Consider the following 57,525-nt stretch of genomic DNA (forward strand, 5'->3'; position numbering starts at 1 on the left):
CAAGCTTCAGCCACGAATGGTATCAGGTCTATCGGCGGGTCAATCAGCGATTTGCGCGCGAACTTGCGCCCCAGCTGCAGCCTGACGATATCATCTGGATCCAGGACTATCACCTTATTCCGATGGCGACGGAGTTGCGCCGGCTAGGCGTTACGAACCGCATAGGCTTTTTCCTGCACATTCCCTATCCGGCAGCACAGATCATGGTCGTCCTGCCATGGCACCGCCAACTGGCCGCCGATTTTTGTGCCTATGACGTAGTCGGCTTTCAAACGCCGACCGATCTCCAGCAGTTCAAGGACTATGTCGCCAGAGAACTGAGCGGCGACGTTGACGCCGCGACGACGATCAGGGCGCTCGGCCGGCGGTTGCAGGCCATCGCCTGTCCGATCGGCATCGACGTCGACGAGATGCAGGCCCTGGCCGCTGCCGTCGAGGCCAGGAGCCATGTGGAGCGGATGCGCTCGGCGCTTCGACGTAGCGCGCTCGTCGTCGGTGTCGATCGGCTGGACTACAGCAAGGGCATTCCCGAACGGCTGCGCGCCTTCGAGACGCTCCTGCGCGACTATCCCGAGCATCACGGCCAAGTCAGTTTCCTGCAAATCTCGGCACCGTCGCGCGAGGAGGTGCCGGAATATGTGCTCCTGCGCAACGAAGTCGAGCAGTTGGCGGGCAGGATCACCGGGCAGTATGGCGAGCCCGACTGGCTGCCGCTTCGCTACATTAATCGCACGCATCCGCGCCGGGCGCTGGCTGGCTATTTCCGTTACGCACGCGTGGGCTTCGTCACGCCGCTGCGGGATGGCCTCAATCTTGTGGCACAGGAATATGTTGCCGCACAGATCGAGGACAATCCGGGGGTACTCGTGCTTTCCCGCTTTGCTGGTGCTTCGGCGGCTCTGGAGGCAGCGGGGGCGCTGATCGTCAACCCGTACGATGTGCACGATACGGCGGGCGCCCTCAATCGTGCGCTGGTCATGTCGGCCGATGAACGCCGGGATCGCCATCGCGGCGTGCTCGCAACCATCCGGCACAATGACATCACTGCCTGGCGAAAGCGCTTTCTAAGCTACCTCGATTCGGGACCTATCGACGGGGGCGGCTGATTCGCCGGTTGAAATGATTGAAAAAAGACCTTCCCACCAAAGAAGAAACGGGTTGGACGAGGATCACCCGGATAGTTAAAGCTCGGGCACTAGACGAGGCGGCGTGACGTCGTCGATCTTCGGCGGAAGCGGTGAATACGTCTGTCTCGCCGGTTCCTTCAGCTGGTAGGGCCAGCAAGCGCTTCGACGGCAACCGAGGGGCCGTCGATCCGATCAGTCTATCGATCCAACCCGGTGAATTCTAAGCTTCCTTGGCCTGCCTGGCCGAGGATAAACAACGATCTTGCGGATGATCGGCGGCTTCGAACGGCAGAGCAGCGGGAAGATCCTGCTGCCTCATGGCGAACAATGGAGAAAGCGCCTTGACGGTCTCGAATCGCATGGTGGTCAGGGCAGGGGCAGATCCAACAGATCAATATGGCTCGCGAACTTTACGATCGGCCAGCTACACGTCTGGCCGCCGAAATCGCAGTCCACGCCAAGATCATCGCGGATCGCTTTTGACAAACCCGAGGGGACGGTTGCTATTGTCCGTCCGGAACGGCTCAGCTCGGTCGCGGTGATGCCTCGCGCACTCGGCGAATCTGCGTGATCGAAGCCTGCAGCTTTCCAACCGCCGCTCACTCTATGAAGTTGAGCTTCGGGCACTCATCAAAAGCGGCAAATTCGCATTATGCATAAGTATCGTTATGACAAACTATACTTATGCTTTCGGGCTTAATGTGCCAGAACCTGGCCGAGAAACGCCCGGGTCCGCTCGCTCTTGGGGTTCTTGAAAAACTCCGCTGGGGGCGCCTGCTCGACGATCTCGCCCCGATCCATGAAGATGACGCTATCGGCCACCTGGCGGGCAAATCCCATCTCGTGCGTGACGCACATCATCGTCATGCCCTCGCGCGCCAGTTCCACCATGACGTCCAGCACCTCTTTCACCATCTCAGGGTCGAGTGCCGAGGTCGGCTCATCGAAGAGCATCACCTTGGGGCGCATACAGAGCGCACGGGCGATGGCGACACGCTGCTGCTGGCCGCCAGAAAGCTGTCCGGGAAATTTGTTCGCCTGCTCAGGAATGCGGACGCGTTTGAGATAGGTCATCGCCATCTCTTCCGCTTCCTTCTTGGGCATCTTACGCACCCAGATCGGCGCCAACGTGCAATTCTGCAGAACCGTCAAATGCGGAAACAGGTTGAACTGCTGGAAGACCATGCCGACCTCGCGGCGCACCGCCTCGATGTTGCGCACATCTTCGGTCAAGGGCGTGCCATCAACGGTGATCCGGCCTTTTTGATGTTCCTCCAGCCGATTGATGCAGCGGATCATGGTCGATTTGCCGGAGCCGGACGGTCCGCAAATGACAAAGCGCTCGCCGCGCTTGACCGTCAGATTGACATCGCGAAGGACGTGAAACTGACCGTACCATTTATTGACGCCTTCAAGCGTGACCATTGGCGTGGCCGACGGTGCTGGCGTCGAGTCCTTCTTGTGAAATGCAACAGCGGCCATGGATTTTGCTCCAACACAGGGAGTTTATGGGTCAACGCCGACGGTGGCCAGTCTCGAGCGTCCGCTCCAGATATTGGCTGTATTTCGACATCGAGAAGCAAAAAGCCCAGTAAATCAGCATGATAAAGAGAAATGCCTCGACGAAGAACGGTCGCCAGACCGGATCCCCCATCGCCTGTCGCATGGACAACAGGAGATCCGAGAGGCTGACGATTGCTACGAGTGATGTGTCCTTGAAGAGACTGATCAGCGAACCGACGATCGGCGGGATCGATATCTTCAAGGCCTGTGGCAGAACGATGAGCAGTTGCGTCTTCCAATAGCCGAGTGCCAGGGCGTCGGCTGCCTCACTCTGGCCCTTGGGAAGCGCCTGCAAGCCTCCGCGGATGGTTTCCGCTAGATAGGCAGCCTGGAAGAGAATGATTGCGATCTGCGCACGTAGCACGGCGTCAATCGTCGTGCCGGCGGGCATGAAGAGCGGCAGGAGAAACGATCCCATGAAGAGCAGCGAGATGAGCGGTACGCCACGAATGAGTTCGATATAGACGACCGAAACGACCTTGATCAAAGGCAGACTGGAGCGCCGTCCAAGAGCCAGAAGGATGGCCAATGGAAAGGCCACGACCATGCCGAAGAAAGCCAGCATCATCGTGAGCGGCAAGCCACCCCAGAGCCCGGTCGGCACCGAGGTTAGGCCAAAGCCGCCGCCCATCAGCCAGAGAAAGACGAGCATCCCGAGGATCCAGACGACGATCAGCCGAGCGCTCCAGAAGCGCCGATCGCAACTGACCAGGACGGTACCCATGAGAACCAGCATGGCCAGGGTCGGTCGCCAATGCTCGTCGAAAGGATAGCGGCCAAAGATGATCAGCCGCCATTTGTCACCGATCACAGCCCAGCATGCACCCTCGCCGCTCGCGGCGCGGCAGGCATCGGCCCCAGCCCCTGGCCAGACGGCTTTGATAAGTGCCCATTCGACGAGGCTCGGCACGAACCAGATGATCAGGCCGCAGATCACGAGCGTCAAAATGCTGCTAAAAATACTACCGAACAGATTCTTGCGAACCCAGACGAAGGCGCCGGATGAACCTCTCGGTGGGGCCTCGGGCGTTGTGGTCAGGTGGTCCACTTGCTGCATCGATCAGCGCTCCACCAGCGCGACGCGCTTGTTGTACCAGTTCATAAACAAGGAAATCGCCAGGCTGATAACCAGGTAGATCCCCATCATTATCGAGATGCACTCGATCGCCTGCCCGGTCTGGTTCAACGTGGTGTTCGTAACCGAAAGCAGATCGGGGTACCCGATGGCCACCGCGAGCGAGCTGTTCTTTGTCAGATTGAGATATTGGCTGGTCGTTGGCGGCACGATGATGCGCAAAGCCTGTGGCAGAACGACGAGCCGCATCTGCTGGCCACGCCGGAGGCCGAGCGCCGATGAGGCTTCGCTCTGCCCCCATGGGACGCCGAGAATGCCCGATCGGACGTTCTCAGCGATGAATGAGCCTGTATAGATGCTGAGCCCGACCAGGAGGGCCAGGAACTCCGGTGTGATACTCGTGCCGCCCTGGTAGTTGAACCGCGTGAAGGTAGGCACGTCGAAATGCAGGGGCGCGCCTAGAACCAGATAGGCCACTAGGGTAGGCAAGACGATTAAGCCGATGATCGGCAGCAGCAGTTTTGGCTCGCGCCCCGTTGCCGCCTGGCGTCGGCGGGCCCAGCGATAATAGAAATAGGCTGCGATCATCGAGATCAGAAAGATGATGACGAGCGGCGTCTGACCGGGATCGTAGATCAAAGCCGGCATCTGCAGCCCCATCTTGCTCAGGGCGAATCCTGGTACCGGCACCAACGCGTCGCGCGGGTTCGGCAAAAGCTGGCTGATGATAGCGTACCAGAAGAAGAGTTGGAGCAGCAGCGGAATGTTGCGGACGATCTCGATATAGACCATCGCGACCTTGGCAAGGAGCCAGTTCGACGAGAGCCGGGCAATGCCCATCAGGACACCGATGGCACTGGCGATGATGATGCCGAGAATCGAGACTTTCAGGGTGTTGAGGAAGCCAACGACAATGGCGCGACCATACGAGTCTGAAGGCGCGAACGGGATCACGTGCTCGCCGATATTAAAGCCTGCCTGCTGGGCCAGAAAGTCATAGCCCGTCCGGATCTGCCGTATCGCCAGATTAGTGATCGTGTTGTTGACAAGAAAGGCGATCAACGCCGCCAGAAGGCCGACGACGACAATCTGATAGATGATCCCCCTTACGCGGGGATTGCGCCATGCGGCACCCAGGCCGCCGGTCCGTTGTGCTGAAAGCCCCGCAGTCGCCATGAAAGCCCTCCCCCAGTCATCGGTCTTGAGCGGCAAAGATCGACGCCGCTACTTCTGCAAGGGCCGCGGATGGCAGGCATCCGCGGGTCGGTCACCTAGCGGACGGGTATGCCGTACATAAGGCCACCGGCATTCCAAAGAGCGTTTTGTCCGCGCGGCAGCTTCAAAGGCGTACTCGGGCCGACGTTCCGATCGTACATCTCGCCGTAATTGCCGACCTGTTTGACGATGTTGTAGGCCCAGGCATTATCGATGCCCAATTGCTTGCCCATGTCACCCTGAACGCCCAGGAGACGCTGTACGGTCGGGCTCTGGCTCGAAGCTTTCTGCTCGTCCACATTTTTCGAGGTGATGCCCGCTTCCTCGGCCTCGAGCTGGGCATAGAGGGACCATTTGACGATCGTGAACCATTCGTCGTCGCCACGGCGCACGGCTGGCCCCAAAGGTTCCTTCGAGATCGTCTCCGGCAGGATCGTGTAGTCGCCAGGGTTGCTCAGATCGTTCGCCAGCGAGGCCGCGAGACCGGACTTGTCGGTCGTGTAGACCTGACAGCGCCCTTGCTCGAACGCCTGGAGCAGCTGGTCCAGCGCCTCGATGACGACGGTTTGGAGCTTCATGTTATGCGTGCGGAAATAGTCCGCTAGATTGAGCTCCGTCGTCGTCCCGGGCTGGACGCAAACCGTGGCGCCATCGAGTTCGAGCGCGCTCTTCACGCCGAGACTGTTAGGTACCAGGAAGCCCTGCCCGTCGTAGAAATTCACGCCGGCGAACTCGAGGCCTTGGCTGGCGTCACGCGTCAGCGTCCAGGTCGTATTGCGGTAGAGGATGTCGACCTCGCCCGATTGCAGAGCGGTGAAACGCTGCTGAGCGTTGAGCGGCACAAATTGGACCTTGGTGGCATCCCCGAGTACGGCCGCAGCCACGACGCGACAACCGTCAGCGTCGATTCCCGTCCATTTGCCCTGGCTATCGGGCAGCGAAAAGCCGGCCAGGCCGGTATTGACGCCGCATTTGACGGCTCCGCGACTCTTGACGGCGTCGAGGGTCGGACCAGCACTCGCGAGATGCGTTCCCCCCAGTACGAAAGCCACGGCCCCGGCAAGGGCGAGACACTTCAAACGCATGGAACCTCCAAAGTTGGCGACCCTTCCTCGAAAGAGGCAGGGTCGATTCCGGCCACACTCGCGGATTGTCGTACCCGCAGTCATGCACGCGGCAGCCCTGATTGCCAATCGTTTACACAACGCTCGTCCGGTGCACAATTTCCCAGCAGGTAATCACGTTGGCTGGATGGACCCGGGCCTCATCGTGTATGCCCACAGCGTCGAACCGAGCGATGAGGATGTGATCATCTTGAAGAAGCGGACTTTGACGTCTTACAGCGATGCGACCGCCGTTACCGTTCTGGGACGGGACCCCGATGCCCATTTCGGAATCGTCAATCCACCGGTCTATCGAGCTTCGACCATCCTCTACCCGACCGTCGATGCACTTCGTCGGCACGAGACACGCGGCAATGTCCAGTATGGCCGTTATGGCACGCCGACCAATTTCGCGCTCGAAGAGGCGCTCACTGCTCTAGAGGAGGGTTATAGCTCCATTGCGGTGGGATCAGGCAAGACCGCGATCACTGCCACCCTTTTGGCCTTGCTCGAACCGGGTGATCATCTGCTCGTAACGGATAGCGTCTACGGCCCGACGCGCGGTTTCGCCGATGGCATGCTCACGAAATTCGGGATCGCGATCGAGTATTTCGATCCACTCATCGGTGCCGATATCGAAGCCAGGATCCGGCCGAACACCAAAGCGATTTTTCTCGAGAGCCCCGGATCATGGACGTTCGAAATTCAGGACGTGCCAGCGATCGTCTCGGTTGCGAAACGGCATGGGGTTGTCACGCTTATCGATAATACTTGGGCCTCGCCACTATTCTTCAAGCCCTTGGCCTTGGGCGTGGATATCAGCATTCACGCTGCGACCAAGTATATCGGAGGTCACTCGGATCTGATGATGGGAACCATCACGATGACCGAGGCCATGGATCATCGTCTTCGCAAGTCCATCTGGGAGACTACGACGGCTTCCTCGCCGGACGACTGCGCTTTGGCCTTGCGTGGATTGCGGACGCTGGACGTCCGTCTCAAACAACATCAGCAATCGGCAATCGATGTGGCGCATTGGCTGGCGACACAACCGGAAGTGGCAGAAGTCATTCATCCGGCCCTCCCCAATCATCCGGGACACGCAGTTTGGCGCCGCGACTTCAAGGGCTCGAGCGGTCTTTTCGGCTTCATCTTGAAGTCGTCGTCGGCAGCTGCGCTGGCCGCCATGCTCGACGAACTCGAATTTTTCGGCATGGGCTATAGCTGGGGCGGGTATGAGAGCCTCTTGATCCCGGTCGAGCCTGCGGCGATCCGCTCCGCAGTCCCCTGGACGCGATCCGGGCAGGCGATGCGGATGCATGTAGGGCTCGAGAGCCCGACCGACCTCATCCGCGATCTCGAGGCCGGTTTCGCGCGCTTCAGACGGGCCCTGTCCGACTAGCGGCGACTAGATACTCGATATTGCCGGCGGGCCCGCGCACCGGACTCTCGACTAAGCCAGTGGCATGCCAGCCGGGCTGGGCGTCGAGCCAGTGGCGAACGCCGTCGCAGATGCGGGTCCGGATCGTCGCATCGCGCACGACACCGCCCTGCCCCACCTCCCGCGCGGCCGCCTCGAATTGCGGTTTGATCAAGGCAACGAGCCGGGCTTCCGCCGATGCCAGCGCCATGGCGGCCGGCAGGACAGTCGCCAGGCGGATGAAGCTTGCATCGCAGACGATCAGATCGATGGGCTCTGGGATAATAGTCGCGTCGAGAAAGCGCGCATTTTGACCTTCGCGGAGCTGGACCCGAGGATCATTGCGCAACTGCCAGTCGAGCAGGCCCTTGCCCACATCGACGGCATAGACTCGCTTGGCACCATGGCGGAGCAGCACATGTGTAAAACCTCCAGTTGAGGCTCCGACATCGAGGGCGATGAGGCCCATCGGATCAATATGGAACGCCTCGATGGCCGCCTTGAGCTTCCCGGCCCCGCGGCTCACCCAACCCTCGCCGCGCCCGCGGATCTCGAGGGGAATGTCCGCGCGCACGAGGGTGCCGGCCTTGTCGAGCCGCTTCTCAGAGGAAAATACCTGGCCCGCCATCAGCATGGCTCGCGCCTTGTCGAGATCGTCGGCCAGACCGCGCTCGACCAAAAGGCAATCCAGTCGCTCGCGCGCCACCGCCGTCAAAGTGTCCTGTACATTATGAGGCCATCCACATAGCCCGCGGTTGGATGGAGGAAGGCCCGCGGCAATCGCCCGACCGTCTCCATGCCGAGGCTGCGCCAAAGCGCAATGGCGGCCACATTCGTGGCGACAACGAAATTATATTGGAGTGCCTTGAAGCCCCGCTCGCGGGCACGGGCCAACGCGTGATTGCCCATCTGTCGCGCCAGGCCGCGTCCGGTCGCCGCTGGATGGACGACGAAGCCGCAATTGGCTACGTGCGAGCCGCCGCCTTGCGCATTGGCGCGCAGATAATACGTGCCGACGACCTCGCCGTCGGCGACGATAACGAAGACCTCGTGTTCTGGCCTCAACCAGTAAGCGAGCGCACCCTTGCGATCCAAGTCAGGCGACAGAAGATAGGTTGAGCCGTCCCTGATCATGGGCTCGAGGATGGACCATAGGGCGTTGTCGTCGGCCGGTGTCGAAACAGGGCGAATCTGCAAAGTTGATCTCGTCGTTTTAAACGGCAGCCAGTCGTCTGGTGCCGGACTCACGGCCAATGACCGCCTTCACGAGCTTGACGATATGGGAGGCCGTCAAGCCGGCCTCCTCATATTGCCGCGCCGGCGTATCGTGGTCGATAAAGTGATCGGGCAACACCATGCTGCGGAGACGCGTGTGGCCATCGTCGAGCAGACCGGCATTGACCATGAATTGCTGCACTTGGCTGCCGAAGCCTCCGACAGCACCTTCCTCGATGGTGACGATGAGGCCATGGCGACGGGCCAGGTCACGGATGAGATCCTCGTCTAGAGGCTTTGCAAACCGGGCATCGGCGACGGAGACCGTAATACCTTGCCGCCCAAGATCCTCAGCCGCAATCAGCGACTCCGAGAGGCGCGGGCCGAAGCTCAGTAGTGCCACCTGCTCGCCATGTCGCAAGATCCTGCCCTTGCCTATGGCAAGAGGCGTGCCGCGCTCCGGCAGATCAACGCCGGCCCCGTCGCCGCGCGGATAGCGTACCGCGCTCGGTCGATCGTCGATCGTCGCTGCCGTCGCCACCATGTGCATGAGTTCCGCCTCGTCCGCCGCCGCCATGACGACGAAACCAGGCAGGCTGCACAGATAGCCGATGTCGAAGCTTCCGGCATGGGTGGCGCCGTCGGCGCCGACGAGGCCGGCGCGGTCGATGGCGAATCGGACCGGCAGACTCTGGATCGCCACGTCGTGTACGATCTGATCGTAGGCACGCTGCAGGAAGGTCGAGTAGATCGCACAAAAAGGGCGAAATCCCTCGCAGGCGAGCCCGGCCGCGAAGGTAACCGCATGCTGCTCGGCGATCCCACAGTCGAAGACACGCTGCGGAAAGAGCTCCGCCATCTTGTCGACGCCTGTGCCTGAAGGCATTGCCGCGGTTATTGCGACAATCTTGTCATCCGCCTTTGCTTCGGCGACCAAGGCACGGGCAAAGACAGAAGTATATGACGGCGCGTTAGATGCCGCTTTTTGCTGCTTGCCGGTCGCGATCTCGAAGCGGCTGACACCATGGTATTTGTCAAGCGCCGCTTCTGCCGGCGGATACCCCTTGCCTTTTTGCGTAACCAGATGGATCAGCACGGGCCCCTTCGCGCGACCATCGCGGACATTTTCGAGCACCGGTATCAGATGATCGAGATTATGCCCGTCGAGCGGACCTATATAATAAAAGCCCAGTTCTTCGAATAATGTGCCACCCGTCGCCATGCCACGCGCATATTCCTCGGCGCGGGCCGCCATGTTTTGCAGGCGGCTGGGGAAACGCTTGGCCAATTGTTTCGCCACATGGCGAAAGCCCCGATAGGTATGGCTCGAAACGACGCGCGATAGATAAGAACTCATCGCTCCCGTCGGCGGGGCGATCGACATATCGTTATCGTTCAGGATGACGATCATCCGGGCCTGCATGGCCCCGGCATTGTTCATCGCCTCATAAGCCATGCCGGCGCTCATGGCGCCATCGCCGATCACTGCCACGACATTGCGCGGGTGTTGCTCCAGCCTCGCTGCCGTCGCCATGCCGAGGCCCGCCGAGATCGAGGTCGAGCTGTGAGCAGCGCCAAACGGATCGTAGGGGCTTTCGCTACGACGCGTGAAGCCCGAAAGGCCGCCTCCCTGCCGCAATGTGCGGATCCGGTCGCGCCGGCCGGTCAGAATCTTATGGGGATAGGCCTGATGTCCCACATCCCAGATAAGCCGATCGTTCGGCGTGTCGAAGACATAGTGGAGAGCCACGGACAACTCGACCACTCCGAGACCGGCGCCGAGATGCCCGCCCGTTACAGAGACAGCATCGATGGTCTCACGCCGAAGTTCCTCCGCCACCTGTGGCAGCTGATCCACGCTGAGCGCCCGAAGATCAGCAGGACGATTAATCATATCGAGCAGCGGTGTGTCACTCATGTAATTCTTTCGCGCGTCTGCGGAGCATTTCGTCGCGGCTCGTAAAGGCGTCTCGTGGTGATCTCTCAAAAATCGCTCATGAACTGCGATCTATAACGAAATCAAACAGCTGGCCCAAGAGGTTGGTTTCCAGTTTGGCTCGGCTGAGCGCACTCCACCCTTGCTGCCGCAGCTCGATCAACCTCGCTCGCGCAGCGGGAGCCCCCAGCAGGGTAACGAAGGTCTTGCGGCCGAGTGCCGCATCCCGGCCCGCCATTTTGCCCGTCTCGCCGACCTCGAGATCGAGCAGGTCGTCGCGAATCTGAAAGGCTAGGCCCAGGGCATCCGCATAAACGGTAAGGGCTCGAAGTGCCGCGGCGTCCAGCCCGGCCAAGCGGGCACCCGCTTCCAGGGAAAAGCCGATCAGTGCGCCTGTTTTCAGGCGCTGAAGCTGTACCAGCTCTTCTTCGCTTAGGAGACGCTCGCTGCTGCTCTCCAGATCGAGCATCTGGCCACCGCACATGCCAGCAGCACCAGCTGCCCGGCCGAGGCCGACGACGAGCTCCAGGCGAAGCGGGGCAGCCGCCGGCCAGTCCGCCCTGGCCAAGACCTCCATCGCCAGCGCGTTCAAGGCATCGCCCGCCAAAATGGCGGTAGCCTCACCGAACTGTCGGTGGACTGACGGCTTCCCGCGCCGAAGCTCGGCATCGTCCATGGCCGGCAGATCGTCGTGAACGAGACTATAGCAATGAACGAGCTCAATCGCAGCACCGACCCGCGTAATGGACGCACGATCGACGTGGCCCAGAGCAGCGCCAGCGTGTACGAGAATGGGTCGGAAACGCTTGCCTGCTTCGAGGCACGCATAGCGCATAGCTTCCAGCAGCCTCGGAGGAACGGTATCGGTAGGACTAAGGAGTCGATCAAGCTCGCGCTCGATGTCGGCCGCCACCCGGGCCATAATATCCTTCAAGATCGGGCCGCTCACGCCGGATCCAGCGGTTGCAGGCGGGCATTGCCAGCCGCATCGAAGCTGAGCTTCTCGACGCGCAACTCCGCCTCCTTAAGTTTCGTTGTGCAATGTTGGCGCAGTTCGGTCCCGCGCTCATAGGCCTTGATGGCCGCATCGAGATCGAGCTGACCGCGCTCCAGTTTTTGGACGATCAACTCGAGCTCGGCCAGTGCTTCCTCGAAGCTCATGGAGGCGACGGCGGCATCTGTGGTCGGGCGAGCGGGATCCGATTTCAGCGATTCGGCAAGCGACTTAGCCATTGGCTTCTCCGGGCATCAGGCAATTTTAGGTGAGCCCCTCGAGATGCGCCACGACCGAGCGGGCGAGCGCGTCAATATCGTAGCCACCCTCAAGCGTCGAGACGATCCGCCCCCCGGCATGCGTCAAGGCCAACTTGCGCAGCTCGCTGGTGATCCAGGCGAAATCGTCTTCCTCCAGCATGAGGTCGGCAAGCGGGTCCGCGACATGCGCATCGAAACCCGCGGAGATCAAAAGAAGCTCGGGCGCGAAGCGATCGATCGCCGGCAGCAGGGAGCCTTCCACGACGGCACGAAAGCCTGCTCCGCCGGTACCGGCCGGCAAAGGGAGATTGAGGATGGTGCCGTGCGCACCCTTCTCGGCCGCGCGGCCCGAGTGAGGAAAGAGCGAAGTCTGATGGATGGATGCGTAGAAGACGCGCGGCTCATTCCAGAACGTCGCCTGTGTGCCATTACCATGGTGGACGTCGAAATCGACGATGGCCACACGTTGGAAATCGCCGCTCGCTAGCGCATGAGCCGCAGCAATCGCAATCTGGTTGTAGAGACAAAAGCCCATGGCGCGGGCGGGCTCCGCGTGGTGGCCGGGCGGCCTTGTCGCGCAGAAGACGATGTTCGTTTCGCCGGTTCGGAGCGCCTCGACGGCGGCGCAACACGCTCCCGCCGCATGAATGGCGGCGGTCAGCGAGCCGGGTGAAACGATCGTATCGCCATCGACGGCGCTGAGGCCTTCTGCCGGCATCAGCTTTGCCAGGCGCTCTTGAAATTCAGGAGGATGGACGCGGCCGATCTGTTCGCTCGTCGCCGCGGGAGCCTCTCGCCTTTGCCAGTCGGGCCCTGCTGACTCCTCTAGCGCCGCCAGAACGGCTTCGAGGCGGCCTGGACACTCCGGATGACCAGGTCCGGTCTGGTGGCCGAGACCGGAGCGATGGGTGAGCAGCAGCATCGATCCTCGATCGCCCTAGGTGGCCAGCTTGGCGAGCTCGCTTGCGAGGAAGCGTGCCGCCTTCAATCGCTCGGGCGGCGACTGTGTCTCACGCATCATGACAAGCCGATGATCCGGTCGGACCCGCATCTGCCCCTTGCTGTTGGCGATCCAGCCGACCAGCCTGTCGGGCCGAGGAAAGCGGTTTTCGTGAAATGTCGCGACGATTCCCTTCGGCCCGGCATCGAGCTTAGCCACGTTGGCACGACGGCAGAGCTGTTTGATTCCGACAATTTCAATCAGTTGTCGCGTCTCGATCGGCATCTTGCCAAAACGGTCCACCAGCTCAGCCGCAAAGGCATCGAGTTCGTCCGCCTCCTGCAGCGAGGCCAGGCGACGATACATGCTGAGCCTAAGGTCGAGATCGCCAATATAACTCTCAGGCATCAACGCTGCGGCATCGACCGTGATCTGTGGCGTCCAGTCCGTCGCCGAGCTGGCGGATTGCTCGGCGTCCTTGGCAGCCCGCCTGAGCTCGGTGACAGCCTCCTCCAGCATCTGGTTATAGAGCTCGAAGCCGACCTCCTTGATCTGACCAGATTGTTCGTCGCCAAGAAGATTACCAGCTCCTCGGATGTCGAGATCGTGCGACGCCAGATGGAAGCCGGCTCCCAGCCCATCTAGAGACTGGATGATCTGTAAACGCTTTTCCGCTGTATCGGCGAGCGTTCGTTCGCTCGGCACGGTGAAATAGGCATAGCCCCGGACCTTCGATCGGCCGACCCGACCGCGTAGCTGATAGAGCTGGGAGAGACCGAAGAGATCCGCGCGATGAACGATCAGCGTGTTAGCGCGCGGAATATCGAGGCCGCTCTCGACGATATTTGTCGCGAGCAGGAGGTCTACCTTGCCGTCGTAGAAATCGTTCATCACCGCCTCGAGGACGGCGGGCGCCATCTGACCATTTGCAACGGCTATCTTGATTTCGGGCACGAGGGCTTCGAGATCCTGTCGCAGTTTCGTCTGATCCGCCACGCGGGGACAGACATAGAAACACTGACCGCCGCGATGATACTCACGCAGGATGGCGTCGCGGAGCACCACTGGATCGGTCGGCGTGACGAAGGAGCGCACGGCCAGACGATCGACCGGTGGCGTAGCGATGATGGAAAGGTCCTTCATGCCGCCCAACGCCATGTGCAGCGTGCGTGGGATGGGTGTGGCGGTCATCGTTAATACATGGACCTCGGCGCGGAGCTGCTTCAGCTTCTCCTTGGCCGCCACGCCGAAATGCTGCTCCTCGTCGATGATCACGAGGCCCAGATCCTTGAACGCTACCCCCTTGCTCAAGAGCGCGTGCGTGCCGACGACGATGTCGACCTCACCGGCGATCATGGCCTTTTTCGTCTTGTCCATCTCCTTGGCGGTAACGAAGCGCGAAAGCTGCGCTACGCGGATCGGCATGCCGGCGAAACGCTGTGAGAACACATTGAAGTGTTGGCGTGCCAGAAGCGTGGTCGGCGCCAACATCGCGACCTGTCGGCCGGACATGGCGACGACGAAGGCTGCGCGAATGGCGACCTCGGTCTTGCCGAAGCCGACATCGCCGCAGACCAGACGATCCATCGGATGACCCGATGCCATGTCGCCCAGGACCGATTCGATGGCACGCAGTTGGTCCTCGGTTTCCTCGAAGGGAAAGCGCGCCGCGAACTCGTCATAAATGCCGTGCGCGAGGTCGATAGGCTGACCCTTGCGCATCGCCCGCTCGGCGGCAACTTTGATCAATTCGCCCGCGAGTTCGCGGATCCGCTCCTTGGCCTTGGCCTTGCGCTGTTGCCAACCGACGCCGCCCAGCTTGTCGAGCGCACCGCCCTCTTCGCCACTACCATAGCGCGATAATATCTCGAGATTCTCGACGGGCACAAAGAGCTTGTCGTTACCGGCGTAGATCAGTTTGAGCACATCGTGGGGAGCTCCCCCGATTTCGAGCGTCACCAGGCCATCGAAGCGCCCGATACCATGCTCGGCATGCACGACGAGATCGCCCTCGGCCAACTGCGTCAAATCGGCGATGAATTTGTCGGCTCGCCTGCTCTTGCGCGCTGCTCGGGCGATACGGTCGCCTAGTAGATCCTGCTCGCTCAGGATGTGCAACCCGTCATCAGCGATCACGCCGTGGTCGAGGGGCAGCACGACGATGACCACGCCCGGTAGCCGCCTCGCCTCGGCAAAGGTCTCGGCCCGGCTCAACCCTTCAGCACCATGGTCCTCGAGAACCTGTTGCAATCGCTCGGCTGCGCCATTGCTGGCAACGGCGATCAGCGGCTTTGCCTTGCGCCCGAGAAGCTCGCGCAGATGCCGAACGATTGCATCGAACAAGTTGGTATCGCGCGTCGCCCGCTCGGTCGCGAAATCCCTGGCGGGACGGCCATGCAGATCGATGACTTCGTCGTACCCCTTGGGTATGGCGGGCGGCGCGTTGAAGATCGAGAATTGAAAGCTCCGCCGCTCCCTGGCCGCCCGCTCGAAGCTCTGCTCATCGATATAAAGGGCGTCAGGCGGAAGGGCGCGGTAGGGAACGGTGCCAAAGGTGCTGCCTGTGGGCTCAGGCGTCCGGCGGGCCTCGTAGTGTTCGCCAATCAAGGTAGCTCGGGCGAGGACGCCCTCTCTGGCTAGATGATCAAAGGCCAGCTCGCAGTCGGCCGGCAGATAATCAAAGAGCGTAGCCAAAGAGTCGTGAAAGAGCGGCAGCCAGTGTTCCATGCCCGGAAATGGGCGACCACTTTGTACAGATTCGAGGAGTGGGTCGCTGCTGCCGACGGCGCCGAAAGTCTGCAGATAGCGCGTTCTAAAGCGTTCGATTGCAGCATCATCCAGAACCACCTCGCTGACCGCGCCCAGCTCGAGCTGCTGTTCCTTGCCGGCCGAGCGTTGGGTCAATGGATCGAAGCGGCGAATGCTTTCGATCGTCGAACCAAAGAAGTCCAACCGTACGGGCGCCTTGGCACCTGTGGGAAAGACATCGAGCAAACCGCCACGGACGGCATATTCGCCAGTCTCAACGACGGTCCCCGCGCGCCGATAGCCATTGCGCTCGAGATGGCGGATCAGGTCCTCGCGATCGACGCGCGTGCCAGTGCGCGCGGTGAAGTGTCCTGCCGCAACGGCCTCGGCCGGCGGCAATCTCTGCAGGACCGCATTTGCCGTGGTCAGGATCAATTTCGGCGCCTGGTCAGCCGGATGGAGCAAGGCCGCGAGCGTGCGTAGACGCGCTGCCATGACCTCGCCATTGGGTGAGATCCGATCGTAGGGCACGCAGTCCCAAGCCGGCAGGTTCAACACTTGAACTTGCGGCGCGAAGAAGTGGGCGAGCTTCTCTAACTGAATCAGTCGTGGCTGATCCCTGGCGATGAAGAGAATGGTCGAGGCATCCCCTGACGTCAGGCGTTGTACAACGAAGCGAGCCTCGAGGCCGTCCCGTGACGCACTAAGTAGTGTTCGCGTCGGCAAAGACTCGGCGGCCAATTCGGCTGCGAAAGATTCGGCGACGGATTCGACGACGTCGCCGTCTTGGATCGATCCAGACGGAGTCATCGGGCGCGGTGGCTCCGTGCTAAAGCTATCTGCGTGCTTTTGATCAAGGCCAGCACGTCATTGTCGTGACGGGCTGGAACAGGCCTGCTGCCAACGATCCAGGCAAAGATGTCGTGATCGCTCTCGGCCAGCAGCGTCTCGTAGCGACCGACCTGTTCCTCGTTTAAACTGGCCAGATGCTCCTCCGCGAACCGTCCGAGAATGACGTCGCTCTCGAGGAAGCCGCGATAGCGGCTATGATGCACAAGGCGCTTCTTGCGGATGGCTAGAGCATCCAATGACATGATGCTACCCGACTACTCGTGAAACAAAGCCCGACGATCGATGACGAACGCGAGTGGCAAGATCGTCTCGATCCCCTTCTCGCACCGGTCACCTCCCTCGATGGCGTGGGACCGAAAACGGCAGCCGCCCTAGCGAGGCGGCTCCGCCGCGACGCCGTGCGCTGCATCGACTTGGTCCTTCTAGCACCTAACGGCAAGATCGACACGACCTCCGGCGACGATCTTGCGCTTGCGACTGGAAGGCTTGTCTGCCTGGAGGTCGAGATCCTGGCGCACCGTCCGGCCAGGACATCGAGGATGCCTTACGTCGTCGTCGCCAAAGTGGGGGAGACGGAGCTCGATCTGATCTTCTTCAGGGCACGGCCTAAGTGGCTCGCCGAGCGCTACCCTCTCGACACGCGCTGTCGGATCATCGGCCGGATAGGGATCTATCGGGATCGATATCGCGTGGCGCACCCGACACTGGCATCTGAAACTGAGGCCGGACCTGGATCACTCGTCTCCTATGGAACGGTTGAGGGGATCCCCCGGAGCAGATTCAATGCCTTGATCCGGCAAGCGGTCAACAGAACGCCCGAACTTCCGGAATGGCTGGATGCCGGCCTGCTCGCGAAGCATGGCTGGCCAGGCTGGCGCGAGGCCATCTTGACGCTGCACGCGACGAACACGGCCGAGGCCGCCAGACGGCGCCTGGCCTTCGACGAGATCCTCGCCTTTCAACTCGAGCTTGAATCGAGCCGGCGCACCATCGAGCAGCTTCCCGCCATGTCGTTGTGCGATGAGCAAGGCTTACAACGGGCTTTTTTGTCTCGCCTTCCTTTCGTGCCCACGAACGACCAGCTTCGCGCCATCCAGGAGATCGAGGCGGACTTGGCTAAAGAGCGGCCCATGGGTCGGCTTCTCCAGGGTGACGTCGGCAGCGGCAAGACGCTCGTGGCCGCCTGTGCGATGCTCACCGCGGCGGCCTGCGGCGCACAGGCCGCCTTGATGGCGCCGACCGAACTCCTGGCACGGCAGCATCATCGGACATTATCTCAATGGTTCGAGCCACTGGGCGTCGAGGTCGTGCTGGCGACAGGAAGCGAGACACTGGGAGCACGACGCCAATTTACCCAGGCGCTGGCCAGCGGCAACGTCAAGCTAGCCGTCGGTACGCATGCCCTGTTCCAGGACAAGTTGATCTTCAAAAATCTGGCGCTGGTCGTAATTGACGAACAACATCGTTTCGGGGTCGAGCAGCGACAGCGATTGATCTTGAAGGCCAGAGCGGGACGCGCCGCGCATCTTCTCGCGATGAGCGCCACGCCCATTCCCCGCACCTTGCTTCTAGGACTATACGGGGACATGACGGTTTCGTCGCTTCGACAAAAGCCGCCCGGCCGCTTGCCGGTCAAAACGCGCCTTATTGCTGCGGACCGGCAGGATGAAGTTATGGCATCCTGTGGTCGTGCCCTCGCCAATGGCGAGCGGATCTACTGGATTTGTCCCTTGATCGAAACGGATGAGGTCTCGGCCAGCCAGGACGCCGCGATCCAGCGTTTTGCCACTTTGGCCCTGTTGTTTGGCGAACGCGTCGGCATCGCGCACGGACGGCAGGAGGCTTCGGAACGCGAAGCGCAGTTGCGGGCCTTCGCCGCAGGCGACATTCAGCTTCTCGTTGCGACCACGGTCGTCGAAGTCGGCGTCGATGTGAGTGAAGCCACGATCATCGTAATCGAGAGCGCTGAGCGATTCGGTATGGCGCAATTGCATCAGTTGCGTGGAAGAGTTGGTCGGGGCGTGAGGCCATCTTTTTGTCTGCTGCTCTATAACGCGCCCCTTAGCTTTTCCGCGCGGCAAAGACTACAGGCGCTCAGACAAACAGAAGACGGCTTTGCGATTGCCGAGAAAGACATGAACCTAAGAGGCCCAGGTGACATCCTGGGTTTGAGGCAAAGTGGGCTGCCTGAATTTCGAATGGCGGATCTGAAAAAGGATGCGGATCTGCTTGCTCTAAGCTCGGTGGTGGCTGCCTCAGCAGCAAAAGGTCGACGAGAAAACTCCGCACGTCGTCCCCTCGATCTTTTGGTATTGCTGCATCGAGCTCTGAATGCCTGGGCCGCATCAGCCAACATCATCAAGGTATAGAAACATTAAGAGCGTAAGAGTTTTTTAGATAAATTTTATTCTTAATTTCCTTAGATGGATATCTCTACATTCAATTTGACAAGTGCCAACCAGAGCGAGAAATCTACGGCGATAGTTCTTTGATATGTGGCCGGTGTGGCCATTCGTATCGTAACATACTGTGCGATGTGCTTCATGATTCATACTGCACCACCTGACTACACGATGCGCGAACTTCTTCGCGAGCGTGATCGGCTATGCCGTGATCATTGGGAAACCAAATATTCCCTGCCGGAATGGACCATAGCACCGCTCCTTGCCGCCGGTCTGACGCGGGCGGAATTGGCAACAGTGTCAACGGGCACCGAGGCAGGAGAAAAGGCCCGCCTCGATAAGCTGGAGCAACTGATTGCCGAGGTCGATCGTGAGCTCCTAGCGATCGTCATCCAGGTTCGCACCGGTCAGGCGGGAGAACGCGCCAGCCTCGCGAGTGTGATTAAACTGGCCATCCAGGAACTGCAATCCGAACGCCGAGATCACGACCATGGCCGCGCAGATCTCGTGGCCCGGTTGCTGCAACTTGCGTCCAGCTGTCTTGAGCCTGACAGACCGCGCGAATCTGCCAGTCCGATTATGAAGCCCAGCATTCCAGCTTAGCATTACTCGCGGGTCCACGCAGGACGGCTTATTCCTCGCCGCCTGCCTTGTCGGTCGCAAGTCCCGCCTTTTCAAGGCCGGCCAGTCGTTCTCGGGCAGCGATTGTCAATTGGATACCGACGTCCTTTAGCTGCTTTTCGCTTGCCGGGCTCGGCGCGCCGAGAAGAAGTTCCTCCGCACGCTGACTGAGCGGAAAGGCCGTGACTTCCCGGAGGTTTGGCGTGTCCGCGAGCAGCATAACGATCCGATCGATTCCCGGTGCGATGCCACCATGTGGTGGAGCACCGAACCGCAAAGCGCGCAGCATACCACCGAATCTTGTCTCCAGCTCATCCTGTCCGTATCCGGCGATGGCAAATGCCTTGGCCATGATGTCAGGCCGATGGTTACGAATAGCGCCGGAGGAGAGTTCGATGCCGTTACAGACAATGTCGTACTGATAGGCAAGGATATCGAGAGGATCGCTGCCCTCCAGGGCCTGAAGGCCGCCTTGCGGCATGGAAAAGGGATTGTGCGAGAAAACGACCTGCTTGAGGTCCTCGTCCCACTCAAACATCGGAAAATCGACAATCCAGCAGAACTCGAAGACATTCTGCGTCAGCAGATTAAGGTCCTGGCCGACTTTCATTCGGGCCGAACCCGCGAATTTCGCCATCTTGCCGGGTTGACCAGCAACGAAGAAGACGGCGTCGCCATCGCCAAGCCCGAGTTTGTCGCGAATTTCAGCGGTTCGTTGTTCGCCGATATTTTTGGCGATCGGACCCGCCCCCTCGCCTTCGCGAAAGAAGATATATCCAAGTCCCGGCTGACCTTCGCCCTGGGCCCAGGCATTCATTCGATCGCAAAAGGTGCGACTTCCGCCGCCCTTGGCTGGAATGGCCCAGACTTCAGCCTTTGCATCTTTTTCCAGGATCGAGGCAAAGACCTTGAAGCCCGATCCGCGAAAATGCTCGGAGACATTGCACATGACGATCGGATTGCGAAGATCCGGCTTGTCCGACCCATAAAGCCGCATCGCCTCCGCGAACTTGATTCTCTTGAAGGGTGCTGGGGAAACAGTCCATCCTTCGGGCTTGAACTCTTCGAACAGTCCGTGGATCACCGGTTCGACCGCGGCAAACACGTCCTCCTGGGTCGCGAACGCCATCTCGATATCGAGCTGGTAAAATTCGCCGGGCGAACGGTCAGCCCGGGCGTCCTCGTCGCGAAAGCAAGGCGCAATCTGAAAGTACCGGTCGAATCCGGAGATCATGTAGAGCTGTTTATATTGCTGCGGCGCCTGCGGCAGCGCGTAGAACGTCCCGGGATGCAGGCGCGAGGGCACCAGGAAGTCACGGGCCCCTTCCGGCGAACTTGCCGTCAGGATAGGCGTCTGAAATTCCGTGAAACCCTGCTCTTCCATGCGACGGCGAACGCTCGAAATGATGGCCGATCGTAGCCGAATATTGCGCTGCATCTGCTCGCGCCGCAGATCCAAGAAGCGATAGCGTAGACGCGTTTCCTCGGGAAAATCCCGGTCGGCATTCACCTGCATGGGCAGCACGTCGGCTGTCGACTGAACCGTGAACTGGTCGGCGACGACCTCGATAGCCCCTGTGGGCAGGTTGGGATTGATCGCGTCAGCGTCGCGGGCGATGACCTGTCCCTCGATCGTGATGACACTCTCAAGACGCAGCGATTCGGCATCACCGAAGAACGGGCGATCAGGATTGACGACGATCTGGGTAAGGCCCGTATGATCACGAAGATCGATGAACAGAAGTTGCCCATGGTCGCGCTTGCGATGCACCCAGCCGCTGAGACGTGCGGTGTGACCGACATCGGTCACGCGAAGCTGGCCGCATCGATGCGTTCGATAGACATGCATGGCGTTAAGCAATCCTGTTCCTCAAATGGTCCGGACTTCCCTTTTTGCAAAAGAGCCGTGCCAGAACGGCGCGGAGGAAGTCACGAAGGTCAAAGCCATGTCAAGCGACCTTACGACTTGAAGGCTGCCATTTTGCCCCTTGCCGATATCGAGTTTACATGACGCTGATCGCCGACAACAATTCCCTCATCGCATTCTGCGAACGTCTCAAGGGTGAGCGGTTCATCACCATCGACACCGAGTTCATGCGGGATCGCACGTTCTGGTCCAAGCTCTGTCTTATCCAGATCGGTGGCAGCAAGGAGGCGATGGCGATCGACCCTTTAGCACCCGGCCTCGATCTCGAGCCGATCATCGAGCTCATGGACGATCCAGCGATCCTCAAAGTTTTTCACGCCGCAAGGCAGGATCTCGAGATCTTCTGGCGAATTTCCGGACGTCTGCCGACACCCCTCTACGATACACAGATCGCGGCACAGGTCTGCGGCTTTGGTGACGAAGTGGCATACGAAACCTTGGTCAGCAAGGTAGCCAAGGGGCGACTCGATAAGAGTTCACGCCTCACCGACTGGTCACGGCGACCGTTGAGCGAAGCACAAATAAATTACGCCCTCGGCGACGTCACCCATCTACGCGTCATCTATGAACGCCTGGCCCGTCAGATCAGCGCTGCGGGACGCAGCGAATGGGTGCAGGCGGAAATCGACCAACTTTATAAACCGTCCCTGTTCGAACAGAATCCAGAGGAAGCTTGGCGCCGCATCAAAGTGAGAACGCGTGACCCGCGATTTCTCTTAATGGTGCAGCGCTTAGCTACCTGGCGTGAACAGGCGGCCCGCACGCGCGATCTACCGCGTAATCGCATCCTTCGCGACGACCTTCTCCTCGAGCTCGCGGCCTCTCGGCCCAGGACGATCGAAGATCTGAAATCCCTCGATCGAATCACGCTCGATCGGGAGAGCACGCATCAGGTCTTCGGTATCGTCCAGGACGTCTTGGCAGCTCCAGGCTCGGCATTGCCCACGATCGAACAGCCTGCCGATCCTCCCCGCGGCCTCGGGCCGCTCGTCGAGCTGCTGCGAGTGCTGCTCAAACTGCGTTGCGAGGAGGCCGATGTCGCCCAGCGGCTTGTTGCTTCCGCGGGCGATCTGGAGGCAATAGCCATAGACGATCAGGCCGATGTACCAGCGCTCTGCGGCTGGCGTCGCGGGATCTTCGGCGAAGCCGCTCTGGCCCTAAAGCACGGCACAATTGCCCTTGCCGTCAGAGACGGCCGACCGTCTATCGTCGAGTTGCCCAGGTAATTCAGACGACCTGGGTCGCTGCGAAGATCCGTCCAGGGCTTACCAACTGATCCTGCGCTTCGATGAGCAACAACTCGTGCGAGTCTGCCCGATGGGTGGCGGCTACGAGGCCGTACATGGCCGAGCTCGCATGCTCCAGGGATGACCGGGCGTCCCGCTGTTTGAGATACGAGGCCAGGTATAGGGCGGTGAAAGCATCGCCGGTGCCGTGCATGTCGAGGGGCAGCCGCGGCGTCTGCACCAGCCAGGAAGCTTCGGCGGTATGGGCAAGGATGCCCAGCGTGTCGCGCTCGCCGGGGAGCTCCAGGCTGGTGACAACAACGATCTCAGGGCCGGACTTTCGGATGAGTGAGGCTGCCTCGACGGCTTCCGCTAGATTACTGATCGAGCGGCCGGCCAGATAGGCCAGCTCGAACTGATTGGGGGTCACGATGTGCGCCGCCGGAACGGCCCGATCGCGGAAGAACTCGGGGATACCGGCGCGAACGAAGAAGCCACGACCCTGGTCGCCCATTACGGGATCACAAGTGTAGATCGAATCGATACTGGCGCGCCGCACACGCTCCACCGCATCGAGTACGACCTGACCGCTCTCAGGTGCTCCCAGATAACCCGACAGCACCGCCCGGCAGGTGGCGAAAGCGCCGCGCTCCTCAATTCCTTGAATGACTTCGCGCACCCATTCAATATCGACCGATCGTCCGCCCCAGCTTCCATAGCCCGTATGATTGCTGAAGAGGACGGTCATCACCGGCCACACTTCAAAGCCCAGCCGCTGCAGCGGGAAGACCGCGGCGCTGTTTCCAGCATGGCCATAAGCCACCGAGGACTGGATCGAAAGTATGCCTTCCACGTGCCATATCTCCACTTGAGCCGTAGATCGAAAGGCACCGGCCAGCCGCTGCGCCCAGAATTTTGTGGGTATGAGCTTTTGTCGTCGAAGGCTAGGGCCTGAGGCTCACGCATCCCGCGCTCATGGTCGGCCTCGTCACCCTGGAGAAATTTCGTGAGTAATCCATCGTCGATGCGGATCAATTATGACAAGTCGTCACTGGACGAGACGATGGTTGATCCTGACCCTCTCGTCCAATTTCAAAACTGGTTCGACGAGGCGTTGGCTGCGGGTCTGATGGAACCCAACGCCATGGCCTTGGGCACCGTCGATGCGGACGGCAATCCTTCCACCCGCATGGTACTTTTGAAGGCTTTCGACCACCAGGGCTTCGTGTTCTATACCAATTATGAAAGCCGCAAGGCCATCGAGCTCGATCAAAGCAGGCGCGCCTCGCTGCTTTTCTGGTGGGACAAACTCCAGCGTCAGGTACGCATTGAAGGCTGGGTCGCGCGAAGCGAGCCCGAGGCGGCCGATGCCTATTTCGCGTCCCGTCCCTACGCCAGCCGCATCGGTGCCCTCGTCTCGCCCCAAAGCCGGATCATCAAGACCAGAGGCGAATTGGAGGCCACCGAGGCCGCCGCCCGCGAGCGTTATCCCGAAGAGGTACCCCGGCCCGCCCATTGGGGGGGCTATCGTGTTGTGCCCCGTTCCATAGAATTCTGGCAGGGACGCAGCTCCCGGCTGCACGACCGGCTGCGCTACAAGCTCGACGGCGAGACGTGGCGAGTCGAACGTCTAGCTCCCTGAATCAGGTTTTGCACTATAACGGAAGCAGCTATGCTAAGCTTGCGCGTGACTGGCGATGGAGAGTGGCATGAACGAACGGAAAACTGTCTTCATCACGGGCGCTAGCCGAGGCATTGGCCATGCAACCGCGGCTTATTTCGTCCGCCAGGGGTGGCGGGCGATCACCTGCTCACGAGACCCGGTGCCGCCTCAGTGCCCTCGAGACGAACGTCATGCCCATATCACGATAGACCTTGCAAATATCGATCGCCTTGAAGGTGCGATCGAACAACTCTACGCGATTTTGGGAGACGGGGAGTTGCATGCCCTCGTCAATAATGCCGGCTATTCCCCAAAAGCCCCCGATGGGAGCAGGTTGGGCTGCCTGGATGGCGATCTGGCGGTCTGGCAAAAAACGCACGCCATCAATCTTATGGCGCCAGTCTTTTTCGCTCGAGCCTGCGTGCCTATGCTTCACAAGACGCAAGGTGCGATCGTCAACATCACCTCGATCGCCGGCACGCGCGTTCACCCGTTTGCCGGCAGTGCCTATAGTACTTCCAAGGCGGCGCTGACGGCGCTGACAAGAGAACTCGCCGCCGACGTGGCGCATCTGGGCATTCGCTGCAACGCGGTCTGCCCAGGCGAAATCAACACTGCCATTCTCTCGCCCGGTACCGACAAATTGGTCGAGCGTATTCCCCTCAAGCGACTGGGCTCGCCCGAAGAGGTAAGTGCGATCATCTATTTCCTCTGCAGCGATGCCGCATCCTACATCACCGGTGCCGAGATCCCGGTAAATGGCGGCCAGGATCTCTTCTAGGCTGTCGGCAGGGTGAGCTGACCAACAAATTCAGGAGAATTATGGGAGGCGTCGACAATCTCGAACGCGGCCGTCCAATCAGACGGATCTTGCGCCAGCAGGATCGTGCGGCACTAGGGACCTTGCTGGACGGCTCGCCCTACGTTTCGCTCGTTTTAATCGCTTATGATCACAGCTGTCGCCCGCTCCTGCTACTCTCCACACTGGCCGAGCATACGCGTAATCTCAAGTCGGACGATCGCGCGTCCCTCCTGATCGACGACACGAAAAGCATGCCAACACCCTTGAGCGGGCAACGGGTCACTCTGCAGGGAGTCCTCCAACCGATCGACGACCCGGCTGCCGCCCGTCGTTATCTGGCGCGACATCCAGATGCCGGCATCTATGCGGGCTTCAAGGATTTCGCGTTCTATCGACTCGAGCCGGACAGGGCTCACACAATCGCGGGTTTCGGCAAGATCGAATGGCACGCGGCTACGGATTTTATCTTGGATAACTCGGTTGCTGCCACGCTCGATGAGGCCGAGTCCGATATCGTCGACCATATGAATGCCGATCATCGAGACGCCCTCGATCTAATTGCGCGCTGTCTGGCTGCTCGCGGAGATGCGGGTTGGGTGATGACGGGGATCGACGCCGACGGGTCCGATCTCCGACGCGAGGATCAGGTGATACGCCTGCCGTTTTCCAGTCCGGTCGCTAACGCCGACGAAGCACGCCGAGAGCTGATCGCGCTGGTCAACGAGGCAAGAGCGCGGGACCTGCAGGCGCCATGACCCGTCTTGGCTTGGTGCTCGGCGGCGCCCGTTCGGGAAAGAGCCGCTTTGCCGAGGAACAGGTTCTGGCCAGCGGGCTGCAACCGATCTACATCGCGACCGCCGAGGCCTGGGATGAGCAGATGCGAGAGCGCATTGCCCACCACAAGGCCAATCGCCAAGGCAAGGGATGGCAAACACTCGAGGAGCCCACGGCCCTGGATAGCGTTATTTCCAGCGTAGCGCGCGCCGATCGATTTTTGTTGGTCGACTGCCTGACACTCTGGCTGACCAATCTGATGATGGCAGATCGCGACATCGACATCGCGGTCGAAAAGCTGCTCGACGTTGTGGTCGCGCAGCCTGGAAAACTCCTCTTCGTATCCAACGAGGTCGGCCTCGGCGGTGTTGCTACCACCCCCCTGGGCAGGTCGTTCGCCGATCATGCGGGCCGGCTTCATCAGCGGCTGGCAGAAGTGGCAGACGAGGTCGTTTTGATGGTCGCTGGCCTGTCGCTCTGGCTGAAGCGCAGCCCGGAAAGCTAGAGTTTGCATCTCCTCCTCGCCAAGGACGCACCAGCCTCACTTGAAGGCGAAGCCGTCGATCTCGATCAATCGCCAGCCGATATCGTGTTTTTATCCTTTGCTGACACGGAACTAGCGCTCCTTAGCGCTGCCGCCGCGCAGCGGGACGCTTGCGCGCCATCGCTCCGCCTCGCCAGCCTGCTGCAATTGCAGCATCCAATGTCGATCGACCTTTATCTCGAAAAGACGATCGCGGGTGCCCGGCTGGTGATCGTTCGCCTGATCGGTGGTCGTTCGTACTGGGCCTATGGCGTGGAGCAGTTGTCCCTGTTGGCCGGAGCGGAAACATTCCAGCTCGCCCTCTTGCCTGGCGACGACCGCGAAGACGAGGAACTACGCAGGCTGTCGACGGTGGATGCTACATCGCTCGCGCGATTACAGGCCTATCTGGTCGAAGGCGGTCTGGAAAATGGGCGTGCGTTTTTGAGCTACGCGCATTGCCTTCTGGAGCCAAGGCTCTCGGCCCTCCCGCCCCTCGCCTTGCCAAAGCTGGGCTTCTACCGCCAGCCCGATCCGGCTCTGGTCGAGGGCGAGATTGCGCTCATCGTCTTCTATCGCGCTTTGATGCAGTCGGGCGATACGGCGCCCGTCGATGCTCTCATCGAGGCGTTGGCCCAACAGGGTATCCAGGCAGCTGCCTTGTTCGTGACGAGCCTGCGCGAGCCGCAGGCATCCGCGCTCGTCGCGGCACAGCAGGAGCGGCATCGCATTGGAGTCGTCCTCAACATGACGGGTTTTGCCCTAGGGGGGATGGATGAGCGAACCCCTGACCCCTTGCAGATTCCCGATTGCCCGATTTTGCAGGTCATTCTCTCGAGTGAAAGCGAAGAAAGCTGGATAACGCGCCAGCGCGGCCTCGTCCCGCGGGACCTGGCGATGAGCGTTGCCCTTCCCGAAATCGATGGCCGGCTCCTGGTCGGAGTCGTGTCGTTCAAGTCGGTCACGGAGCTGGACCCGGTAACGCAGATCCGACCGGTTCGACACCACCCGAGGCCCGATCGCATCGCAAGGGTCGCATCGTCCGCAGCCGCCTGGCTGCGACTGCGACGTACCCAGACGAGTGAGCTCAGGGTGGCGCTGATCCTCGGCAATTATCCCCCTCGCGATGGCCGCATCGCCAATGCGGTGGGCCTCGACGCCCCAGCCAGCCTCATGGTCATCCTGCAGGCGATGGCGGACCAAGGCTATGACATCCGGGATTGTCCGGCTTCCGCGGCTGACCTGATGACGGCGCTACGAGCGGGGGTGACGAGCGATGCCGCTTCGCTTGGTCGTCGGCAGGTCCGGGTGCGCTTCGAGGTCGAGCGCTACCGTGCCTGGCTAGCCGCCTTGCCAGAAGCTGTCTCGAAGGCGGTCGATGAACGCTGGGGCGACGCCGCGACCGATCCATTCGTCGTTGATGGTGCCTTCTCACTCCCGGTCCTCCCTTTAGGCAACCTTGTCGTGGGATTGCAGCCATCACGCGCGCCGGGGCTGGATCCGAATGAGACATTCCACAGTCAAGATCTCGTGCCGCCCCACGCGTATCTGGCCTTTTATGCCTGGATACAAAACGGCTTCGACGCGCATGCCCTGGTTCATATCGGCAAGCACGGCTCGCTCGAATGGTTGCCGGGCAAGGCGCTTGCCCTGTCGGCCGACTGTTGGCCGGAAATCCTGCTCAATTCCATTCCGATCATCTACCCTTTCATCGTCAACGATCCCGGTGAAGGGGCCCAGGCCAAGCGCCGGTTGGGCGCCGTCATCGTCGATCATCTGACGCCGCCTTTGGCCCGGGCTGGCACCAATCAATCATTGGCCCCACTCGAGCGCCTGTTGGACGAGTATGCACAGGCGCAAAGTCTCGACCCGACGCGTGCGGAACGCTTATGCCGGGAAATATTCGACTTCGCTCAAGCAACGGGCCTCGCGCGGGACCTTCAGCTTGACGACGAAGCCGATCCAACCAATCTGACAGCGATCGATCGCCATCTTTGTGATCTGAAAGAATTGCAGATCCGCGATGGTCTTCACGTCTTTGGCCGCGCACCTGCCGGCCACGAGCGCGCGGCCTTGCTCTTGGCTTTGTCGATGAACGCGCCTGCCGATCGCGCTCGGCCTTCGCTCATGGACGCCCTTGTCACCGATCTGGGCCTGGACGCGCACGATCCCTTCGAGATCGATCCGGCCACGACATGGGATGGTCCACGTCCCGACATCCTCACCTCGATCCTCAATGGAAGCTGGCGTCACGTCGGCCATACCAGGCAACGATTGGAACGCCTGGCCCTGGCACTGCTGGCTAAAAGCAAACAGCCATCACCTTCCTGGCGTCGAACGGTCGAGACGCTGGCATGGCTCGAACACGACGTTGCCAATTTGCTCGATAGCTCCGCCTCAGACGAGATCGCCAATCTGATGAAGGCTCTGGAGGGCCGTCGCATCCCCCCTGGGCCAAGTGGCGCCCCGACGCGCGGTAGACTGGACGTGCTACCGACTGGCAGAAACTTCTATTCCGTCGATACGCGCGCCGTCCCTACGCCGGCCGCCTGGGAGATCGGCTGGGCCTCGGCCAACGCCATTATCGACCGCTATTTGCAGCAGCATGGCGTGTGGCCTCGGCAGATTGCCCTTTCGGTCTGGGGCACCGCCAACATGCGGACAGGCGGCGACGATATTGCCCAGGCCTTGGCTTTTCTCGGCTGTCGGCCGGTGTGGGATACGCAAAGCTATCGGGTGACGGGAGTTGAGGTGATGCCACTAGCTGTCCTCGGACGGCCCCGCATCGACGTTCTTCTACGCATCTCGGGATTCTTTCGCGATGCGTTTCCCGCTCAGATCGAATTGCTCGACGATGCGATCCGGGCCATCGCTAACTTGGACGAGCCACCCGACGAGAATCCTCTTGCGGCAACCGCTCGCGCGACGTCTCAACATCTTCAGGCCGAGGGACTGTCGGCTACGGAGGCCAATCGTATCGCGAGTTTTCGCATTTTCGGCTCGCCGCCGGCCAGCTACGGCACCGGGATTCAAGAGGCGGTCGATCAGGACCGCTGGCGCGATGAAGGAAATCTGGCAGCCCTCTTTATCAGGCACGGGGCCTATGCCTACGGTCGCGGCAGCGCAGGGAGGCTCGAGGAGTCTACTCTCGTCGAGCAGCTTCGCCGGACACAGCTGGTCATCCAAAATCAGGATAATCGCGAGCATGACCTGCTCGACAGTGACGGCTACTACCAATTCGCTGGCGGCATGGCCTTAGCGGTGCGAAGCCTCAGCGGCAGACAGCCCGAAATCGTCCATGCCGATCACTCCCACGGCAAGCTCCCGCATCTTCGATCGCTCAAGGAAGAACTCGCTCGTATCGTCAGAGGGAGGGCCAGCAACCCCAAATGGATACGCGGCATCATGCTGCACGGCTATCGCGGGGCTAGCGAGATAGCTGCCACCGTCGATTTCCTGCACGCATTTGCGGCCACGTCCGGCGAGGTCGAGAGCCACCATTTCGACATTCTCTTCGATGCCTATCTCCAGGATGATGAAGTCCGGACCTTCCTCAAGATCGCAAATCAAGACGCTCTTCGCGAGATCGCCTCGCGGTTTCGCCAGTCGATCCAGCGCGGATTCTGGCAGCCACGCCGCAACAGCGCGGTTGTCCTCCTGGATGAATTGCTGGCCTAGCGGTCAGTTCGCCATCAAGACAGGCAACTCGGCCTCGGCCAGGATATGGCTGGTCGCACCGCCGAAGATCATCTGTCTGAGGCGGCTTTGCGTGTAGGCTCCCTTGACCAATAAGTCGCACGACAAGTCGGCGGCCTCAGCCAGTAAGACTTGGCCCACGGAACGGTTGTTCAGGAGGACCTCTCGCCAATCGGCCGTAATGCCGTGGCGCCGCAACGCCAAAGCCGCTTCGGCGGCACTCGGACCAGCGACGTTCCGCTCGACCGCAACAACGCTCACCTTCTGTGCCTGGCGAAGGAAGGGCATGGCGAATGCCATCGTGCGCGCGGTCTCCGTACTGCCGTTCCAGGCAATCATGACATGCTCGCCTAGCGTGGGCGGGGCCACCGGTGGTGCAACCAGGATGGGCCTGCCGGTCTCGAACAAGGCCGACTCCAAGGCCGCCATGCTAGGTGCTACCGAATCCCTTAAGGGACGTCCTACCACGATCAGATCGAAGACACGGCCGATCGAGCCGATGGCCGATGGACCGTTGGCGGTCTCGATGCGCCAATCTGCCGACAGGCCGACCTTACCGTCGACGGGCCGGACGAGATGATGCTCGTGCATGAACGTCTCGAACGTCACGCGGGCTTTCTCCGCGCGGTCCTTGGCTTCCCGTTCGAACCCCGAGACAAGATCCGGAGCCGCGGCGACGAAACCATCGGCGCCCGCCGCGATGACGTCCGGCTGTCCGGGCCGCATATGTAGGCCTTCGATATAGCTGTCGAATCGTCGCCCCACCGCAAGCGCGCATCCCAGAACGGCGGGCAGGACGGCGCTAACCTCGAGGTGCGCGAGAATATTCTTCACCGGAGGTCTTCCTCGCTGTTCGCAGTCATGATGCAAGCGAGTTGAACCGAGAGCGTTGCGACCGTCAACTCGCTCCCCATCATGTCATCCTGGTGGCGTCGGCTCTTCCTCGCATAGGCAGCGGTAGAGAATCGGCCGACGGTTGCTAGGCGGCGGTCCAGCGGCCACGCCAAGCTCGAATGAAACCGACGATCCCGCCGCGGCGTGGATGCTTCCATCCGGCAGTGCAAGAATGAGATCCTGGCCGAAGCCGAGGCACGCAACGCCGTTCTCGATAGCTCTTGCTTGCGCGAGGATGCGCCAAGGACCGAGCTTGTCGGCCCGACCTACCCATAAAAGCAGTTCCGCGCCGCCAAGACGGAGCGCCCGAGCGACCTCAGGGTGGTCGAGATCCTTGCCCAGCAAAAGGCCTACCCGGCCCATGCGCCATGGCACGATCGTCATCCAGTTGCCGGCGCTGAAACCGCCGGCGATATCCCCGCCATCGGGATGCGTGCCGCGATAATTTGCCTGTGCTCCGCCCGTGTCGTCGACGAACGTCAAGGCGCGGTATTGCCGTCCCGTGCAGGTCTCCTTGTAAGCCCAGGCGACGTGAACGCCTCGTTCGCGGCAAGCCTGACCGAGCGTTTCGTGGGAACCCGAATCAGAAAGCAAGGGCGGACAGTGGTCGGAAGCGCGGACCAGGCAGAGATCGCCCGAAGTCGCGTCTGCAAGGACTTGGTGCCAAGCCTCAACTGTTCGCGGTTGGTGATCGGCGTCAATCGCGCGCACTCGCATCGTCGGGTCGCGATCGCTCAGTTCATGAAGGTGGTGCATTTTTCACCAAAAAGCCAATGAACGGCCATTTTCATGAACTATATCTCCTCTGGATGGTGATGCTGGATGTCGATTGGGTGCACGGTTCTGAACACCCGACGCCCCTATCACCAATATTATTCTCGCCAGATGGGTAAATGCCATGGCTGCTCAAAAGGATAGCTTCTTGACTCGTGGTGCTTTGCGGCGGATCCGCCTCTTGAGCGTGGTGTCCGGGGCCACCTTGCTTGTGGCGACCGGTGCCGTCGTGCCGTTTACCGGGCATGTGGCCCAGGCTCAGACGGAAACCAGCAGTTCGGCCGATCGCTACAACGATTCCTATGCCGATCTCGTTCAGCGCGTCATGCCGGCGGTCGTTAACGTCTCTGTCGAAAAGACCGAACAGGTGGATGCCGAGCGCACGCCTTTGGACGACCCTGAGATGCGCCGTTTCTTTGAGCGTTTCTTCGGTCAGCAGATGCCAGCTCCAGATCAGCGGTCTCACTCGGAACGGGAGTTGGGCGAAGGTTCGGGCTTCGTGATCTCGAAAGACGGTTACATCGTGACCAACGCCCATGTGGCAGGCGGCGCGTCGAAGATCGAGGTCTCCTTCCAGGATGGCACGAAGCTTCCGGCTACGCTGAAGGGCATCGACGAAAAGACGGATCTAGCCGTCCTCAAGGTCGAGGCGCATAAAGATTTGACCTTCGTCTCGTTCGGCGACAGTAGCAAGGTTCGCGTCGGCGACAAGGTGCTGGCCGTCGGCAACCCCTTCGGCCTGGGTGGCACAGTGACGGCTGGCATCATCTCGGCCACGCAACGCGAGATTGGTGCCGGGCCGTATGACGACTTCCTTCAGGTCGATGCAGCGATCAACCGCGGCAATTCCGGCGGCCCGACCTTCAACCTGAACGGCCAGGTCATCGGCATCAACAGCATGATCTTCTCGCCGTCGGGCGGCAGCATCGGCATCGGCTTCGCGATCTCGTCGAATCTTGCCAAATCGGTCATTCAGCAGCTGACCGACGATGGTAAGGTCGATCGTGGTTGGCTGGGTGTGGGCATTCAGCCGGTGGATGAGGATATCGCCTCCAGCCTCGGCCTCAAGAAGGCAAGCGGCGCCCTTGTGAGCAAGGTGGAAGAAGGCAGCCCCGCTGAGGCGGCTGGCCTCAAGACCGGTGATGTGATCGTCGGCTTCAACGGCAAGGCAGTCGAGAAGGTGCGCGACCTCACCCGCGCGGTCGCTGACACAAAGCCAGGCAGCACAGAATCACTGGACGTCGTTTCAGGCGGTTCGACTCGTAGCGTCAAAGTTAATATTGGCGAGATGCCGACAGATACCACCAAGGTGGCCGCAAACGATCAGGATGGAAGCAAGTCGCAGGCCAAGATCGGCTTGGCGCTGGCGCCGCTCTCACCTGATCTTCGCAAACAATTGAACCTGCCGGCGACGGCTAAGGGAGTGGTTGTCAGCGACGTCGAGGATGGCAGCCCGGCCGCATCCAAGGGCATCCAGGCCGGTGATCTCATTCTCAAGGTAGGCGACAAAGCCGTGTCGCGCCCGGAAGACGTGGTCAAGGCGATCACGGCGGCCCGGGAGCGTGGTGAAAAGGCCGTCTTGATGCTCTTTCAACGCGACGGCGCCCAGCTCTTTGCGGCTGTTCCTTTCTCCGTGTCTTGATGCGGGCATTCGATGGCCCACTACCGATCTCTGGACGAGGCCCTCGCTTCGCGCGAAGAAGACATCGCGCCTGCGAGGGCGAACCTCCTGAAAGGGAGTAGTTATTGTGCAAGTATCCACGCTAAACAGCCCTGTTGCTAAACCGGTGAGCGCTGCGCAAAAGACCATGCGAACCCTGGTAATCGAAGACGACAAGGACGCGGCCGCCTATATGGCCAAGGGTCTTTCCGAAAGTGGCCACACGGTCGAGGTGGCGCATAATGGCAAGGACGGTCTGCTTTTGGCGGCGACCGAAGGTTTCGACGTGCTCGTCGTCGATCGCATGCTGCCGGGCCTCGATGGTCTCAACCTCGTCAAGACCTTGCGAGCTACCGGCAATCGGACTCCCGTTCTATTTCTCAGTGCGCTGGGCGAGGTTGACGATCGGGTCAAGGGATTGCGCGCCGGGGGTGACGATTATCTCGTCAAACCTTACGCATTCTCCGAACTCCTGGCGCGCCTCGAGGCACTCGTCCGTCGACGCGCCACCGAGTCCAATGATGGACGCGAAACGATCCTTCGCTATGTCGACCTGTCGATGGATTTGCTTTCCCGGAGAGTCGAGCGGGGCGGCAAGGAAATTGAACTGCAGCCGAGAGAATTTAAAATTCTCGAAGTATTGATGCGGCATCCCGGTCAGGTCATGACACGCACGATGCTCTTGGAAAAAGTCTGGGATTATCGATTCGATCCGCAGACTAATGTCATTGACGTCCACATCTCTCGACTGCGGCAGAAAATCGATCGCGGCTATGAATATCCCCTCATCCACACGGTCAGGGGCGCCGGGTACAGCCTCAGGGCTCCGGACAAGGCTTCTTAAATCTTCGACTTTTCGCCTCACCGCGGTCTACCTTCTGGTCTTCGGTCTATCGGCTCTGGCTCTCCTCGCGTTTGTCTACGGTCTGGCCTCCAGCTTCATGGAGCGTCAGACGATGGAAACTATCGACGCGGAGATTCAGGGGCTCGACGAGCAGAGCCAGCAACAGGGGATCTTGGGCCTCAAGCGCATCATCGAGCAGCGATCAAGCATCGAGGGTGACCCTGATCGGATGGGCATCTACCTGCTCGTCGATTGGGACGGAAATTACGTTGCCGGGAACCTGCCGCACTGGCCGGACGCGGATCTCCTTCCTGATTCGACGCTGCGTTTCAGCTTCGAGACCGTCGCGTCCAACAATCGCGTCATCCAGCGCTGGGTGTCGGCCAAGGCGTTCGTCGTCAGTCAGAAATTCCGCCTTCTTGTGGGACGCGACATCACCGAAAAGCAACGCACTCAGCAGTTGCTCTGGAGTTCGGTCCTGGTCGGCACGAGTGTCATGATCCTGCTCGGCCTCGGTGGCGGCTTCGTTGTAAGCCGGTGGACGTTGGGCCGGATCGAGCTGATCAATCGGACGACTACCGCCATCATGGGGGGCAACCTCGGCAAGCGCATCCAGGTCGAGGGCGGCGGCGACGAGTTTGACGAACTCGCAACGAACCTAAATGCCATGCTGGAGCGTATACAACGACTTCTGGCTGGCATGCGGGAAGTCACTGACAATATCGCGCATGACCTTAGAACCCCACTCTCGCGCATCCGCTCGCGCATTGAGGTGGCGATGATGCACGACCTGAGCAGTGCCGAGGCGCATGAGTTGCTCGAGGCTACGGTACAAGATGCGGATAAGCTGATCGAAACATTCAATGCGTTGTTGAACATCGCCCGCGCAGAAGCGGGTAGCCAGCGTTCGGAATGGGAGGAGATCGGCCTCTGTGATCTGGCGCGTGATGTTGTCGAGCTTTACGAACCACTAGCCGAGGTCAAGAACATTACTTTGCGACTCGAAGCCAAGGAAGGTGTGTCAATCATCGGCAGCCGCCAACTGGTCGCGCAGGCGCTGGCCAACATCACCGACAACGCCATCAAATACACACCAGAGAACGGGGTCGTAACGGTTACCATCAGCGACGAGCCCTCTCCCACGATTCTCGTTGCCGATAACGGACCGGGCATCGCGGCTAATCTTCGAGAGAAGGCTCTCGAGCGGTTTGTCCGCCTCGATCCCGATCGCTCCTCACCTGGAAACGGGCTCGGTTTAAGCCTGGTGAGCGCGGTTGCGAGGCTGCATGAGGCGAAGCTGACACTCGACGACAATAATCCCGGCTTGCGGATCGCGATCAGTTTTCGGCGTCCGTCAAGTCGCTGAATCAGCCGTCCCTCCTGGCGAGGTCTCTATGCGTGGCAGCTATTTCGACATGCCTCGAGCGCGCCCTCGGTAACCAGAAGACGCTCTCCAAGCATCGTTTCTACGAGAATGCGCCGTCCATCCTGATCGTCTTCGACATGGATGAGATCGACCGGCACACGAGACTGGCGCAGGATGAGATAAGGACGGCAATTCTGGGTGAAATTTCCATCGGCGCTGCTGGTTGCATCGGTCATCTGGGTCATCGATCTCACTTCCAAGCTTGGCAACGCTGGTTGTTGCGTCGCACGTCGGGACCATTCATGGGCCAAGAAAGCTAATGGTGAGTTAACGATGCTATAAGGACTTATTGACCCTGCGATCCCTCGCGTATGGCAAGCGCATGGCTCAAGGACTACTTGTTCTTTGCGACAGTTAAATCCGTCTGGCTTACGGCCCCTGGCCTCGAGTAGCCGAGTAGGGATGAGTTTGTGACGATTACGACACCGCGCCGCTTCTACACGACGGAGCTTGCGCCATGTCCTTACCTGGACGGCCTGAAGGAACAGCGCGTACTGACCACGCTTCGTGGCGAGGATAGTGAGGCAGCCCTCTCGGCATTCACTGAAATCGGCTTTAGGCGCAGTCAAACCTACCTTTACCGCCCAGCCTGCCCTTCGTGTCGGCGATGCGTTCCGGTGCGGATCGTAGCGGACCGTTTCGAGCCCAGCCGCCGTTTCCGCAAAGTGCTACGACGAAATGCCGATCTTAGTTGGGCCGTCCTGCCCAGCGTGGCTTCCGAAGAGCAGTTCGAGCTCTTTCACCGTTATCTGGCAGCGCGCCATCCAGACGGCAGCATGATGTCCATGGAGTGGGCGGACTATCGAGCCATGCTCGAGGACTCACCCGCATGTACGATGATCATCGAATTTCGTTATGCGGACGGCAGGCTTGCGGGGGTCAGCCTGACCGACCAGCTAAGAAACGGTCTCTCCGGCGTCTATAAATTCTTCGACCCGATCCAGTCCGCTCGTTCGCTTGGCACCTTCATCATTCTTTGGCACGTGCAGGAAGCGGTCAGGCGAAAATTGCCTTATGTCTATCTCGGCTACTGGGTCGAAGGATCCAAGACCATGGACTACAAGGCAGACTTCCAACCAGCCGAGCGGCTGGGAATCAGAGGCTGGCAGTTGTTCGAACCCTCCTCGACGGGCGGATAATCGCTGAGTTTTTACAACCGCCGCGATTATCGAGCGAGATTGCCTTGATCGATGACCATGATATAAGCGCGCTCGATTGCCGAACGCGCTCAGATGGCCGTGGTGCCGAAACGCATCTCTTCCGGCCATTTAAGACGTGGTATCGATGACAGTTTCAAAACAATGCTCCAGTCGATTCTCGGTATCGGCGCTGGGCGGTCGTTGACAATCGGCAGAAGTTCGAATGGCAAAAGAATCGAAGATGGCCAAACTCGAGATCGATATCGACTACATTGCGAAGTTAGCAGAACTTCTGCAACGGACTGGTTTAACCGAAATTGAGCTTAGTCAGTCGGAGACCAAGATTCGAGTTGCGCGCCAAGTCCAGCAGATCGTCGACGTTGCGACCCATGTTCCAGCTCTCGCTGCTGGACCCGCCAGCACCGTGGTTGCCGCCGCTGAAACTGCCGCCACCGATTATTCTTCTCACCCTGGCCTCGTGACCTCACCCATGGTCGGCACGGCTTATACGGCAGCCGAGCCCGGCGCGCCTCCCTTCGTCACTGTCGGCCAGGAGATCAAAGAGGGTGCTACTCTCGTGATCGTCGAGGCCATGAAGGTGATGAATCAGATCCGGGCCCCTCGTTCGGGCCGCGTTACGAAAGTCTTTGTCGAAAACGCCGCTCCGGTCGAATTCGGCGAACCCCTCATGATCATCGAGTGATGGCGAGCTTGTTCAACAAGGTTCTGATCGCCAACCGAGGCGAGATCGCGCTGCGCATTCTCCGCGCCTGCCGCGAGCTTGATATTTCGACCGTAGCGGTACATTCGACAGCGGACGCATCGGCCATGCATGTCAGGCTGGCCGATGAGAGCGTTTGCATAGGTCCGCCCTCGGCAACCGAATCCTATCTCAACGCGGCAGCTATTCTCTCCGCTGCCGAGATCACCGGCGCCGAAGCCATCCATCCCGGCTACGGCTTTCTTGCTGAGAATGCCGATTTCGCCAGCATGGTGGTCGAGCATGGCTTTACGTTCATCGGTCCTGACCCTTCGCAGATCAGGATCATGGGCGACAAGATCCGTGCCAAGCAGATGGCCGTGGAGTTGGACCTGCCGACGGTACCGGGTACGGCCGATGCCATTACGGGCGAGGAGGCAGCGATCAGCGCCGCCGAGGAGATCGGCTATCCCGTGCTGATCAAGGCCGTCGCCGGCGGCGGCGGCCGTGGCATGACCGTCGTCCACGACGAAGGAAGCCTGATCGAGGCGCTCAAGCTAGCGCGCTACGAGGCGAAGATGGGCTTCGGCGACGATCGAGTGTACCTTGAAAAATACCTTGATCACCCGCGTCATATCGAGATCCAGGTTATTGGCGACAAGTTCGGCAATGTCGTGCATCTGGGCGAACGGGACTGCACCCTTCAACGCCGGCATCAAAAGATCATTGAGGAAGCGCCGTCGCCCGTCCTCTCCGCGGCCGAACGGGAGGCTATCGGCACGCGTGTAGCTGCGGCCATGCGAACATTCGGCTATAGCAGCCTGGGCACGATCGAGTTCCTCTGGCAGGACGGTCGCTTCTATTTCATCGAGATGAATACGCGCCTGCAGGTCGAGCATCCGGTGACCGAACTCGTCACGGGGCGCGACTTGATTCGCGAGCAGATCAGGATCGCGGCCGGCGAACCGCTCAGTTTCGGGCAGAGCGACATTACGTTCACTGGCCATGCGATCGAATGCAGGATCAATGCGGAGGATCCACGCACGCTCATGCCCGCGCCTGGCAAGGTCACAGCGTTTCATGCTCCAGGCGGCCCGGGAGTGCGAACGGATTCGGCACTATATTCAGGATATTCGGTCCCGCCTTATTACGATAGCTTGATCGCGAAGGTCATCGTCCACGATACAAACCGTGAAGCGGCGATCCGACGAATGGACCGAAGCCTTGCCGAAACCGTCATCGACGGCATCTCGACCAGTATACCGCTTCTACGAGCGCTCTGTGAGACCGACGATGTCAAAAAATCCAAGTATGATACCGGCTGGCTCGGTCGTTTTCTTGCCGATTGGGACGGGAACTAAGCCGCCGGCCGCTTCTGCCGCGCGCTGCTGACGGCCGAATTTGAGCCATGCGAGTCCTCAACTCGGCCGATCTTCTCAGTTGCTACGCCCGAGGCGAATTCCCGATGGCCAACGATCGGGACGATCCGACCATATATCTTGTCAATCCGGAAAGGCGCGGCATCCTGCCCCTGGATGGGTTCCATATTCCCCGGAGCCTTCGCAAGACAGTCAGACGACGTCCCTTCGATATTCGTTGCAACACCGCATTCCGCCAGGTCATCACCGCTTGTGCCGATCCGACCCCTGAACGGCCCCGGACATGGCTGAACGATGGTCTCATCGAACTTTATGTTGAACTTCACCATGCCGGTCATGCCCATAGCGTCGAGTGCTGGCAGGATGGCCGACTGGCAGGTGGCCTCTACGGCGTCAGCCTGGGCGGGGCATTTTTCGGTGAAAGCATGTTCTCGTACCGGACCGACGCCAGCAAGGTTGCGCTTGTCGACCTGATCGGCCGCCTGCTTGCCGGCCATTTCCTGCTGCTCGATACGCAATTTGTGACAGACCACCTACGGCGGTTCGGCGCCTTAGAGATCGCGCGCACCAGCTATCTCAGCAGGCTGCGGCGAGCCCTTCGTGCTGAGGCACGCTTTCCGAGCCAAGCCTATCCATTCGGTGAAGGACTGGTGACCGGCGCGGCATCTGGATCGGAAGGCGGTTCGGGTAACGACACGGCAGGCGGCGGCGATTCCGCATCGACAGGGTCCGCACAGCTCAAGACCCAGACATCATAGATCGGATGCTCCAGCGCCGATAAAGCGGGCGATGAAGCAAACATCCATCCCGAAAACAGCGGCTTTGCCGGTGCGTCAGCCTGCGTCTCGGCTATCTGCAGAAACGCAGCACTTTCGGGCGGCTCGGTCGGCGTCGACGAAAAGCAAGCCTTGGGCGTAATTTCCAGGCTGCCAAATCGGGTGGGTTGGCCGATCGGTGCCCTAAAGGAATTGATCCGCGCGGTGATCTTATCGAGACCTTGGAGAATCACCGTTTTGTTGCGGATGCTGGGCTGCGCCGCATGGCCCGGTAAAGAGACCAAAACGAATGCGATCGCCATAGAAAGCACCGGCACGGTCTTCATCATCATTGTGCCTGATTGCTCTGTCCGCGCTGGCCGCTGCCGAAGATGTACTGACCGATAAGGTCCTCGAGGTTGATCGATGACTGCGTGATGGTGATCGACTGGCCGTCTTTCAGAGCTTCATCCTCGCCGCCGGGTGTTAGAGCCAGATATTTACCACCAAGAAGGCTCGCCGAGACGATGGCAGCCGAACTGTCCCGAGGCAGTTCGATCCCATTCTCGACGCTAAAGCTGACATCGGCGCGATAGGTCTTCTTATCCAGTCGCTGCGACAGAACGCTGCCGACCTTGATGCCGCTGATCCGTACATCCGAGCCCACATCCAGACCGTCGATCCGATCGAACGCGGCGTTCAGGGTGTAGCCTGTCGGCGAGCCGACATTGCTTCGTGTATAGGCCCATCCGAGAAAGCCTATGGCCAGGAGGAGGACCACGGCGCCCAGGATCGTCTCTACGAGATTTTGTCTCATGATATCCCTTGGTTAGTCCCGGTCACGATGGCCGGTCGAGCCCCATCAAGGCACGCGCGAAAGGCAAGGCCTCGAAGGGACGCAGATCGTCGATCTTCTCGCCGATGCCAATGGCGTGTACCGGTAGCTTGTAGCGATCGCCGATGGCTACAACGACCCCTGCTCTGGCCGTACCATCCAGTTTGGTGACGATCAGACCGGTTATGTCGACCATCGTCTTAAATGTATCGACCTGGCTATGCGCATTTTGACCAGTTGTTGCATCTAGGATCAAAATCGTATCATGAGGTGCGGAGGGATCGAGCTTCTTGATCACGCGAATGATCTTTTTGAGCTCCTCCATCAACACTTGTTTGTTATGCAGACGCCCCGCCGTATCGATCATTAGGAGATCCGCACCTTCACGTCGGGCACGATCGAGAGCCTCGTAGGCCAAGGCGGCCGGATCTGAACCGGTCCTTGCGGCAATGACCGGCACGCCATTGCGCTCGCCCCATACTTGCAGTTGCTCCACGGCAGCAGCACGAAAGGTGTCACATGCGGCCAGTACAACCTTGAGCCCGGCTTCGGTCGCCTGCTTTGCCAGCTTGCCCAGCGTCGTCGTCTTGCCGGTGCCATTGACGCCACAGACCAGAACGACCTGCGGCCTGTGCTGGTCTCGGTGCGGCAAGGGTTCGGCAAGTTTCTCGAGCCGTCCGGCGATCAATCCCGCCAGCGCTTCTTTGACCTCGATATCGCTCAATTCCTTGCCGTAGCGTCCACGCGCCAGATCGCGCACGAGGTCTCGCGACGTATCGACGCCGATGTCGGAGATGATCAGTGCGTCTTCTAGCTGCTCAAGCGTTTCGTCATCCAACCGGCGCTTTGTGAAGATGCCGGCAATGCGTTCGGTCAGCGCTGAAGACGAGCGCTGCAAGCCGCCACGCAGCCGGGCGAACCAGCCCTTGGGCTCTGTCTCGCTCATGCCGCTTCTGCCATGGATCCGACCAGAAGGCCGTCCTCGATATCGGTGGCGACGATTTCCGCAATGCTGCTCACTGCCGGACCGCCCGGCGGCAGCCGCATCGTGGCAAAGTGTGCTGTGCGTCCCATGCCGCCTTGCTCCACGAGGACGCTTTGACGCCGCCCGATCTGGCTGGCGAGGAACCGGCCGAGAGCGGCATCGCCAGCTTCGCGAAGACGCTTTGCCCGTTCTTTGCGAATATTCCGGTCGACCTGCGGCATGCGCGCTGCAGGCGTCCCGGCGCGGGGGCTATAGGGAAACACGTGGAGGTATGTCAGCCCGGCCTCGTCGACGAGTTGCAGCGTGTTCTCGAACATCGTCTCGGTTTCGGTGGGAAAGCCGGCGATCAAGTCCGCGCCGTAGACGATGTCGCTGCGCAGGCTGCGCAAATGTTGTGCTACTTCGATTACGTCTCGCCGCGAATGCCGTCGCTTCATCCGCTTTAGCGTTAGATCATCGCCAGCCTGAACACTCAGGTGCAAATGCGGCATCAGCCTTGGCTCATCGCGGATAAGCCTTTGCAGATCAGGATCGATCTCCGCCGGGTCCAACGAAGAGAGCCGCAAGCGCGGCAGGTCGGGGACGCTATCGAGCAAATCCCGCAGCAGGCTTCCCAAGGTCGGCGTGCCCTCAAGATCTTTACCCCAGGACGTAATGTCGACACCGGTGACCACCAATTCGCGGTAGCCGGCGGCGACCAGGAGTCGAGCCTGCTCGATCACGCGCGACGCGGCAATCGACCGGCTTGGGCCCCGGCCAAAGGGAATGATACAAAAAGTGCACCGATGATCACAGCCACCCTGGACTTCGAGAAATGCGCGCGTACGACCATCGAAGCCTTCGACGAGATGACCCGCGGTCTCGCGCGCCAGCATGATGTCACCCACCTGGACCTTCGGCTTGGCCGAAGGTTGGGCCAATAGCTTCCAGACATCTGGATCGAGCTTCTCGGCATTGCCGACGACGTGATCCACCTCCGGCATGTCCGCATAGGCCCGACTTGCGACCTGGGCGCTACACCCTGTTACGATCAGCCTTGCACCCGGTCGCTCGCGTCGCGCTTTGCGGATGGCCTGTCGCGCCTGCCGTTCCGCCTCGGCCGTAACAGCGCAGGTGTGGATGATGATCGCATTGTCGATCGAAGCGGCAGAGGCATGCGCACGAATCACTTCGGACTCGTAGCTGTTCAGCCTGCAGCCAAACGTGATGACTTCCAGAGTTGGCTCGCTAGACATCGACATGGTTCCCCTCGCCGACAAGCATGCCTTCAAAACTGTAGGCAGTTGGCCCTGTCATGAAGACCGGGCCGGCACCGGCCCAGGCGATCGAGAGTTCCCCACCGTCGAGTTGAACTTGGCAGGCCGGACCGACGAGTTCGCGGCGAACAGCGGCCACCACTGCGGCACAGGCCCCAGAGCCACAGGCAAGCGTAAGGCCGGCACCACGTTCGAAGACACGCAAGCGCAGCGCTTCGTGCGAGACGATCTGCGCAAATCCGATATTCGCCCGTTCCGGAAACATCGGATGTCGCTCAAGCGTTGGCCCGATCGCCGGAATGTCGAGGCTATCAAGATCGTCGACGAAAAAGACAGCATGCGGGTTGCCCATGTTCACGGCAACCGGTTCCCCAAGTCCGAAGAGACGCAAGGGGACATGTAAGGTGTCGCAAGGCTGCGCCAGCGGGATGTCACGCCATGCCAACCGCGGCTCAGTCATCCCAACCTTGATTTGACCATCAGCGAGGCGCACGGCTCGCAACAGGCCGCTCCCGCTGGCAAGCGAGATCTCGTCGATGGCAGACTGGTCCATTAGGTAGCGTGCGGCGCAGCGCGTTCCATTGCCGCAAGCGCCCGCCAGCGAACCGTCACTGTTTAAGAAGTTGATCCTTGCGTCGGCGTCGGCGTCGGCGCTGGCATCAAGGATGACGAGTTGGTCGAAACCCACGCCGCGGTGCCTGTCGGCGATCCGCGTGACGAAGGCCGCATCGAACTCCAGCACCTTTTCGCGCCGATCGATCAGCACGAAATCGTTGCCCAGGCCGTGCATCTTGATGAAAGGAATTCGCTGCATTGCTGCCCGATAAGGCTTTGCCATGACTAAGGCAACCTTATCGCCATCCCGATCATGCGAGGCTGCCCAATTGCTTGACTTTTCAATGCATGGAGCGCAAAAGCCTGCGTCCTACGCTAGCCGCCGATCGGTGTCGTAGATCACTAATCCTCAAGGACGCCGGATGAACCTCCATGGCGAGGTTCTTTTGCGTCATGTTGTGCTATGCTCGATCGTCTCCACCGTCAACGGGAAGCAAGTCCTCTGAGACGCGATGTTCGATAACCTCTCCACACGGCTAGGCAAGGTCTTTGACCGGCTGAAGGGCAAGGGCGTCCTTAGCGAGGGCGACGTTGGCGACGCCATGCGCGAGATCCGCGTCGCGATGCTCGAGGCGGATGTGGCACTGCCGGTGGTCAAGGACTTCATAGCCAGCGTTCGCGAAAAGGCCGTCGGCCAAGAGGTGCTGCGATCGATTACCCCCGGCCAGATGGTCGTCAAGATCGTCAACGATCATCTCCGCGAACTTCTAGGCGGCGCGACTTCCGAGCTTAAGCTGGCGAGCCCGCCAGCCGTAATCTTGATGGTCGGCTTGCAAGGCTCCGGCAAGACGACGAGTTCGGCCAAGCTCGCCGTTCGCCTGCGCAAGGACCGCAAGAAGGTCCTCCTGGCTTCGCTCGACGTGCAGCGACCAGCGGCGCAAAAGCAACTTGAGGTCCTGGCCCAGCAGGCACAAGTGGACAGCCTGCCGATCGTGAACGGGCAGCAGCCACTCGACATCACCCGACGCGCGCTGGAAAGCGCCCGGCGTGAAGGCTTCGACGTCCTGATCCTCGATACAGCAGGCCGGCTCCATATCGACGAATCGCTGATGGTCGAGCTTCTTCAGGTTCGCGACCTCGCGAAACCGCACGAGACGCTGCTCGTTGCTGATGCGCTGACCGGTCAAGATGCCGTCAACGTCGCCAGTCATTTTCATGAGCGGATCGCCGTAACCGGCATCGTGCTGACCCGCCTCGACGGCGATGCGCGCGGTGGTGCCGCACTGAGCATGCGCCAGGTGACCGGCCGACCGATTAAATTCGTCGGCATGGGCGAAAAACTCGATGCGCTCGAGGTCTTCCATCCTGATCGCATGGCTGGCCGCATCCTTGGCATGGGCGACGTCGTCTCGCTGGTCGAAAAGGCCGCCGAGATCGTCGACAAAGATGAGGCCGAGCGACTGGCTGATAAGCTCCAGAGGGGGAGCTTCAGCTTGGAGGACTTCAAGAGCCAGCTCCTTCAGGTGAAGAAGATGGGTGGCATGGGCGGCATCATGGGCAAGCTGCCTGGTATCGCGAAGCTCAAGGCTCAGATGGGCGAAGCCAAGATCGATGAGAAAATCATCGGCCGGCAAATTGCCATTATCGATTCAATGACGAAAATTGAACGCCGCAACCCGAAGATAATCGATGGTTCGCGACGTCGTCGTATCGCCAAGGGGTCGGGAACCGACGTTGCTGACGTCAACCGACTTCTTAAGCAACACCGCCAGATGCAAGACATGATGAAACAGATGAAAAAGGCCGGCGGCCTCGGCAATCTGAAGAATCTGTTGAGTCGAGGCGGATTGGGTGGAATGAAGCTGCCCCCGGGCCTGATGCCCCCCCGCTGAAGCGGTTTTTTGCCAAGTCTAAAGAGAGATTATCGATGAGCGTTCGTATTCGCCTCGCCCGCGGTGGTGCCAAGAAGCGCCCCTATTACCGTATCGTCGCCGCCGATCAGCGTGCGGCACGCGATGGCGGTTTCCTCGAGAAGCTTGGCAGCTATAACCCTCTCCTGCCCGCCGAGGCCGAGAATCGCGTTACGCTAAATGAAGAGCGTATCCGTTATTGGCTGGGCAATGGCGCGCAGGTCAGCGATCGCGTTGCCAAGTTCCTGGACAAGGCGGGGATCACCAACAATACCGCCAAGCTTCGCGGAACGGGCAAGCGCGCCGAGGAAGCCGCCAAGAAGAAGGCCAACGCCGAGGCCGAAGCTGCCGCCTGATCTATCAGACCGGTGAGTCTCGACGGATATGCCCGCATCGGAACCCTCGCGCTTTGTGTGCGTCGCAGCCATTGCGGCCGCGCACGGTGTGCGGGGGGCAATGAAGCTCAAATGCTTTACGGCAGACCCTGAGGCTGTCGCTGGATATGGGCCGCTCTATGATGCGAATGGCAAGGCGCTCTTCACCGTTCGCATTCAATCGAGCACCAAGGATGGCGTGATCGTCACCGCGCCGGGGATCATGGATCGCGACGCCGCCTCCTCCCTCCGCGGCACGCTCCTATATATCCCGCGTGATGCCCTTCCACCATTGGCCGACGACGAGTTCTATCTTGACGATTTGGTCGGATTAATATGCCTCGACGAGGTTGGGCAAAAATGCGGCCACGTCGTTGCTGTCTATAATTTTGGTGCGGGCGATATCGTCGAAATTCGCGGCGAAGATGGCCGCGAGCATATGCTTCCGTTTACGCGCGACTATTTCCCTGACGTTGACAGCGCCAAAGGGCGGGTGACGGTTCGGTTGCCGGGTGAACTGGTGGCGAGCGCAGAACGATGACGGAGCAACCCTGGACGGTCACCGTCCTCAGCCTCTTCCCGCAAATGTTTCCGGGCCCGCTCGATTTTTCCTTGAGCGGGCGTGCCAAGGCGAACGGACGCTGGCGGCTGGTCAGCCGTAATTTGCGCGATGCCGCGCTGGACAAGCATCATACTGTCGACGACACACCATTTGGTGGCGGTGCGGGCATGGTCATGCGTCCGGACGTCGTTGCCCGTGCAGTCGACGAGGCTCTTGGCCAGGGCGCCAAGAGGCCGCTCATCTATATGTCGCCACGGGGCCGCCGTTTCGATCAGGCGATGGCACGCGAACTGGTCGCCGGCCCTGGAATGACCATTCTTTGCGGGCGCTTCGAGGGAGTAGACGAACGTGTGCTCGAAGCCAGGAACTTCCTTGAGATATCTATCGGCGACTTCGTCCTGTCTGGCGGCGAAACGGCTGCCCTTTGCATGATCGATGCCTGCGTCCGCCTGATTCCGGACGTCATGGGGGCGGCGGAATCGCTTGTCGAAGAAAGCTTCTCCGACGGGCTTTTGGAATATCCGCACTATACCCGACCGCAGGAATGGGAGGGCCGGCGCGTGCCCGACATCCTTCTTTCCGGGCACCATGGCCGCGTCAAGGAATGGCGGCGACAAAAATCCCTTGAGATCACGGCTGCCAAGCGCCCTGATCTATTGACGACCGCCGCCGGTCGTGATCCATGGCGATCCGCTCTGGCTGCCAGTGTGGAGTCGCCTGCCTGCTCGCCCGAGCGGGCTGACGGCCATCCACCTGAAGAATAATGAATGCCGAGCTTACAGGAGTAGAGTCGATGGCTGTTAATCTTATTGAAGATCTGGAACGCGAACAGATCGAGGCCTTGAGCGCTCAGCGGGCCGTCCCCACCTTCAAAGCCGGCGATACGCTGCGCGTCAACGTGAAGGTGATCGAAGGCAATCGTGAGCGTGTGCAGGCATTCGAAGGCGTATGCATCGCGCGACGCAATCGCGGCCTCAATTCGGCATTCACCGTCCGCAAGATCTCCTATGGCGAGGGAGTCGAGCGTGTTTTCCCGCTCTACAGCCCGCGTATCGACAGCATCGACGTCGTCAGGCGCGGTCGTGTCAGGCGTGCGAAGCTCTATTACCTGCGCGGGCGCACCGGCAAGGCCGCGCGTATCGTCGAGCTGCGGGATGACCGTCCCGCCAGCAAGGACCAGAAGGCAGCAAGCTGAAGTCACGGGCGCATAGCGCCCTTTGGAGCGGTAGGATGGGCAGGACGCTTTTCGAAAAGATCTGGGACAGCCACGTCGTTGATCGCCAGCCGGATGGCACCTGCCTACTCTATATCGATCGTCACCTCGTTCACGAGGTAACGAGTCCGCAGGCGTTCGAGGGTCTGCGCAGCACGGGCCGACGCGTACGGCGCCTGGACGCAACGCTTGCCGTTCCCGACCACAATGTGCCGACCAGCGATAGGAAGCTCGGCATTGCCGAGCCCACCTCGCGATTGCAGGTCGAGACTCTGGAACGGAACTGCGAAGAGTTCGGTGTCGAGCTCTTCGGCGTCACGGATCAGCGCCAGGGCATCGTTCACATCATCGGGCCCGAGCAGGGCTTTACCTTGCCCGGCATGACGATCGTCTGCGGCGACAGCCATACCAGCACGCACGGCGCCTTCGGCTCGCTGGCATTCGGCATCGGCACCTCCGAGGTGGAGCATGTGCTGGCGACCCAGACGTTGCTGCAGCGCATGCCGAAGACGATGCGGATCACAGTCGATGGCGAGCTTGGCTTTGGCGTCACGGCCAAGGACGTCATTCTCGCGATCATCGGCAAGATCGGTACTGCTGGCGGTACCGGTCACGTCATCGAATATGCTGGCAGCGTCATTCGCGGCCTCTCGATGGAGGGCCGGATGACCATTTGCAACATGTCGATCGAGGCTGGCGCGCGAGCGGGCTTGATCGCCCCGGACGAAACGACCTTCGCCTACGTCAAGGGCCGCCCCATGGCGCCCAAGGCCGGGGCCTGGGAGCAGGCGGTTGCCTACTGGAGGAGCCTGCCCTCGGATCCTGACGCGCGTTATGACACCGAGATTGTGCTGCACGGGCAAACGCTGGAACCGCAGGTAACATGGGGCACCAGCCCGCAGGACGTCGTTGGCATCACCGGAACGGTTCCGGATCCACGTGCAGCCGACGCCGAGGATCGCCGTCGGTCGATCTCGCGTTCGCTCGAGTATATGGGTCTCGAAGCGGGTATGCCGATGAGCGAGATTGCGATCGATAAGGTGTTCATCGGTTCGTGCACGAATGGGCGCATTGAAGACCTGCGCGCAGTCGCCAAACTGGTCGAGGGCAAGAAGATAGCCTCGCGCGTCGAAGCGATGATCGTCCCGGGATCGGGCCTCGTCAAATACCAGGCCGAGGAAGAGGGTCTGGACAAGATCTTCATCGATGCTGGATTCGACTGGCGCGAGGCCGGCTGTTCCATGTGTCTTGGGATGAATCCCGATAAGCTTAAGCCGGGCGAGCGCTGTGCGTCGACGAGCAACCGCAATTTCGAAGGGCGGCAGGGGCCGGGCGGGCGCACGCATCTGCTCTCCCCAGCCATGGCCGCCGCTGCCGCATTGAACGGGCACCTGACCGACGTGCGCGACTTGGCCTGAGATCGATCGAGGATCCGAGTTTCCAGTGAACCCGGATCGAGCTCATTTCCGGGAGCATCTTTATGCAGCCCTTCACGAAGCTCACTGGGGTGGCCGCTCCTCTGCCACTCGTCAATGTCGACACTGACAAGATCATCCCGGCGAAATGGCTAAAGACAATCAAGCGCACCGGTCTCGGCATCGCGGCGTTCGAGACACTGCGCTACGAGACGGATGGTTCTGAGAAGCCCGACTTCGTTCTTAATCGCGAGCCTTATCGACACGCCGAGATCCTTATCGCCGGCGCAAATTTTGGCTGCGGCAGTTCGCGCGAACACGCGCCCTGGGCACTGCTCGACTTTGGCATCCGCTGCGTAATCGCGCCGAGTTTCGCCGACATCTTCTTTAATAACTGCTTTAAGAATGGCATCCTGCCGATTGTCTTGCCGCAGGAACAGATCGACCTGCTCATGCAGGAAGCAACCGAGGCCGATGATCCCACCTTCACGGTTGACCTAGAGGCCAAGGAAATTATCCGGCCACGCGGCAACGCACCCTTGCCGTTCGACGTCGATGCCTTCAGCCGAGATTGCCTGTTGCAGGGCCTTGACGATATCGGCCTGACGCTCGCCAAGAGCACCAAGATCGACGGCTTCGAGTCTCAACAGCGCACGGGACAACCTTGGCTCTACCGAGCTGTGGCCTGAACCCAATCTCCTCAAGCGAAAGAAGCATCGGTCATGACCGAACAAGGTCACATTCTCTTCCTCCCGGGTGATGGAATCGGTCCCGAGGTGATGGAAGAGGTCAAGCGGGTGGCCGGCTGGTTCGGCGCTCGCGGACTGGTCTTCGCACTCGACGAAGATCTCGTCGGCGGCGCGGCCTATGATCGCCACGGCGTCCCGCTGGCTCCAGCGACCCTTGAGAAAGCGACGACGATCGGCACGGTCATGTTCGGCGCTGTGGGGGGGCCAGCCTATGATGACTTACCCTTCGAGAAACGGCCCGAGCGTGGTCTCCTGGCACTGCGCAAGGAGCTTGGCCTGTTCGCCAATCTCCGCCCTGCTCTCGTCTTCCCGGCGCTTGCGGCAGCCTCAGCCCTCAAGCCCGAGTTGGTCGAAGGCTTGGATATCATGATCGTCCGGGAACTAACGGGCGGGGTATATTTTGGCGAGCCCAAGGAGGTCACGAGCCTGCCCGACGGTCAGGAACGCGCAGTCGACACGCAGGTCTATACGACCTCGGAGATCGAGCGGATCGCGCGTGTCGGCTTCGAACTGGCGCAAAAGCGCTCCAATCGGGTTGCCTCGGCCGAGAAATCGAATGTCATGAAGTCGGGCATTCTTTGGAAGAAGACCGTTCAGCGTATTCACGATACCGAATTTGCCGGTGTCGAGCTTGCGCACGTGCTGGCTGATAACTGCGCGATGCAACTCGTTCGACAGCCCAAGCAGTTCGATGTGATCGTAACCGATAATCTTTTCGGCGACATCCTGTCCGACGTTGCGGCCATGCTGACGGGCAGTCTCGGCATGTTGCCATCCGCTTCGCTGGGGGCACCCGATCAGCATGGGCGGCGCAAGGCGATGTACGAGCCCGTGCACGGCTCGGCGCCCGATATCGCCGGCCGGGGCATCGCCAATCCCTTGGCCTGCATCTCGAGCTTCAGCATGCTGCTTCGCTATTCGTTCGAGCGGGGAGCGGAGGCCGACATGCTGGACCGTGCCATCACCCGCGTGCTGGACGAAGGGTATCGGACAGCCGACATCATGCAGTCCGGAGCGACCAGAGTTTCGACCTCCGAGATGGGCTCGCGCATCCTGGACGCGCTCGATCGACTGGCTGCCTAGAGCGGCCCTGCTGGGAAGGACTAGTTTCAATGGGCTACAAAGTGGCCGTCGTGGGCGCGACCGGTGCGGTTGGTGGAGAAATCCTCGAGATCCTGGCCGAGCGGAACTTCCCGGTGGATGAGGTTGTTGCCCTCGCCTCCGAGCGGTCCCTCGGCAAGGAAGTATCATTCGGAGATGATGAGCGGCTGGAGGTCAAGGATCTCGAAACGTTCGATTTCGAGGGCTTCGACATCGGGCTGTTTTCGCCAGGGGCGAAGATCTCCGCCGTTCATGCGCCCCGCGCTGCACGCGCCGGCTGTGTCGTGATCGATAACACCTCGCATTTCCGGATGGAGCAGGATGTCCCGCTGATCGTCCCGGAGGTCAATCGCGAGGCGCTTGTCGACTTTCGCGCTCGGAATATCATTGCCAACCCGAACTGCTCGACCATCCAGATGGTCGTAGCGCTTAAGCCGTTGCACGATATTGCCCGAATCAAACGGGTCGTCGTCTCGACCTATCAATCGGTCTCAGGCGGCGGCAAGGAGGCGATGGACGAGCTCTTCGAGCACACCAAGGCGATCTACATGAACGATCGTAAGGTGCCGGAGATCTTTCCCAAGACGATCGCCTTCAACTGTATCCCGCAGATCGACGTCTTCCTGGAGGATGGCTCCACCAAGGAAGAGTGGAAGATGACGGTCGAGACCAAGAAGATCCTGGACGCCGCGATCGACGTTACGGCAACCTGCGTGCGTGTCCCGGTCTTCGTCGGCCATGCCGAGGCGGTCAATGTCGAGTTTGAATCGCCGATCGAGGTCGAAGAAGCGATCGAGGCCCTGCAAAACGCCGAGGGCGTCCTTGTCGTGGACGATCCAGAGCGCGGGGAATACGTGACTCAGATTGACTGCGTGGGTGAATATGCGGTCTTCGTGTCGCGTATCCGCAAGGATCCGACCGTACCTTATGGCCTCAACCTTTGGATCGTGTCTGACAATCTGCGCAAGGGTGCTGCACTCAATGCCGTGCAGATCGCCGAAGCCATGGTCGAGGACAGCCTAATCTGAGAGGACAGCGACAGAGATGAAGACTTGAGCGAAACATCCTCCAACATCGCTGAGTATTCTGTCTCCGAACTGGCCTTCGCGTTGAAACGGACGGTCGAAGACTCCTTCGGACTTGTACGTGTGCGCGGCGAGATTTCTGGATTTAAGCGCGCGGCTTCTGGCCATGTCTATCTGGCACTGAAGGATGATCGAGCCGTCCTGGATGCCGTCGCCTGGCGCAACACGCTGGGCCGCCTTGCCTTTGAGCCCGGTGACGGATTGGAGGTCATCTGTGTCGGCCGACTGACGACCTATCCTGGCCGTTCCAAGTATCAGCTCGTCGTCGAGCGTATGGAGCCTGCCGGTATCGGCGCCCTCCTGGCGCAACTAGACGAACGCCGCCGCCGGCTCGAGGCCGAGGGCCTCTTCGATGTATCGCGTAAGCGACCATTGCCGGTCCTGCCGGGCGTCATCGGTATCGTGACCTCTCCGACCGGTTCGGTCATCCGCGATATCCTGCATCGTCTGGAGGAGAGGTTTCCCAGGCGCGTTCTGGTCTGGCCTGTGCCCGTGCAGGGCGAAGGCGCGCGGGAAGCCATCGCTGCGGCTATCGACGGCTTCAGCGGGATGCCCGAGGGCGGGGCTATACCGCGGCCCGATCTGATCATCGTTGCTCGTGGCGGCGGCTCGATCGAAGATTTGTGGGCGTTCAACGAGGAAATCGTCGTTCGCGCCGCAGCGGCCTGCTCGATTCCGCTTATCTCGGCGGTGGGACACGAGACCGACACCACGCTTATCGATCTCGCGGCCGACCACCGCGCGCCGACGCCGACCGCCGCTGCCGAAATGGCGGTCCCTGTCCGTCGCGAGCTGATGCTCCAGCTCGACCAGCTGAGGATGCGCCAGCAAGCCGGTCTCGGACGCACGATCGACGAAATGCGCCGACACGTCGATGGGGTAGCTCGAGGACTGGCTCACCCGTCAAGACTGCTCGGAACGGCCGCCCAACGGCTGGATGATTTGAGCGAGCGGCTTCGCCTCCGGCCGCCCGCTGAGGTTGTCCGAGTCCAGCGCCTGCAACTGCTGGGCCGTGGAGCCCGGCTTGATGAGGTGGCCGCCGACATGATCCGGCGCTCGACCGAGGCCCTGTCAGCGATAAGTGGCCGATTAGCGATTGAGACCCTGACAGGCCGCCTTGAAACTGGCTTGTCGACCCTGGCGCGCATGTCCCCCCGACTCGACCAGGCCACGCGAGGCCGACTCCGCGCGTATGGCGAACGTGTAGAGGCTTTGAGCGCCCTTTGTCATTCACTCGGGCCACAGCGCGTCCTGGAGCGCGGCTATGTGCTCGTCCGGGACGAGACTGGTAGCTTGGTCACGACCGCTGACGATGCAAAGAGCAAGGCCCATCTCTCCATCGTGTTCAGGGATGCCGCCTTGAACGTCGTGCCTGAACTCGATGAACGGCCGATAACTCGGCGACGCCCTGCTGGCAACCGGAGCAAGACCGCCGGAAAGCAGGAGACGCTGCTCTAAGCAGCCTCATCTGCGCTCGCGTCCCAGCCGACCTCGTCGACAGGGAATGTCGTATCGGTGAGCGGCGCGCCGGTCGACGGGTTGACGAGCTCGACCATGCGCATCGTCAAATAGACAATGGGACCATCGCTGGTCTTCAACGGCACTCGGATATTGTCACCACCGACAACGAGGTTTTGTAGATATAGCTTAGATCGCCGTCGGGCAGCTTCGTTATCGTGCCGTGATTAGCTTTGCGGACGCCGACCGTCATTTCCTTGCCGGATCAATCGCGCAAGCCTGTCGGCAGGACGATCTTTATACTGACATTCGCTGGCGTTTGCGCCGATGCGGCGACGAGATTCGTTAAGGCGACGCTACTGGAATCAGAGCGGACGCGCGGGACCCGGCAAACTGGAGCTTGCACGCCAGCCGCCGATGCTGCTTGAGATCGTCCCCGTGGCCATGGCAGCTGTCTTCATTCAAACACATTGATAGTAAAATATCTAGGTTTCAGATCCCAACACTTAATCCCTGGAAAGCCAATGATCGAGTCCGATCCGGACGATGATGTAGTGCTGGCGCCGATCGGCGATTTGATGCGGCTGATGCGGCGGCTGCGTGATCCGGAGACCGGTTGCCCATGGGACATCAAACAGACCTTTGCTTCGATCAGTGCCTACACGATCGAGGAAGCCTACGAGGTTGCCGACGCGATCGCGAGAGAATCATGGGACGACTTGGAAGACGAGCTCGGCGATCTCCTCTTGCAGGTCGTATTCCACGCCCGTATCGGCGAGGAACAAGGCCTCTTTGATCTCGGAACGGTCGCTCGTGCGATTCATCGAAAGCTCGTTCGCCGGCATCCCCATATTTTCGCTGTAGGCACGTCGACGGATGAGACGGCTCAGCGCGCAATATGGGAAACGATCAAGGCGGAAGAGCGGCGCCGAAAGGCGGAACGCACCGATACCGCCTTCAGCGCGCTCTCCGGTGTTGCCCGCACGATTCCTCCACTACAGCGCGCTCATAAATTGCAGGAACGGGCCGCGCGCGTAGGCTTCGACTGGCCGGATACGGCGCAGGTCTGGGATAAGCTTCTGGAAGAAATTCGAGAGGTCGAAGAGGTCATTGACCGGCCGGATGCGAGGCTGGCCCAGGAAGAGGAGATCGGCGATCTGCTTTTCACCATCGTCAATTTAAGCCGCCATCTGAAGATTGATCCGGATCAGGCTCTGCGCCGCGCCAATGAAAAATTCGAACGGCGCTTTGGCGAGGTCGAGCGCCAGGCGACGGAGCGAGGCAAAGATGTCGAGGCTCTGCCGCTGGCTGCACTCGAGACATTCTGGGCAGCAGCCAAGGTATTGGAAAAGAGCACCGGGCCTGACGCGAATGATGTCACTAAGCGGCAAGATCCCGGGGCCGAACGAAACGAATAAGCTGCCCCTCGCCTACGGCTATCTCCAACCATCGATCGATGCGAAACTCAATAATCGCCAAGCTCGTTGTTGGGAACTTCTTCTTCATGGCCGCACGTTCGGCATCGTTCCCCGTTCCAGCCAGAACGTTCGCCAGCACGCCGATGCCGGGCTCGTGACCGAGGACAAGAAGTGATGACGCAGTGCCCCCTTGCTCGCCGATGATTGTCAGGATTTGCCAGGCTGACGCTAGATAAAGCCCAGCCAGCCATTCCACACTGGGCATTCGATCTTGAATGCCGAGGACGATCTCTGCGGTCTGCCTCGTCCTGCATGAGTCGGAGGACAGGACGCGATCCGGCATCAATCCCTGAGATTTGATGAATTGTCCCATGGTCTGGGCGGCGGTTCGGCCGCGCAAGGCCAATGGGCGTGTATGGTCGGCCAAGTCCCGATCGTCCCAGGACGATTTTGCGTGACGCAGCAAAAGAAGCCGGCGAACCGTGACGGCCAACTCAGATCCTCCGAACAAACCGGATGACAACGTGATTGGCAGGCGCGAGTGGCATCTCTAGAACGGGGCCTCATAGCTGCCGGGACGATTGTGACATGAGCGAAGCCGAAGTTCTGCCATCGTTTGCCGCTACCGGGATCGCCCAGCCCATGGCTCTGCGGCGCGAACATTTCATCAATCGCGAGCTTTCCTGGCTCGCCTTCAACGAGCGCGTCCTGGAGGAAGCGTCGAATGTTCAGCATCCGCTGCAGGAGAGACTCCGCTTCCTGTCGATCTCGGCCTCGAACCTCGACGAATTCTATATGGTGCGCGTTGCCGGCCTGAAAGGCCTGCATTCGGCAGGTGTCAACACGGTCAGCACCGATGGAAATACGCCTAGCGAACAACTGGCGGCGATATCCGAGCGTGTACGTAAGCTGACGGAAGATCAGAATAAATGCTGGCATGAACTGACGACGCTTCTAAGGGAACAGGGCATTGAGCTCCTCGACATTGACGAGTTGGCAAGTAGCGAGCTTGCTCGCATGCGTGAGAGCTTCCTTGAGGAGGCGCTCACCGTCCTCACGCCGATAGCCCTGGACCCGACACATCCTTTTCCCTTCATCTCCAACCGAGGGATGGGAATCGTTCTCGAATTGAAGCAGCCTAAAGGCGAGATTCTAAACGGCCTTATTCTCATCCCGAGCATGATGGACCGTTTCATCCGTGTCTCGGAGGAACGCTATCGCTTCATCAGGATCGAACAGCTCATCCTTGCTTTCATCGATAATTTATTTCCTGGCTTCGAAGTCCTTAGTGTCGGTCACTTCCGTGTCATTCGCGACAGCGACATCGAGCTCGAAGAAGAGGCCGAAGATCTGGTCCGTCTCTTCGAGACGTTGCTGAAGCGTCGTCGCCGCGGGTCGGTTATTCAGCTCGTGGTCGACGCCGCCATGCCAGATCGCATTCGCGAGTTCATCACCGACCAGCTGGCGGTGCCCCCGGAGGACGTCGTCGTAACCGACGGGATTCTTGGCCTTGCCGAAACCTCGCAGGTCATCGTCAAGGAGCGGACAGACCTTCTCTTTCCTCCCTATAGTCCAAGATTTCCGGAGCGCATCAAGGATTTCGGCGGCGATTGCTTCGCTGCGATCCGGCACAAGGATTTCATTGTCCACCATCCTTATGAAAGCTTTGACGTCGTCGCGCAGTTCGTCCGTCAGGCGGCACGCGATCCGGCCGTCGTCGCTATCAAGCAAACGCTTTATCGCACGAGCGAGGATAGCCCCATCGTCGGCGCTCTCATCGACGCCGCGGAAGCCGGCAAGTCCGTAACGGCATTGGTCGAGTTGAAGGCCCGCTTTGATGAAGAACGGAATATTCGCTGGGCCCGCAATCTGGAGCGCGCCGGAGTCCAGGTCGTCTATGGCTTCATCACGTTGAAGACACACGCCAAGGTCTCGATGGTCGTTCGCCGCGAACAGACGGGGCTCCGGACCTATGTGCATTTCGGCACGGGCAACTATCATCCCATTACGGCCAGGATCTATACCGACCTTTCCTTCTTCACCTGCGACCCGGCACTTGGTCATGACGCAGCGCGGGCCTTCAATTTCATGACGGGCTACGCCGAGCCCAGGAAACTCGAAAAGCTGGCAATTGCGCCGGTCAATTTGCGAGAGACGCTAACCGCCTTGATCGATGCTGAGATCGAATACGCTAAGGTAGGCAAAAAAGCCCAGATTTGGGCCAAACTCAACGCGCTGACCGACGAGGGGATCATCACTAAGCTCTATGAGGCATCGAACAATGGCGTAAAGATCGATCTCATTATACGCGGCATATGCTGCCTGCGTCCGGGCGTGCCGGGCCTTTCGGAAAATATTCGGGTAAAGAGCATCATCGGGCGCTTTCTCGAGCATGCCCGCATTATCTGCTTTGGCGCCGGCTATGGCCTTCCGTCCAAGCGTGCAAAAGTCTTCATCTCCTCGGCCGACTGGATGCAGCGTAATTTGTCGCGTCGTGTCGAGACCCTGGTACCGATCGAGAATGAGACCGTTCACCAGCAAGTGCTCGATCAGGTCATGATTGCCAATCTCAAGGATAATACCAGCAGCTGGCTCTTGAATGCGGACGGGACCTACGAGCGGGTCGCGCATAATGACCAGCCATTTTCTGCCCACACCTACTTCATGACCAATCCGAGCCTCTCAGGTCGAGGAAGCGCGCTCAAGAGAAAAGGCAGCGTTGCCCAGCTGCGCCTCTATGCGGCTGCCAATCCCGACCAGACCGCCGACTGAGTGATTTGCCCCTCTCATGACAAAGCATAAGCTTGAGCCGTTCGCGGTTGTCGATCTCGGCTCGAACTCTATTCGTCTCGTCGTCTATGATGGCCTCACACGTGCCCCGGTGACGCGTTTCAACGAGCGACGGCTCTGCGGCCTCGGGCGCGAGGTGGCGAGGTATGGCAAACTCGGCCGCGCC

At 60.3% G+C, this 57,525-nt stretch carries 53 protein-coding genes and 1 pseudogene (2 of these 54 only partly in view); 30 read left to right on the forward strand and 24 right to left on the reverse strand.

From position 1 onward, the window contains the following. Positions 1-1,106, forward strand: the 3' portion of a protein-coding gene (locus CFB17_RS03065) for an alpha,alpha-trehalose-phosphate synthase (UDP-forming) (RefSeq protein ID WP_088559942.1). Its footprint begins 280 nt before the window's first position; only the last 1,106 of its 1,386 coding nucleotides appear in the window; the start codon falls outside the window, past its left edge; it ends in the stop codon at positions 1,104-1,106. A gap of 717 nt (positions 1,107-1,823) precedes the next feature. Here the strand turns inward: CFB17_RS03065 and CFB17_RS03070 are convergent. The 4 genes from CFB17_RS03070 to CFB17_RS03085 all read right to left on the reverse strand — a co-directional run bounded on the left by CFB17_RS03070 (position 1,824) and on the right by CFB17_RS03085 (position 6,065). Beyond that, positions 1,824-2,609 carry an amino acid ABC transporter ATP-binding protein gene (locus CFB17_RS03070; protein WP_279311696.1) on the reverse strand — a complete coding sequence of 262 codons (786 nt, stop codon included), beginning with the start codon at positions 2,607-2,609 and terminating at the stop codon, positions 1,824-1,826. Positions 2,610-2,640: 31 nt separating this feature from the next. Further along, on the reverse strand, positions 2,641-3,747 hold the full coding sequence (locus CFB17_RS03075; RefSeq protein WP_088559943.1) for an amino acid ABC transporter permease: 1,107 nt from the start codon (positions 3,745-3,747) through the stop codon (positions 2,641-2,643). A 3-nt stretch (positions 3,748-3,750) separates the two neighbouring features. Then, on the reverse strand, positions 3,751-4,941 hold the full coding sequence (locus tag CFB17_RS03080) for an amino acid ABC transporter permease (RefSeq protein WP_088559944.1): 1,191 nt from the start codon (positions 4,939-4,941) through the stop codon (positions 3,751-3,753). Between the two features lie 95 nt (positions 4,942-5,036). Further along, positions 5,037-6,065: an amino acid ABC transporter substrate-binding protein gene (locus CFB17_RS03085; protein ID WP_088559945.1), complete on the reverse strand. Its 1,029-nt coding sequence runs from the start codon at positions 6,063-6,065 to the stop codon at positions 5,037-5,039. A 229-nt stretch (positions 6,066-6,294) separates the two neighbouring features. Here CFB17_RS03085 and metC point away from each other — a divergent pair, with 229 nt between their 5' ends. After that, the gene (gene metC / locus CFB17_RS03090) at positions 6,295-7,485 is read left to right on the forward strand and encodes a cystathionine beta-lyase (protein WP_243389700.1); all 1,191 of its coding nucleotides are present in this window, start codon (positions 6,295-6,297) and stop codon (positions 7,483-7,485) included. Here metC and CFB17_RS03095 read toward each other — a convergent pair. From CFB17_RS03095 to CFB17_RS03130, 8 genes are all read right to left on the reverse strand, one after another. Then, positions 7,463-8,209 carry a TlyA family RNA methyltransferase gene (locus CFB17_RS03095; RefSeq protein ID WP_088560222.1) on the reverse strand — a complete coding sequence of 249 codons (747 nt, stop codon included), beginning with the start codon at positions 8,207-8,209 and terminating at the stop codon, positions 7,463-7,465. The genes metC and CFB17_RS03095 overlap by 23 nt on opposite strands. A 5-nt stretch (positions 8,210-8,214) precedes the next feature. After that, on the reverse strand, positions 8,215-8,700 hold the full coding sequence (locus CFB17_RS03100; protein ID WP_088559947.1) for a GNAT family N-acetyltransferase: 486 nt from the start codon (positions 8,698-8,700) through the stop codon (positions 8,215-8,217). A gap of 16 nt (positions 8,701-8,716) precedes the next feature. Next, on the reverse strand, positions 8,717-10,636 hold the full coding sequence (gene dxs, locus CFB17_RS03105; RefSeq protein ID WP_088559948.1) for a 1-deoxy-D-xylulose-5-phosphate synthase: 1,920 nt from the start codon (positions 10,634-10,636) through the stop codon (positions 8,717-8,719). Positions 10,637-10,712: 76 nt separating this feature from the next. Beyond that, a complete protein-coding gene (locus tag CFB17_RS03110) occupies positions 10,713-11,603 on the reverse strand; it encodes a polyprenyl synthetase family protein (RefSeq protein ID WP_243389701.1) in 891 nt (296 codons plus the stop codon). Beyond that, a complete protein-coding gene (locus CFB17_RS03115; RefSeq protein ID WP_088559950.1) occupies positions 11,600-11,887 on the reverse strand; it encodes an exodeoxyribonuclease VII small subunit in 288 nt (95 codons plus the stop codon). Before CFB17_RS03115 ends, CFB17_RS03110 begins: the two co-directional genes overlap by 4 nt. Positions 11,888-11,912: 25 nt before the next feature. Beyond that, positions 11,913-12,830 carry a histone deacetylase family protein gene (locus CFB17_RS03120; RefSeq protein WP_088559951.1) on the reverse strand — a complete coding sequence of 306 codons (918 nt, stop codon included), beginning with the start codon at positions 12,828-12,830 and terminating at the stop codon, positions 11,913-11,915. A 15-nt stretch (positions 12,831-12,845) separates the two neighbouring features. Next, positions 12,846-16,406, reverse strand: a complete 3,561-nt coding sequence (gene mfd, locus CFB17_RS03125) for a transcription-repair coupling factor (RefSeq protein WP_088559952.1) — start codon at positions 16,404-16,406, stop codon at positions 12,846-12,848. Further along, positions 16,403-16,690 (reverse strand): succinate dehydrogenase assembly factor 2, encoded by a 288-nt coding sequence (locus CFB17_RS03130; RefSeq protein WP_088559953.1) that lies wholly within the window; start codon positions 16,688-16,690, stop codon positions 16,403-16,405. The genes mfd and CFB17_RS03130 overlap by 4 nt, the downstream gene beginning before the upstream one ends. A gap of 18 nt (positions 16,691-16,708) precedes the next feature. Here CFB17_RS03130 and CFB17_RS03135 point away from each other — a divergent pair, with 18 nt between their 5' ends. After that, positions 16,709-18,817: an ATP-dependent DNA helicase RecG gene (locus tag CFB17_RS03135; protein ID WP_088559954.1), complete on the forward strand. Its 2,109-nt coding sequence runs from the start codon at positions 16,709-16,711 to the stop codon at positions 18,815-18,817. A 174-nt stretch (positions 18,818-18,991) separates the two neighbouring features. After that, positions 18,992-19,453 (forward strand): hypothetical protein, encoded by a 462-nt coding sequence (locus CFB17_RS03140; protein WP_133063827.1) that lies wholly within the window; start codon positions 18,992-18,994, stop codon positions 19,451-19,453. A gap of 28 nt (positions 19,454-19,481) precedes the next feature. Here the strand turns inward: CFB17_RS03140 and aspS are convergent, their stop codons facing one another. Further along, positions 19,482-21,320: an aspartate--tRNA ligase gene (gene aspS, locus CFB17_RS03145; RefSeq protein ID WP_088559956.1), complete on the reverse strand. Its 1,839-nt coding sequence runs from the start codon at positions 21,318-21,320 to the stop codon at positions 19,482-19,484. A 158-nt stretch (positions 21,321-21,478) separates the two neighbouring features. Between aspS and rnd the strand changes: the two genes are divergently transcribed. Then, the gene (rnd, locus tag CFB17_RS03150) at positions 21,479-22,624 is read left to right on the forward strand and encodes a ribonuclease D (protein ID WP_088559957.1); all 1,146 of its coding nucleotides are present in this window, start codon (positions 21,479-21,481) and stop codon (positions 22,622-22,624) included. Between the two features lies 1 nt (position 22,625). Here the strand turns inward: rnd and pdxY are convergent, their stop codons facing one another. Further along, positions 22,626-23,477 carry a pyridoxal kinase PdxY gene (pdxY, locus tag CFB17_RS03155; protein ID WP_088560223.1) on the reverse strand — a complete coding sequence of 284 codons (852 nt, stop codon included), beginning with the start codon at positions 23,475-23,477 and terminating at the stop codon, positions 22,626-22,628. A 171-nt stretch (positions 23,478-23,648) separates the two neighbouring features. On the opposite strand from pdxY, the gene pdxH reads away from it, so the two are divergent. From pdxH to cobN, 5 genes are all read left to right on the forward strand, one after another. Then, entirely contained in the window at positions 23,649-24,266 is a 618-nt protein-coding gene (gene pdxH, locus CFB17_RS03160) for a pyridoxamine 5'-phosphate oxidase (protein WP_088559958.1), read from the forward strand. A gap of 67 nt (positions 24,267-24,333) precedes the next feature. Then, entirely contained in the window at positions 24,334-25,068 is a 735-nt protein-coding gene (locus tag CFB17_RS03165; RefSeq protein ID WP_207761918.1) for an SDR family NAD(P)-dependent oxidoreductase, read from the forward strand. 41 nt (positions 25,069-25,109) lie between these two features. Continuing rightward, positions 25,110-25,844, forward strand: coding sequence for a HugZ family pyridoxamine 5'-phosphate oxidase (locus CFB17_RS03170; RefSeq protein ID WP_088559960.1), 735 nt, complete (start codon positions 25,110-25,112; stop codon positions 25,842-25,844). Then, complete coding sequence (gene cobU, locus CFB17_RS03175; protein ID WP_088559961.1) at positions 25,841-26,368, forward strand: bifunctional adenosylcobinamide kinase/adenosylcobinamide-phosphate guanylyltransferase; 528 nt, start codon at positions 25,841-25,843, stop codon at positions 26,366-26,368. Before CFB17_RS03170 ends, cobU begins: the two co-directional genes overlap by 4 nt. Positions 26,369-26,371: 3 nt before the next feature. Further along, entirely contained in the window at positions 26,372-30,064 is a 3,693-nt protein-coding gene (gene cobN, locus CFB17_RS03180; RefSeq protein ID WP_088559962.1) for a cobaltochelatase subunit CobN, read from the forward strand. 3 nt (positions 30,065-30,067) lie between these two features. Here cobN and CFB17_RS03185 read toward each other — a convergent pair whose 3' ends face one another. Together CFB17_RS03185 and CFB17_RS03190 are read right to left on the reverse strand one after the other, a co-directional pair. Then, positions 30,068-30,916, reverse strand: coding sequence for a universal stress protein (locus CFB17_RS03185; protein ID WP_207761919.1), 849 nt, complete (start codon positions 30,914-30,916; stop codon positions 30,068-30,070). Between the two features lie 84 nt (positions 30,917-31,000). After that, positions 31,001-31,732: a nitrilase-related carbon-nitrogen hydrolase gene (locus CFB17_RS03190; protein WP_088559963.1), complete on the reverse strand. Its 732-nt coding sequence runs from the start codon at positions 31,730-31,732 to the stop codon at positions 31,001-31,003. Between the two features lie 166 nt (positions 31,733-31,898). Between CFB17_RS03190 and CFB17_RS03195 the strand changes: the two genes are divergently transcribed. From CFB17_RS03195 to CFB17_RS03205, 3 genes are all read left to right on the forward strand, one after another. Then, positions 31,899-33,392, forward strand: coding sequence for a DegQ family serine endoprotease (locus CFB17_RS03195; RefSeq protein ID WP_165769398.1), 1,494 nt, complete (start codon positions 31,899-31,901; stop codon positions 33,390-33,392). 166 nt (positions 33,393-33,558) lie between these two features. Next, positions 33,559-34,254, forward strand: a complete 696-nt coding sequence (locus CFB17_RS03200; RefSeq protein ID WP_088559965.1) for a winged helix-turn-helix domain-containing protein — start codon at positions 33,559-33,561, stop codon at positions 34,252-34,254. Between the two features lie 112 nt (positions 34,255-34,366). Beyond that, positions 34,367-35,620: a sensor histidine kinase gene (locus CFB17_RS03205; RefSeq protein ID WP_165769399.1), complete on the forward strand. Its 1,254-nt coding sequence runs from the start codon at positions 34,367-34,369 to the stop codon at positions 35,618-35,620. 26 nt (positions 35,621-35,646) lie between these two features. Here CFB17_RS03205 and CFB17_RS03210 read toward each other — a convergent pair whose 3' ends face one another. Then, positions 35,647-35,865 carry a hypothetical protein gene (locus CFB17_RS03210; RefSeq protein ID WP_133063828.1) on the reverse strand — a complete coding sequence of 73 codons (219 nt, stop codon included), beginning with the start codon at positions 35,863-35,865 and terminating at the stop codon, positions 35,647-35,649. 225 nt (positions 35,866-36,090) lie between these two features. Here CFB17_RS03210 and CFB17_RS03215 point away from each other — a divergent pair, with 225 nt between their 5' ends. From CFB17_RS03215 to aat, 4 genes and pseudogenes are all read left to right on the forward strand, one after another. Then, positions 36,091-36,819 carry an arginyltransferase gene (locus CFB17_RS03215; protein WP_088559968.1) on the forward strand — a complete coding sequence of 243 codons (729 nt, stop codon included), beginning with the start codon at positions 36,091-36,093 and terminating at the stop codon, positions 36,817-36,819. A 241-nt stretch (positions 36,820-37,060) separates the two neighbouring features. Continuing rightward, positions 37,061-37,522, forward strand: coding sequence for an acetyl-CoA carboxylase biotin carboxyl carrier protein (accB, locus tag CFB17_RS03220; protein ID WP_088560225.1), 462 nt, complete (start codon positions 37,061-37,063; stop codon positions 37,520-37,522). 8 nt (positions 37,523-37,530) lie between these two features. Further along, a complete protein-coding gene (gene accC / locus CFB17_RS03225) occupies positions 37,531-38,880 on the forward strand; it encodes an acetyl-CoA carboxylase biotin carboxylase subunit (protein ID WP_088560226.1) in 1,350 nt (449 codons plus the stop codon). Between the two features lie 104 nt (positions 38,881-38,984). Continuing rightward, positions 38,985-39,455 (forward strand): annotated as a pseudogene (gene aat / locus CFB17_RS19905) (leucyl/phenylalanyl-tRNA--protein transferase); the annotation flags it as partial. Between the two features lie 71 nt (positions 39,456-39,526). Here the strand turns inward: aat and CFB17_RS19555 are convergent. Genes CFB17_RS19555 through dapF form a run of 5 tightly spaced genes read right to left on the reverse strand, consistent with a single transcriptional unit; the run spans position 39,527 to position 43,567 of the window. Further along, positions 39,527-40,003, reverse strand: coding sequence for a DUF2155 domain-containing protein (locus CFB17_RS19555; protein WP_322112118.1), 477 nt, complete (start codon positions 40,001-40,003; stop codon positions 39,527-39,529). Then, a complete protein-coding gene (gene mlaD / locus CFB17_RS03240) occupies positions 40,003-40,470 on the reverse strand; it encodes an outer membrane lipid asymmetry maintenance protein MlaD (RefSeq protein ID WP_088559970.1) in 468 nt (155 codons plus the stop codon). The genes CFB17_RS19555 and mlaD overlap by 1 nt, the downstream gene beginning before the upstream one ends. Before the next feature lie 22 nt (positions 40,471-40,492). After that, positions 40,493-41,434 carry a signal recognition particle-docking protein FtsY gene (ftsY, locus tag CFB17_RS03245; RefSeq protein ID WP_088559971.1) on the reverse strand — a complete coding sequence of 314 codons (942 nt, stop codon included), beginning with the start codon at positions 41,432-41,434 and terminating at the stop codon, positions 40,493-40,495. Beyond that, positions 41,431-42,708, reverse strand: coding sequence for a tRNA (N(6)-L-threonylcarbamoyladenosine(37)-C(2))-methylthiotransferase MtaB (gene mtaB, locus CFB17_RS03250; RefSeq protein WP_407642373.1), 1,278 nt, complete (start codon positions 42,706-42,708; stop codon positions 41,431-41,433). The genes ftsY and mtaB overlap by 4 nt, the downstream gene beginning before the upstream one ends. After that, positions 42,701-43,567 (reverse strand): diaminopimelate epimerase, encoded by an 867-nt coding sequence (dapF, locus tag CFB17_RS03255; protein WP_243389704.1) that lies wholly within the window; start codon positions 43,565-43,567, stop codon positions 42,701-42,703. The genes mtaB and dapF overlap by 8 nt, the downstream gene beginning before the upstream one ends. A gap of 229 nt (positions 43,568-43,796) precedes the next feature. On the opposite strand from dapF, the gene ffh reads away from it, so the two are divergent. The 10 genes from ffh (at position 43,797) to xseA (ending at position 53,151) form a co-directional block, all read left to right on the forward strand. Beyond that, positions 43,797-45,176 carry a signal recognition particle protein gene (gene ffh / locus CFB17_RS03260; RefSeq protein WP_088559973.1) on the forward strand — a complete coding sequence of 460 codons (1,380 nt, stop codon included), beginning with the start codon at positions 43,797-43,799 and terminating at the stop codon, positions 45,174-45,176. Between the two features lie 35 nt (positions 45,177-45,211). Continuing rightward, positions 45,212-45,550 (forward strand): 30S ribosomal protein S16, encoded by a 339-nt coding sequence (gene rpsP / locus CFB17_RS03265; protein WP_088559974.1) that lies wholly within the window; start codon positions 45,212-45,214, stop codon positions 45,548-45,550. A 28-nt stretch (positions 45,551-45,578) separates the two neighbouring features. Beyond that, positions 45,579-46,109 (forward strand): ribosome maturation factor RimM, encoded by a 531-nt coding sequence (gene rimM, locus CFB17_RS03270; protein WP_088559975.1) that lies wholly within the window; start codon positions 45,579-45,581, stop codon positions 46,107-46,109. Next, positions 46,106-46,894, forward strand: coding sequence for a tRNA (guanosine(37)-N1)-methyltransferase TrmD (trmD, locus tag CFB17_RS03275; RefSeq protein WP_088559976.1), 789 nt, complete (start codon positions 46,106-46,108; stop codon positions 46,892-46,894). The genes rimM and trmD overlap by 4 nt, the downstream gene beginning before the upstream one ends. Positions 46,895-46,923: 29 nt before the next feature. Continuing rightward, positions 46,924-47,325 carry a 50S ribosomal protein L19 gene (gene rplS, locus CFB17_RS03280; RefSeq protein WP_088560229.1) on the forward strand — a complete coding sequence of 134 codons (402 nt, stop codon included), beginning with the start codon at positions 46,924-46,926 and terminating at the stop codon, positions 47,323-47,325. 35 nt (positions 47,326-47,360) lie between these two features. After that, on the forward strand, positions 47,361-48,761 hold the full coding sequence (gene leuC, locus CFB17_RS03285) for a 3-isopropylmalate dehydratase large subunit (RefSeq protein ID WP_088559977.1): 1,401 nt from the start codon (positions 47,361-47,363) through the stop codon (positions 48,759-48,761). 62 nt (positions 48,762-48,823) lie between these two features. Further along, positions 48,824-49,447 carry a 3-isopropylmalate dehydratase small subunit gene (gene leuD, locus CFB17_RS03290; RefSeq protein WP_088559978.1) on the forward strand — a complete coding sequence of 208 codons (624 nt, stop codon included), beginning with the start codon at positions 48,824-48,826 and terminating at the stop codon, positions 49,445-49,447. A gap of 33 nt (positions 49,448-49,480) precedes the next feature. Then, positions 49,481-50,590 carry a 3-isopropylmalate dehydrogenase gene (leuB, locus tag CFB17_RS03295; RefSeq protein ID WP_088559979.1) on the forward strand — a complete coding sequence of 370 codons (1,110 nt, stop codon included), beginning with the start codon at positions 49,481-49,483 and terminating at the stop codon, positions 50,588-50,590. A gap of 29 nt (positions 50,591-50,619) precedes the next feature. After that, entirely contained in the window at positions 50,620-51,636 is a 1,017-nt protein-coding gene (locus CFB17_RS03300; RefSeq protein ID WP_088559980.1) for an aspartate-semialdehyde dehydrogenase, read from the forward strand. Between the two features lie 24 nt (positions 51,637-51,660). Beyond that, complete coding sequence (gene xseA / locus CFB17_RS03305) at positions 51,661-53,151, forward strand: exodeoxyribonuclease VII large subunit (RefSeq protein ID WP_088559981.1); 1,491 nt, start codon at positions 51,661-51,663, stop codon at positions 53,149-53,151. On the opposite strand, the gene CFB17_RS19095 is transcribed toward xseA, so the two are convergent. Next, complete coding sequence (locus CFB17_RS19095) at positions 53,148-53,291, reverse strand: hypothetical protein (RefSeq protein ID WP_165769400.1); 144 nt, start codon at positions 53,289-53,291, stop codon at positions 53,148-53,150. The two genes, xseA and CFB17_RS19095, sit on opposite strands and share 4 nt — an antisense overlap. Before the next feature lie 384 nt (positions 53,292-53,675). Here CFB17_RS19095 and mazG point away from each other — a divergent pair, with 384 nt between their 5' ends. Then, positions 53,676-54,569 carry a nucleoside triphosphate pyrophosphohydrolase gene (gene mazG / locus CFB17_RS03310; RefSeq protein WP_088559982.1) on the forward strand — a complete coding sequence of 298 codons (894 nt, stop codon included), beginning with the start codon at positions 53,676-53,678 and terminating at the stop codon, positions 54,567-54,569. Here mazG and CFB17_RS03315 read toward each other — a convergent pair. Beyond that, complete coding sequence (locus CFB17_RS03315) at positions 54,532-55,092, reverse strand: SixA phosphatase family protein (protein ID WP_322112119.1); 561 nt, start codon at positions 55,090-55,092, stop codon at positions 54,532-54,534. The two genes, mazG and CFB17_RS03315, sit on opposite strands and share 38 nt — an antisense overlap. Positions 55,093-55,157: 65 nt before the next feature. Here CFB17_RS03315 and CFB17_RS03320 point away from each other — a divergent pair, with 65 nt between their 5' ends. Continuing rightward, positions 55,158-57,341: an RNA degradosome polyphosphate kinase gene (locus CFB17_RS03320; RefSeq protein ID WP_088559984.1), complete on the forward strand. Its 2,184-nt coding sequence runs from the start codon at positions 55,158-55,160 to the stop codon at positions 57,339-57,341. A gap of 16 nt (positions 57,342-57,357) precedes the next feature. Then, positions 57,358-57,525: the 5' end (the start) of a Ppx/GppA phosphatase family protein gene (locus CFB17_RS03325; RefSeq protein ID WP_088559985.1), read on the forward strand. 1,332 nt of this gene lie beyond the right edge of the window; only the first 168 of its 1,500 coding nucleotides appear in the window; it begins with the start codon at positions 57,358-57,360; its stop codon lies beyond the right edge, outside the window.

Source organism: Arboricoccus pini, assembly GCF_900187945.1.
GTDB classification, from domain to species: Bacteria; Pseudomonadota; Alphaproteobacteria; order Geminicoccales; family Geminicoccaceae; genus Arboricoccus; species Arboricoccus pini.

What these genes read in the sequence shown, in the direction of transcription:
- CFB17_RS03070 (WP_279311696.1), bottom strand. Translation starts at nt 2,609, where the DNA reads ATGGCCGCTGTTGCATTTCACAAGAAGGACTCGACGCCAGCACCGTCG.
- CFB17_RS19555 (WP_322112118.1), bottom strand. Translation starts at nt 40,003, where the DNA reads ATGATGAAGACCGTGCCGGTGCTTTCTATGGCGATCGCATTCGTTTTG.
- CFB17_RS03075 (WP_088559943.1), bottom strand. Translation starts at nt 3,747, where the DNA reads ATGCAGCAAGTGGACCACCTGACCACAACGCCCGAGGCCCCACCGAGA.
- CFB17_RS03085 (WP_088559945.1), bottom strand. Translation starts at nt 6,065, where the DNA reads ATGCGTTTGAAGTGTCTCGCCCTTGCCGGGGCCGTGGCTTTCGTACTG.
- CFB17_RS03120 (WP_088559951.1), bottom strand. Translation starts at nt 12,830, where the DNA reads ATGCTGCTGCTCACCCATCGCTCCGGTCTCGGCCACCAGACCGGACCT.
- ffh (WP_088559973.1), top strand. Translation starts at nt 43,797, where the DNA reads ATGTTCGATAACCTCTCCACACGGCTAGGCAAGGTCTTTGACCGGCTG.
- CFB17_RS03210 (WP_133063828.1), bottom strand. Translation starts at nt 35,865, where the DNA reads ATGACCCAGATGACCGATGCAACCAGCAGCGCCGATGGAAATTTCACC.
- mfd (WP_088559952.1), bottom strand. Translation starts at nt 16,406, where the DNA reads ATGACTCCGTCTGGATCGATCCAAGACGGCGACGTCGTCGAATCCGTC.
- CFB17_RS03130 (WP_088559953.1), bottom strand. Translation starts at nt 16,690, where the DNA reads ATGTCATTGGATGCTCTAGCCATCCGCAAGAAGCGCCTTGTGCATCAT.
- rnd (WP_088559957.1), top strand. Translation starts at nt 21,479, where the DNA reads ATGACGCTGATCGCCGACAACAATTCCCTCATCGCATTCTGCGAACGT.
- rplS (WP_088560229.1), top strand. Translation starts at nt 46,924, where the DNA reads ATGGCTGTTAATCTTATTGAAGATCTGGAACGCGAACAGATCGAGGCC.
- ftsY (WP_088559971.1), bottom strand. Translation starts at nt 41,434, where the DNA reads ATGAGCGAGACAGAGCCCAAGGGCTGGTTCGCCCGGCTGCGTGGCGGC.
- dxs (WP_088559948.1), bottom strand. Translation starts at nt 10,636, where the DNA reads ATGAGTGACACACCGCTGCTCGATATGATTAATCGTCCTGCTGATCTT.
- CFB17_RS03200 (WP_088559965.1), top strand. Translation starts at nt 33,559, where the DNA reads ATGCGAACCCTGGTAATCGAAGACGACAAGGACGCGGCCGCCTATATG.
- pdxH (WP_088559958.1), top strand. Translation starts at nt 23,649, where the DNA reads ATGCGGATCAATTATGACAAGTCGTCACTGGACGAGACGATGGTTGAT.
- CFB17_RS03165 (WP_207761918.1), top strand. Translation starts at nt 24,334, where the DNA reads ATGAACGAACGGAAAACTGTCTTCATCACGGGCGCTAGCCGAGGCATT.
- cobU (WP_088559961.1), top strand. Translation starts at nt 25,841, where the DNA reads ATGACCCGTCTTGGCTTGGTGCTCGGCGGCGCCCGTTCGGGAAAGAGC.
- leuD (WP_088559978.1), top strand. Translation starts at nt 48,824, where the DNA reads ATGCAGCCCTTCACGAAGCTCACTGGGGTGGCCGCTCCTCTGCCACTC.
- CFB17_RS03140 (WP_133063827.1), top strand. Translation starts at nt 18,992, where the DNA reads ATGATTCATACTGCACCACCTGACTACACGATGCGCGAACTTCTTCGC.
- CFB17_RS03320 (WP_088559984.1), top strand. Translation starts at nt 55,158, where the DNA reads ATGAGCGAAGCCGAAGTTCTGCCATCGTTTGCCGCTACCGGGATCGCC.
- dapF (WP_243389704.1), bottom strand. Translation starts at nt 43,567, where the DNA reads ATGGCAAAGCCTTATCGGGCAGCAATGCAGCGAATTCCTTTCATCAAG.
- mtaB (WP_407642373.1), bottom strand. Translation starts at nt 42,708, where the DNA reads ATGTCTAGCGAGCCAACTCTGGAAGTCATCACGTTTGGCTGCAGGCTG.
- rimM (WP_088559975.1), top strand. Translation starts at nt 45,579, where the DNA reads ATGCCCGCATCGGAACCCTCGCGCTTTGTGTGCGTCGCAGCCATTGCG.
- leuB (WP_088559979.1), top strand. Translation starts at nt 49,481, where the DNA reads ATGACCGAACAAGGTCACATTCTCTTCCTCCCGGGTGATGGAATCGGT.
- CFB17_RS03080 (WP_088559944.1), bottom strand. Translation starts at nt 4,941, where the DNA reads ATGGCGACTGCGGGGCTTTCAGCACAACGGACCGGCGGCCTGGGTGCC.
- CFB17_RS03300 (WP_088559980.1), top strand. Translation starts at nt 50,620, where the DNA reads ATGGGCTACAAAGTGGCCGTCGTGGGCGCGACCGGTGCGGTTGGTGGA.
- accB (WP_088560225.1), top strand. Translation starts at nt 37,061, where the DNA reads ATGGCCAAACTCGAGATCGATATCGACTACATTGCGAAGTTAGCAGAA.
- CFB17_RS03190 (WP_088559963.1), bottom strand. Translation starts at nt 31,732, where the DNA reads ATGCACCACCTTCATGAACTGAGCGATCGCGACCCGACGATGCGAGTG.
- trmD (WP_088559976.1), top strand. Translation starts at nt 46,106, where the DNA reads ATGACGGAGCAACCCTGGACGGTCACCGTCCTCAGCCTCTTCCCGCAA.
- CFB17_RS03115 (WP_088559950.1), bottom strand. Translation starts at nt 11,887, where the DNA reads ATGGCTAAGTCGCTTGCCGAATCGCTGAAATCGGATCCCGCTCGCCCG.
- mazG (WP_088559982.1), top strand. Translation starts at nt 53,676, where the DNA reads ATGATCGAGTCCGATCCGGACGATGATGTAGTGCTGGCGCCGATCGGC.
- mlaD (WP_088559970.1), bottom strand. Translation starts at nt 40,470, where the DNA reads ATGAGACAAAATCTCGTAGAGACGATCCTGGGCGCCGTGGTCCTCCTC.
- rpsP (WP_088559974.1), top strand. Translation starts at nt 45,212, where the DNA reads ATGAGCGTTCGTATTCGCCTCGCCCGCGGTGGTGCCAAGAAGCGCCCC.
- aspS (WP_088559956.1), bottom strand. Translation starts at nt 21,320, where the DNA reads ATGCATGTCTATCGAACGCATCGATGCGGCCAGCTTCGCGTGACCGAT.
- leuC (WP_088559977.1), top strand. Translation starts at nt 47,361, where the DNA reads ATGGGCAGGACGCTTTTCGAAAAGATCTGGGACAGCCACGTCGTTGAT.
- CFB17_RS03170 (WP_088559960.1), top strand. Translation starts at nt 25,110, where the DNA reads ATGGGAGGCGTCGACAATCTCGAACGCGGCCGTCCAATCAGACGGATC.
- CFB17_RS03205 (WP_165769399.1), top strand. Translation starts at nt 34,367, where the DNA reads ATGGAAACTATCGACGCGGAGATTCAGGGGCTCGACGAGCAGAGCCAG.